A 55559-nucleotide genomic window follows, 5' to 3' on the forward strand; every position below is an offset into this window, starting at 1 on the left:
CGCTGGTGCTGCTCGACGAGCCGTCGGAGGGCCTGTCGCCGAAGATCGTCGAGCAGATGGTCGACGCGATCCTCACCATGAAGAAGGAAGGCGTCAGCATCGTCGTCTCCGAGCAGAATCTGCATTTTGCCCGGTTGATTTCCGATCGCGCCTATATCATCGAGCGCGGCCGAATCTGTTTCGGTGGTACGATGGCCGAGCTCGACGCGCGCCCGGACATCCGCGACGCGCATCTGTCGTTGTAAGCGGGGAAGGGCGGGGCTGATGGCGAGGGGTGTCGCAGTCAAGAAGAGTGTCAAGCCGGCGAAGCTGCCTTATGTGCTCGACGAGCAAGTCGGCTTCATCCTGCGCCAGGTCTGGCAGCGCCACAGCGCGATCTTTGCCCGCGACATCGGCACCAACCTCACGCCGACGCAATGGGCGGCGCTGTCGAAGCTCGCCGAGACCGGCGCGTGCTCGCAGAACCAGCTCGGGCGCCTCACCGCGATGGACGTCGCGACCATCAAGGGCGTGATCGACCGACTGACCGCGCGCGGGCTGACCGAGACCAGCCCCGATCCCGAGGACGGCCGACGCCTGCAGGTCAGCCTGACGCGCGCCGGTCAGCAGCTCGCCGAAAAGGTCGCGCCCAGCGCGCTCGCCATCACCCGCGAGACACTGGCGCCGCTCGACGCCAAGGAGCGCGAGACGCTGATGGCGCTGTTGAACAAGCTGCGGTGAACTCGGTCTTGTTGGCGGCAGCGGGCCGCTTCGTCCATGCGAGCGCAATGGCCAGCGGTACGATCCAGCACATCCAGGCCGCGATGCCGTAGACTTCGTCGAATGGCAGCATGAGGACCGTTGCCGCTGAAGTCACCAGCCGCAGCCAGATGGCGGCCGACGCGATCGCGGCCACGGCAATCATCCGCCGCGCATGGCTTGCGACATTGCCGGACCGGATGGCATGGACCGCGGCGACGGCCAGTGCGAGCCATGTTACGCCCTGCACGAACAGGCCCGCGCGCGCGACGGCGGTGGCTTCGCTGGCCAGGGCGACGGCAAGAGCGCTCAGCGCGCCAACCACGATGCAACAGAACGCGAAGCGGCCGATCGGACGGTGCAGAGACGTGCGACGGCGCAGCAGCAGCGCAAGCGGGATAAGCATGAGTGCCAGCCCTGACGCGCGATCCTGACCCGAGGGCGATCGCCGTCATTCCCGCCAAAATGATCACAGAGGACACGATGATGAAGGCGACGACCTTGGCAAGGCCGACTGCGCGCCGCCGCAATCCGGACAGCGGCGCAATCGGTTGCGGTTCGGCTCGCTCCAAATCAGCGCTCCTCGTACCGTTCAGGGCCCTGATCGCCGCAGCGATTGTCGGCCACATTGCGCCTGCCGTCGGCGCTGGCGTTTCCGTAGCCGATTTCGCCGGGCGTTGGAAGGACGACACCAGGAATCTGATCCTCGACATATCGAAATGCGCCGGCGGCTGGTGCGGCGTCGAAGTCACCGGAGAAAGCACCTGCGGCCGTGTCGCCTTGCGCATCGAGGAGAGTCGGTCGCGTGGCGGCCGCTTGGTCGGCCGCCTCGAGCTGGCGGCGGAGGCCCAACCCTATTCCGTGTCGGCTGAGCTCGATCAGCAGGGCCTTCGCATGCTGTTGAAGGGCCAGAGCGGAAACAAGTTTGAGCCGTGGCGCCGCACCTATCCGTTCATGGCGGCGCTTGTGCGCGTCGGGGACGCGCAGTGCCGCCTGGATGCCAAGGTCTCCTGACGCTGGCTCGCCGTCACCCCCGCGCAATGGCGAAGCCATTGTCGCTGGAGGTGCGAGCCACGCGGCGCAACGCGCCGTGTGGGGAGCCTCGAAGGGCGACGGCCCGGCTGCATCTCGGCCGATTCATCCTTCGAGGCTCACCTTGCTGCGCAAGGCGAGCGCCTCAGGATAGACGGATCTGCTCCGATGTCTACTTCGCCACGATCTCCGGCACCTTGCCCGCCGGCGGCGTGTTGCGGCTGCGCTGGGTGCGTACGATGCCGTCGATGATGGTCATGCCGATGCCGGGGAGGTCGCCGAGCTGCACGCTCTCGAGGATGTTCTTGCCCGGCGAGTGCTGCGCCTTGTCCATCAGCACGAAGTCGGCGGAACGGCCCACTTCAATGAGGCCGCAGTCGAGCTCGCGCATCCGCGCGGTGTTGCCGGTGGCGAGACAGAAAGCGAGCTCGGCCGGCAGCTCGCCGAGCGAGGACAGCATCGACACCATGCGCAGAATGCCGAGCGGCTGCACGCCGGAGCCGGCCGGCGCGTCGGTGCCGAGGATGACGCGGTGCAAATCGCCCATCTCGCGCGCGGTGCGCAGCGTGAACAGGGCGGAGCGCTCATTGCCGTTGTGAACGAGCTCGAGCCCGCGCTTGCAGCCCTCGCAGATGCAGCGGATCTGGTCGTCGGGCAGTGCGGTGTGGCCGCCATTGATGTGACCGACGACGTCGGTGTCGGCTTCCAGCACCACGTCCTTGTCGATCAGGCCGGAGCCGGGGATCGAGGGCCCGCCGGTGTGGATCGTGCTCTGGATGCCGTATTTGCGCGCCCAGCCCACCATCTTCCGCGCGGTCGGGCCGTCCTTGACGCCGCCGAGGCCGACTTCGCCCAGCAGCCTGACGCCGGCGGCGGCCATCTCCTTGAAGTCTTCCTCGACCATCTCGCATTCGATCACGGGCGCACCGGCATGAACTTTCACGCCGCCGGGACGCAGCGTCCAGAAGGCTCGCTGGGCGAAGATCGCCATCGCCTTCAGCCCGACGACGTCGCGGGGGCGGCCGGGCATGTGCACTTCGCCGGCCGAGATCATGGTGGTGACGCCGCCGTGCAGGTAGCTGTCGATCCAGTTGATCTGGTTCTGCCGCGGCGTCCAGTCGCCCGCAACCGGGTGGACGTGGCTGTCGATCAGGCCGGGAGCCACCGTGGTGCCGTTGGCGTCCACGATCGTGGTCGCGCCCGCGGTGTCGACGTCCTTGAAGCGGCCGATCGCGGTGATTTTTCCGTTCTCGGCGACGATGGTGTCGGCATCCAGGATCGGCTTTTCCAGGGCGCCGGACAGCAGCAGGCCGATGTTGCGGATCACGAGCTTGGAAGGCCCGGTGGCCTGGGGTGCGTCATGCGCCATGGAGATGGTTCCTTATCCCTATCTGCAACGCTCTTGATCTGAACCCGCCTTGACCGATCGATCAAGCCGGATTATTCATTTGTATACGAACGATAGTACACGAATGATATTATTCCGACAATCACGGCGAGAGGCAAGGGCAGGGTGAGATGAGCAATTTCAACCAGGAAAGCGTCCTCAGCGTTCACCACTGGACCGACACGCTGTTCTCCTTCAAGACCACCCGAAGCCCGACGTTCCGCTTCCGCAACGGCGAATTCACCATGATCGGCCTCAAGGTCGGCGAGAAGCCGCTCCTGCGGGCCTACAGCGTCGCCAGCGCCAATTACGAGGACACGCTCGAATTCTTCTCGATCAAGGTGCTGGACGGCCCGCTGACCTCGCGCCTCCAGCATTTGAAAGAGGGTGACGAGATCATCGTCAGCCGCAAGGCGACCGGCACGCTCGTGATCGACAACCTCGAAGCGGGCCGCAACCTCTATCTGATCGGCACCGGCACGGGCCTCGCGCCGTTCCTCAGCGTGATCAAGGACCCCGAGACCTACGAGCGCTTCGAGAAGGTGGTGCTGCTGCACGGCTGCCGGCACGTGAAAGAACTCGCCTATGGCGAGATGATCACCGAGACCCTGCCGAAGGACGAGCTGCTCGGCGAGTACATCCAGAACCAGCTGATCTACTATCCGACCGTGACCCGCGACCCCTTCCGTAACCGCGGCCGCATCACCGACCTCATCACCTCGGGCAAGCTCTTTTCCGACATCGGCCTGCCGCCGATCGAGGCCGCCAATGACCGCGTCATGATCTGCGGCAGCCCGGCACTGGTGGCCGACACCCGCGTGCTCCTGGGCGAGCGCGGTTTTGTCGAGGGCAACCACGGCGAACCGGCCCAGTTCGTGGTCGAAAAGGCCTTTGCCGAGCGGTAGAGCGCTTTCCAGCGAAGTGGATATCGGCTCCAGGGCAGAATTTGCCGGGCAACAAAGCCGCATTTTCGCCGCCGCGGCACCGTTGCCCCGCCGATTCGGCAGACGCTACTATGGGAAAGCCGAATCAGCGGAGTTCCACATGGTTGCGGACAGCGACAGCAATATCGCCTGGCACCGGGTCCAGTTGAAGAAGAACCGCGCCGAGTTGAAGGCGCTGGAAACCGCGCGCTTCACGATCGGCGAGATCGCCTCCTCGAAGCGGGACGGCGCGACCCAGAAGGCGATCGCGGAGCTGAAGCGCAAAATTGTGCAGTCGGAGCGTTCGATCGCCGACTACGAGAAGCGCACGCGCCGGCCGCTCGCGACCGACCTGCAAAGCCTCAGTAATGGTAGCTGGAGCAATTGGGACTCCTACACCAGCCAGCGCAAATCCGGCCCGCGCTCACCGGGGCGCGGCTGATCTGTTCTCCCTCGCCCCGCTTGCGGGGAGAGGGTTGGGGTGAGGGGGAGTCTCCCCCGGGGCGGTGAGAGTCGGACACGCGGAGAGTCCCCCTCACCCGAATTCGATCTGCGATCGAACATAGCCGAAGCTCCGCTTCGGCGTTCTTAGGAACGGCCGCCAAAGGCGGCCTATGCTCTCCCCGCAAGCGGGGCGAGGTAGAGAGTTCCTCCCCTTGCACCTGCGATGGCGCCCACCATCTGGATGAGGCGCCAACAACAGGGCCGGTGATCCATGACGCCGCGCATCGATTTCACCAGCGACGCCTTTTTCCGCGATCCCGCGAAGGGTATCGCGACGCTCCGCGCCTCTGGCCCGGTCGTCGCAACTCGGTTTCCACTGGTCGGCGACGTCTGGGTCACCACGACCTATGAGACGACTGCGCAGGTGCTGAAGGACAGCACCATCTTCACGCTGCGCAAGGAGGGCGGTGAGATCGCTGGCGTCCGTTGGTGGATGCCAAAGCTCCTCACCACCCTCGCCAACAACATGCTGACCATGGACGAGCCTGATCACACGAGGCTGCGCAGCATCGTGGACGAGGCGTTTCGCCGCCGCGCCATCGTGGCGATGGAGCCGCGCATCCGCGCCATCGCCGATGAACTGGCAGCAGGCCTGTTCGCCGACGGCAGCCCTGCCGATCTCGTGCAGCGCTATGCACGCATTTTGCCGTTGTCCGTGATTTGCGAGCTGCTGGGCCTGCCGCAGGCCGACCGTCCCCGGTTCATCGCCTGGGCCAATTCGATGGCGGGGCTGACCAATGTGTTCGGCTTTGTCCGCATGCTGTTCGCCCTCGGCAAGATGCGACGCTATCTCGAAGGGCAGCTCCAGGTCGCCCGCACCCAGGGCGGCGAAGGTCTGATCGCCGAACTGGTCCAGGTCGAACGGGAAGGCGGCCGCATCACGCCACGCGAAATGGTGTCGATGGTGTTTTTGCTGCTGGCCGCAGGCTCCGAGACCACGACGCATCTGATCAGCGGCTCGGTCTACGAGCTGCTGAGGAATCCAAAACTCCGCGATTGGCTGGAGGAGGACTGGAGCCGTATCGGCCTCGCTGTCGAGGAGTTTTTGCGCTTCGTCTCACCGGTGCAATTCTCGAAACCGCGTTACGTGCGGCGGGATGTCGAACTCGCCGGCGCGCGCCTGAAGAAGGGCGACCGCGTCATGGTCATGCTCGCCGCGGCGAACATGGACCCTGACGTCCACGAACATCCTGATGTACCCGATCTCGCGCGAAAACCCAACCGGCACATGTCGTTCGGGACAGGCATCCATTTCTGTCTCGGCCATCAGCTCGCGCGGATCGAAGGTGCCTGTGCGCTACAGGCGCTGTTCGCGCGCTGGCCCGGGCTTGCGCTTGCCGTCGATCCTTCTGAAATTCATTGGCGGAAGCGGCCGGGCATCCGCGCCATTGCGAAGCTGCTGGTCGCTATGGGCGCGCGTCAGCGTGTCGAGGAGTCAGGCAACTTCTTGGACGAGACGAGATCGCGTTCCCAGCCGAACACGGAACGACCGTCGAGCTCGGGTGAGGCCACGCGCTCGCCGGCGATGTAAGCCTCCACGGACGGTCCCGTTGCCGTGCGCTCCAGCCGCCGCGCCTGGTCGTCCAGCCGCTTGATCGCCTGCATCTCTTCCTCGCGCCCGAGCTTGGCTTGCTGGATCGCGTCCTTCAGCACGCGGATGGTCTCGTCATAGACCTTGATCGGGACGGGATAGGGATGGCGGTCCTTGCCGCCATGGGCGAGCGAGAAGCGCGCGGGATCGCGGAAGCGATAGGGCGCGCCATGCACGACCTCGGCGACCAAGGCGAGCGAACGCACGGTGCGCGCGCCGACGCCCGGCGTGAGCAGCAATTCAGGGAAATCGACCGGGCCGCGCTCGGCCGCGGCCGCGAGGGTGCCGTGCAGGCGGCGTGCGAACACGTCTTTCGGCCGAACGTCATGATGCGCGGGCATGATCAGATGCGGCAGCATGCCCTGCGCCGGCTCGGTGCCGCTGAGCCGCTCGAATTCGGAGACGATGCGGTCCGGGCCGAGCTCGGTGAGCAGCTCGAGCTGCGCGGTGCGCGAGACGTCGGCGCGGTGGTCGGTGAGGTTGACGATCTGGCCCTGCTCGGGGCCGTCGATCGCACTGTGCGGTGCGTCGACAAAACTCCTGAGCGCCTCGGAATGCCAGTGATAACGGCGCGCCTGGCGCTTGTCGCCGTTCATGCCCTGCTGCACGACCGTCCACTTGCCATCAGCGGTGACGAAGAAGCCGTGCAGATAGAGATCAAACCCGTCCTGCACCGCGGCGCTGTCGACCTTCGCCACCAGACGGCTCGCTCGCGTCAGGCCCGCGCCGTCAAAGCCGACGCGGTCGCCGAGCGACATCAGCTCGTCCGGCGTCTTGCGCGAATGCTGGCCGCGGCCGCCGCAGACATAGATGCCGAGCTCATCCTGCACGGGGCCAAGCCCGCGCTTCAACGCGCCGATCACCGAGGTCGTGATGCCGGAGGAATGCCAGTCCATCCCCATCACGGCGCCGAAGGATTGAAACCAGAACGGATGAGACAGCCGTTGCAGGAAGGCGTCGCGGCCATAGTGAAGCACGATGGCCTGCGTGATGATGGTGCCGAGGGAGGCCATACGACTTGCCAGCCACGGCGGGACACGTCCGCCGTGGAGAGGGAGATCAGCGCTGCCGGTGCGTCGAGTCATGGGTGCCGATCATAGCGCGGTCCAGGTGAACTGTCCGCCAGCTTAGTCTCGTGGCTTCTCAACTGCGCCTTTCCTGGCAGGGATTGCTGTCAATTTACGCAAGACCACGCGCGCTTTCTTTCCTGGATTTCGAAACTTGCGATGGCGGGCCGGGGACCATCTCGCGTCGAGTGGCTTAACATCCTCCGCGAATTCAACTTTTTTAATTGGCTGTTTCCGAGGTGCGCAAATCTGACGCTCTGTTCCCGAACTGGCCCGAAAATCGCACCGAATGCATCGGTCGTGAAGCTCGTCAGGATCGACCAGCGATCTCGAAAGCCCGGCAGAGCAGCACATTGAACGGGCCTCGGATCGCTTTGGAATCTCAAAGCTTGGAGGGTGCCATGAATGTGCACGCCGCGGTTGACCTCAAATGGCCTGGCCTTGCTCGCCCGAACGGCGACCCCATCCGCCTCAATAGCAAGAGCTTCGTGGCGATCGATCGCCACCACGATGCTTCACACGAGGCGACCTATCGCCCGCAAGCTCTGTACAATCGCGCGAACGAGGGCTTTCACGCCAACAACGAAGCCTTTCTCCTCCACGAGGTCTCGACAAATCTGCCGATCTACCGCCCCGATACAGGCCCCACCGATTTCCATCTTCACCTTCCTCCGGGCGGATATCAGCTCGTGCTGGTCACCTCGGGCATGTTCACCTTCGATTATGACGGCCGCTATTACTCCGTCGGTCCCGGTGCGGTGATGCTGCAGAGCGCGATCGTGCATCGCCAGCTCTTTTACACCTGGTCGGGGTTGTCCACTGAGGAGAACTTGAACACGCCGCAGACCTTGGTCCCGGATCCGATTTCCATGGGCTACTCCGGCAAATTTCTTGAAGCCTTCATCACCGATCCCACGACCTTCCCGAACCCGACGGTGGTGGCGCATGGTCACATCAACGAAGCGGAAACGCCGCGTGTGGCCTGGAGCCACCAGTTGCATGATCGTCCGTCCGACGCCGGCTTCTGGTTTCAGGATCCGCTGGAGTTGGAGGCGCTCTACAAGCCGCTGGCGGCCGGGGCGCCCATCAAATCCGCTGGACCCATTTATGTGCGCGATATGGGAATCGAAATTCCGAGCGGTCGATTGACGACGGGCCACATCATCGCGACCGACCCGCGTGGCCAGTCGCTGTTGCCGAAGATCACCTCTGCAGCAGCCGACACAGCCTTTCTCGATAAAGGCGAGGTTGTCATCTTTCGCGTCATTCGCGGCACGGCGGAATTCAGGAATGGCGCGGGCGAGGGTTTTGAGCTTGCGACCGGCGACACGGTCACGGCTGGCAGAGGCGCGATTCAGCTCGTCGGGGTCGGCGAACACACCCAGATCCTCAGGCTGGGTTTGCTGAAAGGCATGGACAATCTTCGCAGCTGGACGCCGGTGCAGCGAGACGAGATTGACGGCTTGGCCGGTCAAATCATCACGCGCAAGGACGTTCGCCCGCTGCGTACCGAAGGCAAGCCGGTCGGATATTTGTACGAGTAAGCCGCGAAAGCGGCTGTTTGGAGCACAATGAGTTTTGGTTGGATCAGTGCGAGCCAAGAACTCAGAGCAACACCTCTCCCGTAGGGAGAGGTCGGATCGCATCGAAAGATGCGATCCGGGTGAGGGGTTTCAGTCTCACCAGGCGCCGCGCGCCCCTCACCCGGATCAGCCAACCGAACCTGATTTCATCAAGCTCTAGGTCGCCGCCTTCAACGACGAGACGCCTCGTGGCTGGCGTTTGGCCTTGCGCAGTCGGCGCCGCGCCCAGATCACCACGCCCGTGCAGAGCAGCGTCAGCAGGGCGATCGACGTGACCGCGTTGATCGAGGAGGCGATCATCGCCGACCAGTTGCCCTCGTGGATCAGGCGCGGCCAGTTGCGTGGCAGGGCTGTGACGCCCGTTGCGCTGACGCCGTAGGCGCGCAGCTCGCCGTCCTCGTAGATGCGTGCCATCATCCTCCCGCCGCGGGCGCCGATCGAGATCGCGTGCGACAGATCGTGCTCGGCCGCGACCATGCGAACGGCCTCGGCCAGCGCGATCCGGCCGCCGCCGGGCGGCGGCGACGCGGCCTGAAAAGTCAGGCCGAACGCCAGGCACAAGCCTGTCAGTGGACTGAGCAGGATCAAGGGCAGCGCGAACCATGCCGTTGCCTTGTGCCAGCCGGAAAGCGTGTTGCGCAGCCGCGGCAGGCCCATCAGCGTCCCGATCAACATCACGACGACCATCGCGATGGTCGAGGTCGTGACCAGCCAGGCCTGACCGAGCAGCCGCTCATGGGTGAAGCGGGACCACAGGAAGAGGCCGGACAGGGTCGATCCCTCCGGGAGCGCTTCGCCGGTTGCGAGATCGATTGCGGGCGCATTGATGCCCTGCAATGTCAGGCGCTGCGTGCCCGCGTTGATGGCGATGCCGCGAGCCTTGTTGTCCGGGTCGTGGCGCTTGATCGCCGCGATGACGCGCGTCGCATCGATCGCCGGACCATTCGTGCCGGAGACCTGCACCATTGGCTCGAACGACAGGATCAGGCCGGTCGCGATGATCGCGAGCAAGGGCAGGGCGAACAGCAAGCTGATCCAGCGGTGAAGTCTGAGCAGAAGCGGCTTGATCATGTGAGTCTCCGGGCGAGCGCTCCGTCTTGTGTGCGGATGCGATGCGCGAAACACAAATGACGCTTTCTCCATGTTCTCGCTTTGACGCTGAACAACAGGAACAATGTTTCCTCAATCGCTCGCCGGCTCCAGCGTCGCGACGAGTTTGCGAAGCAGTCGCGTCAGGCGCTCGACTTCAGCGTCGGACAGGTCGCCGAGGATCATCTTGCGATCTCCCCGCAAAGCCCGCCGGTCCTCACGGCATCGTTAGCGGCAGATGGTTCACTGGAGAGGTAGACAAGCGGTCTATTCCGGCGCGCAACGGCCATCTGGCCGGGCGCACACTTCGCCCAATGACCTCGAGAGGATGACGATATGAAGCATTCAACGGCGCTGGTCGAAAGCGAACGTGCCAGCATCTACCTGCAGCAGCTCTGCAAGCATTTTGCGCACAAGATGGCGGTGGAGTTCACCCCGGAGCGGGGCGTGATCCCGTTTTCGGTCGGCACGTGCCGGCTGGAAGCCGCCGGGAACGTCCTGACCATGCGGGCGGAGGCCGAGGATGCCGAGCGACTGGCGCAGCTTCAGGACATCATCGCACGCCATCTCGTTCGCTTCGCCTTCCGCGCGCCGCCCGAGATCGTCTGGCAGGCGACGGAGGAAGCGACACGCTGAATTTGAGGGCTGGGCGATGATAGCATTATGCACCCGATTTGCCCGACGCGTCAAGCAATTTCGTAAAAGGCGAAGGACCTCGCGCCCGCCGTCAGCGGCTACTTTGCATGGGGTTGTTTTCGACGTTTTTGGTGGAGGCGCCGGAAACCCCGGTCGGACTTTGATTTCCCTGACGCTCTAGTCGCGCTTCGCCTTGACGGCGCCTCGCAGGCCCGCCTGCTGCTGGATCGCGTCCAGCGTGCCGCCGGTCTGCACCTCCTGCACGAAGTGGTTCACGAAGGGCAGGGCGTTCTCGCGTCCCTTGGGGATCGCGACCGCCATGTGCTCCAGGCCCCAATTGCCGTCCAGGATGCGCGCGCCCGGCATCTGGTCGGACATCTCGAACAGCGTCGGCTTGTTGGTGGCGTAGAGATCGATCTCGCCGCGCGAGAACATCTCGATCACCGCCTTGACGCTCTCCGCAGGGACGATCGTCGCGCTCTTGAACTTTTGCGGCAGCGTGCGCTCGGAGGTCGAACCCTTGGTGACGCCGATCCGCACGTCCGCCCTGTCGATCTCGTCGACGTTGCTGATCGCCGAATTCGCCGGAACGAGAAAGCCGAGCTCGATCGACAGCACGGGCTGGCTGAAGCTGACATCGTTGGCGCGGGCGGGGGTGGCGTTGGTGACGGTGAAGTCGACCTCGCCGTTCTTGATCGCGGTGACGATGTCGGCGACGCGCTGAAACCGGACATAGTCCACGGCCACGCCGAGCTGTTTTGCAAGCTCGCCGCCGAGATCGTAGCTCAGGCCGTGCGGCTTGCCGGCTGCATCCGTCACCATCGATGTCGGGCTGCCCGGATAGATGCCGACGCGCAAGGAGCCGCCGGGCGCAAGCACCTGCTTCTCGCCATCGGCGAACGCGGGCGTGACGAGCAAAGCGAGCGCGACGACGAGGCGCGCGATTCTGGCGGTGATCATCGCCATGCCTCCGCTATTGCGCGCGGATGTTGGCGGCCTTCAGCACCGGCTCCCATTTGGTCGCTTCCGCGCGCATATAGGCGTCAAAGTCCTTTGACGATGACCCCAGCGGTGTCGCGCCGATCTTGTCGAGCGTCGAGATCACGGTCGGATCGGTCAGCGCTGTCTTCAAATCGGCCTCGAGCTTGGCCACGATTTCCGGCGGCATTTTTGCGGGTCCAAGAAAACCCCACCAGACCGAGACGTCGTAGCCGGGCACGCCGGACTCGGCGACTGTCGGCACATTCGGCAGCGCCTTGGCGCGCTGCGCCGAGGTCACCGCGAGCGCCCGCACCGGGCCGCCTTCGAGCTGGCCGATCGCCTCCGCAAGCGGATTGATGCTCAGCGGAATCTCGCCTGCGATCACGGCGGTCAGCGCCGGCGCGCCGCCCTTGTAGGGAATCGACACGATCTTCACGCCGGCCATGTGTTTCAAGAGCTCGCCGGCCAGATGCGCCGAGGTGCCGTTGCCGGACATGCCATAGGAGAGCTTGTCCGGATCCTTCTTCGCCGCGGCCAGGAGGTCCTGCAGCGTCTTGTATGGGCTGTCCTTCTGCACCACGATCGCAAGCGGCGATGAGGCAACCTCGGTGATCGCGGTGAAATCCTTGAAAGTGTCGTAAGGCACGCTCGGATAGATGAACTGGTTGAGCGGATGGCCGCTCGCGACCAGGATCAGCGTGTAGCCGTCGGGCGCGGCCTGCGTCAGCGCCTGCGAGGCGATGATGCCGCCGGCGCCGGGGCGGTTGTCCACGACGGGCTGCTGGCCCCAGCTCTTGGCGAGTGCGGCAGCGAGCGTGCGGGCCAGCACGTCGACGGCACCGCCGGCCGCATAGGGAACGAGGATGTGGACCGGCTTGCTCGGGAAGCTCTCGGCCTGCGCTACGGCACTCGTCAGCAGCATGGCTGCCGCAATCGCGAGCCGACCGATTCCTGTCCTCAAATCCGGCATTTCCACGCTCCCTCAAGCGCCCGCGCGCCTTCGTTGTTGTTGACGAAACTTGTTCATTTGTACGATAGTACAAATCACATGGTCCGCAAGCCCACCAGCAAAGAACCGGCCCGCAAGCCTAATATGCGCGAGGCGATCCTCGCTGCGGCCGAGGAGCTATTTGCGACGAACGGTTTCAACGCTGTTTCCGTGCGTGACATCGCGCAGGCCGCCGGCGCCAATCCAGGCAGCGTGACCTATCATTTCAAGACCAAGGACGGTCTGCTGCTGGAGATCTATCGCCGGCACTGCGGGCCGATGAATCTTCGCCGCTCCGAGCTGCTCGAGGCCGCCAAGCGGGTGCGCGATCTGCAGGACCGGCTGGAGGCGATCGTGCGCGCCTATGTGGTGCCGGCCTTTACCTCGGGCAGCGATCTCGCCGGCGGCGGTGCGCGCTTCTCGCGGCTGCGCGCCGTGATGTCGGCGGAAGGCAACGAGGTCGCGCGTCGCATCATCGCGCAGACCTTTGACGACACCAGCCACGCCTTCATCGATGCGATCCACGACAGCCTGCCGCACATCCCGCGCACCGACATCGTCTGGCGCAGCCACTTCCTGCTCGGTGCGCTCTACTACTCGCTGGTGACGCCGGAGCGCGTGACGCGCCTGGCGCGCGGCGAGACCGACGGCGGCGATGCGGCAATCGCGATCGAGCAGTTGGTGCAGGCGACTGTCGCCTCGCTCCAGGCGCGGGCGGTCGACCAGGCCGAGCCGGTCCCGAAGCGCGTTGCAAGCATCAAGACCTAAAAAGAGCATTGAAGACGCAGCATGTCTGGTGATCCCAAACGATGGCAGATAGGTCTCGTCGGCTATGGCGAGGTCGGCCGCATTCTCGCTGAAGATTTGCGCCAGCAGGACATCAAGGTCGCTGCCTACGACATCAAGCTCGACGGCGAGCAGGCCGGCCCATTGCGCGACCATACCGCCAGGTTTGGCGTCGCGCTCGCTACCTCGCATGCCGATCTCACCGCGAAATCCGACTTCATCGTTTCGGCGGTGACCGCAAGCCAGGCCGTGCCGGTGGCAAAGGCCTGCGCGGCGGCGATCAACCAGGGCACCTGGTTTCTCGACTTCAACTCGGCATCTCCCGGTGCCAAGCAGCGCGCTGCTGCGCTGATCGACGACGCCGGCGGGCGCTATGTCGAGGGCGCGGTGATGACCTCGGTGCCGCCTTATCGCATCAAGGTGCCGCTGTTGCTCGGCGGCCCCGGCGCGCGCGAGCTTGCGCCGCTCCTCAACGTCATCGGCTTTGCATCGAAGGTCGCGAGCGACCAGCTCGGCGTGTCCTCGGCGGTGAAGATGTGCCGCAGCATCATGATCAAGGGCATGGAGGCCATGGTGATCGAAAGCTTCACCACGGCGCGCGCCTATGGCGTCGAGGATGCGGTGCTGGCCTCGCTCGCGGAGACGTTCCCCGGCATCGACTGGGAGAAGCAGGGCGCCTATTTCTTCCAGCGCGTGATCGAGCACGGCCGCCGCCGCAGCGAGGAGGTGCGCGAGGTCGCCGAGACCGTGCGCGAGGCGGGCCTCACGCCGTGGTCCGCGCAAGGCACCGCCGAGCGTCAGGCCTGGATGGCCGATCTCGCCGACGACGGCCTCTTCGGCACGAAGGGCACCAAGGAATTCGCCCGCAGCGCGAACTGGCGAACCGAGGCCGACCGGATTCTGGCGAAGATCAAGCACGAGGGATAGCGACGCGCTGGTCGCTCAAGCCGGTGGGAACAGCACCGGTCGTTGTCGTTCGAACACCTGACGGCCGTTCTTGAAGCCCATGAGAACGTCGGGCAGTTCGGTGATCGCCATCCGACTGTCAAAACTGTCGAGCACGATGAAATCGGCCGGGTTGCCGACGGCAATTCCATAGTCCCTCAGATTCATCAACCGCGCCGGCAGGTCGGTGACGAGATCGAGGCAAACGTCGAAATCGCCGACGGCGACGTGGGCGACGTTGGCGTAGAAGTTCGCCATGCGCAGCAGCGACGCATCGCCGAAGGGTGTGAAGGGATTGAGCACGTTGTTGGTGGCAACCGAGCACAAGACGCCGTCCGCGACGAGCTTGTGGGCGAGCGTCAGCCCGCGCGGCGCGTTGTGGGTGGCCTCGCGCCCCATCAGATAGAGATCGGTCGCCGGCAGCACCGTGACGGCGACGCCGGACTTCGCCAGCCGTTCGGTGGCGGCCTTCAGGCGTGCGGGCGGCAGCGCCGAGAGCTTTGTGGCATGGCCTATCGCCACGCGCCCCTGATAATTGCGCCGCTCGGTTTGCCGGCAGACCTCTTCCAGGTGCGACGAGGATGGGTCGAGATCGAAGTCGAGATGGAGATCGACGTCGACGTCGAATTCCTGCGCGAGGTTAAAGATGCGTTCGAGATGCGCATCGGGGTCGGTGTCCGTATAGGGGCAGCCGCCGATCACCTCGCCGCCGTCGCGCAGCGCCTGCACCAGCAGCTCCTCGCTGCCGGGATCGTTCGTCAGGCCTTCTTGCGGGAACACGCAGAGCGAGAGATCGAGTGCCCAGGCATAGTCGCGCTTCAGCGCCTGCACGGCCTCGAAGCCGCGCAGGCCGATGCGCGGATCGGTCTCGACATGGGTGCGCATGCGCGTCGTGCCGTGGACGATCGCGCGCTCGATCACCTTGGCGCCGCGTTCATAGACGTCCTCGACGGTGAAGTCTCGTTTCATGGCCGAAACGGCGCGGATTGCATCGCCGAGGCTGGCGTGACCATGGCCGCAGCGACCGAGCAGGCAGGCCTTGTCGAGATGGATGTGGGTGTCGACGAAGCCGGGCAGCACGAGCCGCCCGCCGGCATCGACCGCGACGGCCTCGCAGGCGAGCTTGGGTTCGATCGCGGCGATCTTTCCTTGCAATACTCCGATATCAACGGAACCGCTTGAAGAGCGCAGCCGCGCGTTGCGGACGATCAGATCGAAGGCTGCTAGCACATTCATGGCTATGGGACTCATCGCGCGAGCCGACAGGAGATCGGCGCTTCGGAGGGATTCAGATTGTCGGCAGGATAGCGAGGGACATGTTCAAAATATATGCGTGCGTTCCGGGGAACGCGCGGTAGTATTCCGCAACTCTGGGAGAACAGCCATGTCCGTTGCCGCAAAAGCCGAAAGTCGCCCCTTGTCGGATGCCGAGATCGTGGAAGCCTATCTTACAGCCTCAATGATCCCTGACCCCGACGCCGCTGCGGTCTACATGGCGCCGGGCACCATGATCACGTTTACCGGCGGGCGCGAGTTCGACCATCCCCGCGGGCCGACGGGCTTCAATGCCAAGCGCTACCGCTGGGTCAAGAAGAAGATGGATCGCTTCGACGTTTGTCCGGGCAAGGACGAGACCGTCGTCTACAGCATCGGGACGCTTTACGGCGAATGGCACGATGGCACGCCGTTCGAAGGCAACCGCTACGTCGATCGCTTCGTGGTGCGCGACGGCAAGATCGTGAAGATGGACGTCTGGAATGACAGCGCCGAGCGCATTCTGGTCCAGCGGGGCATCGATGCGTAACTGAAGGCTTAGCCCTGCCGGCGCAGAAATCCGGTGATCGTGACTTTCTCCCAAATGCCGGCCGCGGCAAAGGGATCGGCGCGATTGAAGGCTTCGACCTCGGCACGGCTGGGAGCATCGATCAGGAACAGGCTGCCGATCATTCTCTCGCCGTCGTCGGAGACCAGCGGGCCCGACATCACGATCTTGACGCCGAAGCGCGAGGTGTCGCTCAGGAACGCCTTGTGTGCGTCGTAATTGGCTAGGCGGGTCGGCAAGGCGCCCGATTTGTCGAGGGCGTGGATGGCAAACAGCATGGTGTCTCCGTGTAACGGCTTGGGACGGCCGCGCACGGCCGTCCCGTTTGTCGAGCTTTCCTACTTGCCGCCGAGCTTGCTGGCTTCATCCCAGGTCGGGCAGCTCCGCTGCTCCAGCGGCACGTCGAACGGCTTGTAATTGTCCTTGGTAATGACGGTCGGCTTCAGCACGATCTCTGATATCACGGGCTCGTTGCGCAGCGAGCGGATCGCCATCATCGTGCCGAGGCAGCCCTGCGCAAAACCGTTGTAGTCCCCGCTCGCGAGCAGCTTGCCGGACTTGATGGCGTCGATCGCCTCCTTGGTGCCGTTGATGCCGATCACCTGGGCCTTGCGGTTGGCGCCGTCGAGCGCCTCGATTGCGCCGACCGCCATGGCGTCGTTGGCCGCGAGCACGCCGTCGATCTGCGAGTTCGACTGCATGAGGTTCTCCATCACCTGGAGCGCCTGGAGGCGCTGATAGTTGCCGGGCTGCGAGGCCAGCAGCTTTGCACCGGGGTTTTCCTTCAGTGCATCGTTGAAGCCGCGAACGCGGTCGACATTGGTGAGGGAGCCCTTGACGCCTTCGATGATGACGATGTTGCCCTTGCCGCCGAGCGTCTTGAGCAGGAAGCGGCCGGTCTCGAGCCCGAGGCTGTAGTCGTCGGCGCCGATGAACGAGAGAAACTTGCCGCCGGCGGAGCGGTCGGTGATGTTGATGACGGGGATCTTTGCCTCGTTGATCTTCTCGACCCCCGGCACCATCGCCTTGTAGTCGACCGGCGTGAAGACGATGGCGCTCGGCTTCTTCACCACGACGTCCTCGATCTGGCTGAGCTGTTCAGGGATCGAGTCGGGCTTGGTCGGGATATACTGCAGCGTCTTCGCGTTCAGTGCCTTCGCCATGTTGTCGGCGCCGACCCGTACGGTCTGGAAGAAGGGGTTGGTCTGGTTCTTGCTGAAGATGGCGACGGTTTCGCCATCGGCGCGCGTCTGCGTCATGAGCGCGGCCGTCATCAGCAGCGGCAATGCAAGGTAGCCCAGTCTCTGTCTCATGTGGTCTCCATCCCCAGTTTTGGTTTGTTGGATTGCTTCAAACGAACTCATTGCGCGCGGCGGCGGGTCTTCATGTCGAGCCAGACGGCGAGAATGACGATGACGCCGGTCACCAGCGGCTGCCAGTTGGCGCTGACCGACAACAGGTTCATGCCGTTCAGCACCAGCGTCAGGATCAGCGCGCCGACGAAGGTGCCGAACACCGTGCCGACGCCGCCGAACAGCGAGGTGCCGCCGATCAGCACGGCCGCGATCGCGGGCAGCGTCAGGCTCTCGCCGATATCGGCCTCCGCCGAGTTGAGCCGCGACAGGAAGATGATCGAGGCAAGGCCCGCCATCGTGCCTGACACGGCGTAAACCAGCAGCAGGCGACGCGCGACCGGGATGCCCGACAGCCGCGCCGCGACCGGATTGGCGCCGATCGCATAGATCTCCTGACCCCAGATCGTGCGCTGCGCGAACAGTGTGCCGATCGCGAGGAAGATCAGCAGCAGATAGACCGGAATCGGCAGCCCGAAGAGATAGCCGCTGCCGATCTGGCGGAAGCCGGCCGGGAAGCCATGGATGGTTTCGCCGGCCATGTACCAGTAGCTGAGACCGTTCAGCACCCAGAGCATGCCATAGGTGGCGATGAAGGAGGGGATCCGCAGCGCCGTGACCATGATGCCGTTGAGCAGCCCGACGGTCCCGCCGCAGGCGAGCCCCGTCAGGATGCCCAATAAGGGCGAGCCGGTATGATGGATCACGGTGCCGGCAAGGCAGGCTGACAGCGCCACGTTGGCGCCGACCGAGAGGTCGAGGCCAGCGGTCAGCACCACCAGCGTCAGGCCCGATGCGATGAAGAAGGTCAGGCTCGCCTGCCTCAGCACATTGAGGATGTTGCCGAGGCTCAGGAACGAGTCCGTCAGGAGGGACAGCGCGGCGCAGATCAGGAGCGCGGCAAGCAGCCGATAGAAAAGCTGGATCGCATCCTGCGACAGGAAGGAGCGGGGTGGCGACAAGGCCTCTTTGGTGATGTCGGTCATGACCGGCTCCGGAGGCCATCGAGGAATAGGGCGACGATGACGAGCACGCCGACGCTTGCGACCTGCACCGATGATGGCAATGAGATGAGGTTGAGCCCGTTGCGCAGCACGCCGACGGCGATGACGCCGAGAATGGTGCCAAGGAGCCAGCCATTGCCGCGCTCGAACGAGGTGCCGCCGACCGCAACCGCCGCGATGGCGTCGAACTCGAGACCAAGGCCGGCGGTCGGGTGGCCCGAGTTCATGCGCGCGGTCATCAACAGGCCTGCGACGCCAGCCATGGTGCCGCCGATCGCATAGACCGCGATCAGGAGCCGGTTCGGCGAGAGTCCGGCATATTTCAGCGCCTCGCGGTTGCCGCCGAGCGCAAAAATGTAGGTGCCGAAGCGGGTGTGGTAGAGCAGGCCGTGGAACGCGGCATAGGTGACCAGCGCCATCACGATCGGCACGGGTATGCCGAACAGCGTCGCCGAATAGATGTCGCGTACGGAGTGGGGAATGCCGACCACGCTCTGCCCGTCGCTGACGATCAGGGACAGGCCCTGGGCCATGCCGAGCGTGCCCAGTGTGGCCACGAACGGCGGGATGCCGACGATTGCTACCAGCCAGCCGTTGACGGTGCCGAAGGCGGCGCCGACGAGCACGGCGGCGCCGAGGCCGAGCAGCATCGATTTGGTCGCGAGCGAGACGATGGCGACGCAGAGCGAGGTCAGCGTCAACACCGCGCCCATCGAGAGATCGAGGCCCTCGGTCATGATGATCAGCGTCATCGGCAGCGCGAGCATGGTCAAAATGGTCGACTGCACCAGCACGTTGGAGAGGTTGGCGACTGACAGGAAGCCCGGTGCGATGGCGCCGAACAGTGCGATCAGCAGCACCAGCACGATGGCGACGCCGGGAATTCGTTGCAGCGGGTTGGTTTGCGAAATGACGGCGGCCTCACGCATGGTGCATCCCCAGTCGCACGATGTTTTCCTCCGTCAGCTCGTTGCGGGACAAATGGCCTGCGATCCGACCCTCGCGCATCACATAGGCGCGGTCGCAGACGTGGCAGATCTCGACCTGCTCGGACGAGATCATCAACGCCGCCGCGCCTTCGGCGACGAGACGGTCGATCAGCGCAAAGATCTCGGATTTGGCACCAATGTCGATGCCGCGCGTCGGCTCGTCGAAGATGAAGAGTTTTGCGCCGGCCGCCAGCCACTTGCCGATCACGACCTTCTGCTGGTTGCCGCCGGAGAGCAGGCCGACGGTCTGGCGCGCGCTCGGGGTGGCGATGCGGAGCTGCCGGATCAGGCCGTCGGCGGTGCGCTGCGCCTTGCGCTGATCGAACAATCCGCTCGGGAACAGCTTTCGTAGCGCCGACACCACGAGATTGTCACTGACTGAGCGCAGCAACGCGAGGCCCTCGCTCTTGCGGCTTTCGGGGATCAGCGCAATGCCGCGGCGGGCTGCAATGTCCGGTTCGCCGGAAATCGTCTTGCCGTCAAAAATGATCTCGCCGGAGGCGACGGGATCGGCGCCAAAAATAGCACGCGCGACCTCGCTGCGGCCGGAGCCAACCAGGCCACAGAGGCCGACGATCTCGCCGCGGCGCACCTCGATGTCGATGTCGGCGATTCCGGTCGGGGACGTCAGGCCCTTCACCAGCAGCAGCACTTCGCCGGGCTTGTCGGCAAAGTTGCGCGGATAGGTCATGTCGACGTTGCGGCCGACCATCATGCGGACGAGCTGGTCGGGCGTGACCTCGGCGGGCCGGACGCCGTCGATGCGGCGCCCGTCGCGCAAGACCGTGATGCGGTCGCCGAGTGCAAACACCTCGGCCATGCGGTGCGAGATGTAGACGATGGCGACGCCGTCGGCCTTCAGCCGGCCGATCAGCGCGAACAGTAGTTCGGTCTCGCGGTCGGAGAGGGCCGCCGTCGGCTCGTCCATGACCAGGATGCGCGCATTCTGGCTGATCGCCTTGGCAATCTCGACCATCTGCTGCTGCGCCACGCCGAGCTTGTCGACGGTGACGGATGGGTCGATCTCGAAGCCGATCGTGTCGAGGACACGCTTGGCGTCGGCGAGGATCTTGCGGCGGTCGATGGTCCCGGGGATGCGACCCTTGGGCTCGCGGCCGAGAAAGATATTTTGCGCGATGTCGAGGTAAGGGACAAGCGAGAATTCCTGGAAGATCACGGCAATGCCGAGCTTTTGCGCGTCCGCGGTCGATGATATCGCGACCTTTTCGCCCTTGTAGAAGAACTCGCCGGCATCGGCCTTATACGCGCCGCACAGCACCTTCATCAGGCTCGACTTGCCGGCACCATTCTCGCCAAGCAACATGTGGACTTCGCCGGGGTAAACCGCGAAGGACACGTCATCCAGCGCCTTGACGCCGGGAAACTCCTTGCTGATGCCGCGTAATTCGAGCAGTGGCGCGGTCTCGGTGGCCGGTGAGGCGGCTTCCTGCAAGGCGGTGCTCATGCGTGGGCTCCGCCTGCAAAGATCTTCCCGGGATTCATCAGGCCGTTCGGATCGAGCGCCGTCTTGATGGCGCGCATGACGTCGACGGCTTCGCCGAGTTCGTCGGCGAGATAGGCGATCTTGCCGAGCCCGATGCCGTGCTCGCCGGTGCAGGTACCGTCCATGGCGACGGCGCGGGCGACCATGCGGGCCTGGAGTGCCTTTGCGCCCTCGATTTCTTCGCTCCTTTGGGGATCGACCAGGATCAGCATGTGGAAATTGCCGTCGCCGACATGGCCGACGATGGGCGCCGTGAAGCCATGCTCGTCCGCATCGCGCCGTGTCTCCGTCAGGCATTCCGCGAGCCGCGAGATCGGCACGCAGACGTCGGTAATGACAGCACGTGCGCCTGGCCGCAGGCCCAGGCCGGCGTAGAGCGTGTTGTCACGGGCGTGCCAGAGCCGGCTGCGATCCTCTTGCGCCTTGGCCCATTCAAAGCCGCGGCCACCATGGTCGGTGGCGATCGCCTGCGCGGCCTCGGCCTGTTCGGCAACGGCGGTCTCCGAGCCGTGGAATTCGAAGAACAGAGTCGGGGCTTCGCGGTAGCCGAACTTTGCATAGGCGTTGATGCCGCGCATCATGACGTCGTCGAGCAGCTCGATGCGAGCGACGGGAATGGCCGACTGGATCACGGAGAGTGCGGTATCAACGGCATTGTGCAGCGTATCGAAGCCGCAGACCGCGGCCGAGATCGCCTGCGGCACGGGATGCAGCTTGAGCGTGATCTCGGTGATGATCCCGAGTGTGCCTTCGGCGCCGACGAACAGCCGTGTCAGATCGTAGCCCGCCGCCGACTTGCGCGCGCGTTTGGACGTACGGATCACGCGGCCATCCGCCAGCACGACCTCCAGCGCCATGACATTGTCCTTCATGGTGCCGTAGCGCACGGCCATGGTGCCGGAGGCACGGGTCGAGGTCATGCCGCCGATCGAGGCGTCGGCGCCGGGATCAATCGGGAAGAACAGGCCGGTAGACCGCAGCTCCACGTTGAGCTGCTTGCGGGTGATGCCCGGCTGCACCACGACATCCATGTCGCTATCGTGCACAGCGAGCACCTTGTTCATGCGCGCGAAGTCGAAGCAGACGCCGCCCGCGACCGAGGCGGCATTGCCTTCGAGCGAGGTGCCGGCGCCGAACGGCACGATCGGCATGCTGGCGGCGGCGCACAGCTTGATGATCTCGGCGACTTCCGCCGTCGTCTCAGGGAAGACGACGATGTCGGGCGGCAGCGCGCGGTAGTAGGATTCGCTCTGGCCGTGCTGATCGAGCACGCCGCGCGCGGTGCTCGCGCGTGCGCCGATCATGCCCGTCAGGCGATCGGCCAGTGCTGCTGTGCTGACCCGCGGTCCCATCATTCCTCCCGTCTGCTCCCCTCGATGCCTCGCGGACTCTTTTGGTCCGTTGTGCTTGGTCCGGCCTAGGCGGCCTTTGCGTCGCTCGCAAGCTGCTTCAATCCGAAATCATAGTTCAAATGGAAGTAGTCCGCGTCCATCGTGCGACCATCTGGCGCACGGCCGCGCGGGCAGCGCACGAATTCGCGGATCAGGCTGTCCTTGACGCCGAACACCACGTCAGAGTCGAGATATTTGTCGCCGGCGACGAACACATGCGTCACGAGCTGCTCGAAGCCGGGCGCCGAGATCATGAAATGCACATGAGCGGGACGCCAGGGATGGCGGCCCTGTGCGTCCAGCATGTCACCCACCGTGCCGTCGTGCGGGATCGGGTAGGCGGCGGGCTTGATCGACCAGAAATGGAAGCGGCCGTTGGCGTCGGTGTGGAACCGTGCACGCATTGCGAGGTCGCCGATTCTTTCGAGCTGTTGCACGTCGTAATAGCCGTCATCGTCGGAATGCCAGACATCGACCACGGCGTTCGCGAGCGGCCGTCCGTCGACGGTCGAAACCGAGCCGGTGACCAGCATCGGGTCGCCTTCCATCTTGCCGGAGATGTCGTCGCCGCTGTTCTTCTCGGGCGCGGCCTGCACGAAGAAGGGCCCGAGCACCGTGGTCTCGGTCGCACCTTCCGGCACGGGATGGTTGATGGCGTCCACCAGCATGGAGACGCCGAGGGTATCCGACAGGAGGATGAACTCCTGACGCTTGTCGTCGCACATGTGGCCGATACGGGTCAGGAAGTCGATGCCGAACTCCCATTCCTTCTGGGTCGGCCGCACCTCGCGGACGAAGGCGTGGAGGTGCCGGACCAGTGCTTCGCTCACCTGCTTGATCCGAGGATCGGTTGCGCCGGCAATCCGTTCCAGCACCGCATCCGTGATGGTGTTTTCGTTAAAATTGCGCAAGGGATGCCTCCGTTGATCAGAGCTTTGGTTCGCCAAGGTCGGGTTCGCCAAGTCCGGACGGTTTTTCGAGATGTCGGACGGTGGCGATGAAATCGGTCTCGCCGTCACCGTGAGCGACGATGGCGCCATAGGTCTCGCGCACCTGGGCTGCGAGGTGGAGCGGCACGCCGACGGCGTGGCCGGCACCGAGGATGAGGTCGAGGTCCTTCGCCATCTGCTTGCACGAGAAGGTCGATTCGAAATTGCGCGTCCGAAGCGACGCGGTCTTGTACTTGACCATGGGCGAGGCGACCGCGCTGTCGTCGAGCACCTTCAAAATGTCTTGCCAGCCGATGCCGCCCTTGCGCGCCAGCGCCAAGCTTTCGGCCATCATCGCCGCCGACACCGCGATCATCAGATTGACCGCAAGCTTTGCATAGCGCGCTTCCTCAGCAGGTCCGAGATAGGTTTGCGCGCGGGTGAAGGCGGCAAACAGCGGCCTGAGGCCCTCAAATTCATCCTTCGGACCCGAAACAAAACAGGTCAGCGCGCCCGTGTGAACGATGCTGGCATTGCCCGACACCGGCGCGCGGAGATAGGCGATGTCGCGCGCCCTGGCAGCGGCATCGACCTCGGACGAGGCCTCCGCGCTCACCGTGCTGGTCTCGATAAGAACCGAGTTTGGCGCCATCGCACCGATGATGCCGCCAGCGCCGAGCATGACCGCGTGCAGCACGGCATCGTCAGGCAACGAGGTGATGACCGCAGCGCGGCCCCTGACAGCTTCAGCGGCTGATCCTGCAATCGAGATGCCCTGTTCTCGGGCGGCGGCGATGCGAGCGGCGCTCTGGTCGAACGCCGTCACGGCATAGCCGGCCTTCGCGACGAGAGCCGACATCGGCAGGCCCATCTTGCCGATCCCGATCCATCCGATGTTCCTTGACGCGTCTGTCATTGTCGTCGTCCGTTAGCCGCTCAGGCGGCGCTCCCCTGCTTTTCGATGTCCTGCACCAGTCGCCGGCTGGATTGCGCGAGCAGTTCTTTTTTCCGATCGAGCCCGTCGACGAGCAGCCGGCCATTCCGCTTCTTCCAGACGCCGCCGATCATGACGGCCTCGATATTGGCAAGGCTCGTCTGCATCACCACGGTCGCGGCCGGGTCGTGCACCGGAAACAGGTTGAGGTCGTCGGCACTGATGACGACGAGGTCTGCGAGTTTGCCGGGTGTCAGCGACCCGATCTGATCTTCGCGCCCCAGCATGCGCGCGCCTTCGGTGGTGACCCAGCGCAGCGCCTCGCGCACGGGAATCGTGGTCGTCTCGGGAATCGTGCCGCTGCTCTTGCGTGATTCCGCATTGTCGAGCGCGCGCTGCATCGATAGCGCGACGCGGGCTGCGGAGAAGACGTCGCCGGGCAGAATGGATTCGAGATCGACCCCGATCGTCGGCCGCATGCCGCGCTTCAACAGGCGTCCCGTGATGGGAAAGCCGTGGCCCTGGATCATTTCATTCTCCGGCGTCACCGAGAACGAGACGCCGAGATCGACGAGGCGTTGCAGGAGGTCGTCGGAGAGGTCGTTGCCGTGGACAATATTGATGTTGGGCCCGACCAGGCCGACCTCGATCAGTTGCTCCCAGCCGCCCGGCGTCTTGGCCGGACCGCCGCCCTGGTGCATCGAGGCGATGAGGCCAAATTCCCGTGCCAGGCGAAAATCGTGCATGGCGACATCGAGCGTCGAATAATGCGGGCCGAGGATCGCTAGGCCGAGCGTGACGAGGCCGTTGCGATCGGCGAGGTGGCTCTTGAGCAGCCGCTCCACCTCGCGGCGCGGATGCGGCACTTCCGAGAAGTGCGGCTCGCCCGGTTTCGGCTCCGGCTTGGGCGAGCCGTGGAAGAAGGCTGCGCGGATGCCGCTCTCGATCAGGCCGTACACCGCAGCGTCGGTGTGGGCAGGCGTCGGGTTGTTGTGGCACCAGTCGACCAGGGTCGTGGTCCCGCAATTGATCTGGTTCAGCGCGCCGACGAGGGTGGCGATATGGATGTCCTCGGGCCGAAACGCGGTCGCCAGCCCCGCATGCATGCGGCGGAAATATTCGAGCAGCGTCCAGTTCGCGGCAAAGCCGCGCAAGCCCGTCTGCCAGGTGTGCATGTGCGCGTTGATCAGGCCGGGGATGACGATGCGGTCACGGCCGTCGACGATCTCGGTCTCCGCTACGCCGCTGCCGAGATCGATGTCGGGACGGACCTCCGCGATCTTGCCGTCTTCGATCAGCACGTCGCCGTTACGGAGATCGCCGATGCGGTCGTCCATGCTCAAAACGGTTGCGGATCTGATCAGCGTGCGCCGCATGCCGTTCACGCCGCAGCTCTTGTGGCAGCCGGCGGCTCGCCCGCCCAGGCGCGCGCGATCAGGTCGCGGATGGGGTTGCGCTCCAGCGGGCGCGGATTCCAGTAGGCATTGGTCACCGCGAGGTCGGCGGCCTTGTCGATACCGTTTTCGGGCATGCCGATGTCGCGCAGCGCCAGCTTTGCATTGAGCCGCCGCGCCAGATCGTAGAGACCTTGCGCGGCATCGCCGCCGCCGATCGCGCGCGAGATCCTTGCCATAGCATCGGGCACCGAGGGCGCGTTGTAGGCCAGCGCGTGCGGCAGGACGATGGTGTGCGTCTCCGCATGCGGCAGGTCAAAGGTGCCGCCGAGCGTGTGGCAGAGCTTGTGATGCAGCGCCATGCCGACGGTGCCGAGGCAGACGCCGCACAGCCAGGCGCCATAGAGCGCCTCGGTGCGGGCCTCGCGGTCGTCGCTGTTCGTGGCGATAGCGGGCAGGGCGCGTGCCAGCGCGCGGATGCCTTCTTCCGCCATCAGCGACGTCACTGGATTGGTGTCGCGCGCGTAGAGCGCTTCGACCGCATGGGCAATCGCATTGATGCCGGAGGTCGCGGCGAGCCCGACGGGCAGGGTGAGCGTCAGATCGACATCGTAGATCACGGTTTCCGGCAATATCGCCGCGTCGCGCACCGTGGTCTTCAGGCCATTCTCGGTCTGGCCGACGATCGGCGTCATCTCCGAGCCGGCATAGGTGGTGGGAATGCAGAGCTGGTTGACGCCGGTGCGCAGCGCCAGCGCCTTGCCGAGTCCCGTCGTCGAGCCGCCGCCGAGCGAGACCACGCAGTCGGCCTCGCAGGCTTGCATCGCCGCCAGCGCCTTCGCGGTCACCTCGACCGGCGTATGCATGGTGGCGCCGGGAAAGATGCCGGCATAAAGCGGCCCGAGCGCCGCACCGAGGCTCTTGCCTTGCGCTTCCTGCTGCGGCGTCGTCAGCACCAGCGCACGCTTGCCGCCGAGCCGCTCGACCTCCGCCTTGGCCGCAGCCAGCGTCCCGCTGCCGAACACGACGCGGCAGGGCAGGTTTTCAAAGGTGAACGAACCGATCATGCGCCGGTCTCTTTGATGGGATAATCGACCTGGAAGCGACCGATCCGCAAGTCGCCCAATTCCTCCCGCACGCGAAGATGTTCCGGGTGAGTGGCGTACGCTTTCAGCGCGGCATCATCCCGGAACTCGGAGAACAGGACCACGTCGCAGGCATAATCGACATCGCTGACATCGACGCCGACCTCGATATGGGTGAGGCCGTCGATCCGGCCCTTCAGCCCCTCGAACAGGGTTTTGACCTTGGATCGGGCGGCGGTGCGCTCCGCAGGCGTCTCCCCACGCAGCCGCCACATCACGATGTGCCTGATCGGGCCTGACATTTCCCTGATTTCCTCGCCTGCCGTCTTGGTTGTTGGCACTATTTTGCCTTGCAGAAAATGGAAATAAAGGCCAAAAATCGTAAGTCTCTTTTCCGATATATGCAAAAATGGACCGGCTGCTCCAGCTCGAAGTCTTCTCCAAAACGGCCGAGCTCGGCAGCCTTTCCAAGGCCGCCGAGACCTTGCGGATGTCGAACGCCGCGGCGAGCCGTCATCTCAGCGCGCTGGAGGATCGGCTCGCGGTCCGTCTGATCGAACGCAACACGCGCCGGCAGTGGCTGACGGAAGCAGGGCAGGAGCTGCTGCAACGCTGCAGCACGCTGCTCAACGAGCTCGCCGAAGCCGAGGATGCCGTCAGCGACCGCGCGCTGTCGCCCAAGGGAATGCTGCGCGTCACGAGCTCACTGTCGTTCGCGATGATCTATCTCGCGCCGATGCTGCCGGCGTTCCGCGCGCTCTATCCGAATCTCAGCGTCCAGATCATCAGCGCCAACCGCTATCCCGATTTCATCGAGGCGGGCATCGACGTTGCGATCCGCACCCGCGAGCAGGAGCCGGACTCCAACATCATCGTCCGCCGCATCGGCCAGATGCGCCGCGTGCTGGCGGCCGCGCCGTCCTATCTCGCGAGCCACGGCCGGCCGGAGCATCCGGCCGATCTCGCGCGCCACGACATGCTGATCTACAACCTCGCCAACGATCCTTATTCGTTGCGGCTGCGGCGGGGCAGCACCGCGCAGACCATCCGCATCGCGCCAACGCTCGACAGCAATGACGGCCAGGTGATCCGCGGCGCTGCGCTCGCCGGCCTCGGCATCCTGATCCAGCCGCTTTATATCGTGCAGGCCGACATCGTGGCGGGCAAGCTCGTGCCTGTCCTGATGGACTGGGAGCTGCCGCTGCTCACGATGAACATCGCCTATCAGAACCGCGTGCGGCTGCCGGCCAAGATCAGGGTGTTCTCAGACTTTTTGGTCAAGTACATCCGCGAGCATTCGGACGCGGGCATCTGGATCGAGGCCAAGGAGGAGCGCGAGCGCAGCGCCGACATATCAAAACGTGATAGCTGGTAGAAGCATCCTCTGCTTTCGCGACATCGTCTCCTGCGCTATCAGCCGCAGTCGATCACCGCACAGGAGCCGTTGATGCGATTTGCCGCCGCCATCTTGTCCGTCGTCGTTCTCGCGAGCCCCACTGCTGCCGAGGAGCTGTCCGGCACGCTCCAGAAGATCAAGGAAACGAAGCGGATCACGCTCGGCTATCAGGAGGCCTCCGTCCCGTTCAGCTATCTTGACGGCGACCAGAAGCCGGTCGGCTTCGCGCTCGATATCTGTCTCAAGATCGTCGATGCCGCGAAGAAGCAGCTCAACATGCCCGACATCGCGGTGGAGTTTTTGCCCGTGACGTCGTCGAACCGCATCCCCTTGATGGTGAACGGCACGCTCGACCTGCACTGCTCGGCGACCACCAACAATGCCGATCGCCAGAAGCAGGTGTCATTCACCAACACGCACTTCCTGAGCGCGACGCGATTTGCCGCGAAGAAGGCTGCAAAGATCAGCTCGATCGACGATCTCAAGGGCAAGGCCGTCACGGCAGTGGCGGGGTCGGTCAACCTGACGCAATTGGCCAAGGTCAACACCGAGCGCAATCTCGGCATCAGCGTCATGCCAGCCAAGGACCAGGCCGAGGCCTTCCTGCTGCTCGAGACCGACCGCGCACAGGCCTATGCACTCGACGACGTCCAGCTCGCGGTTGCCATCGCGCGCTCCAAGGATCCGTCGCTCTACATGATCAGCGAAGAGACCTTCTCCAAGCCCGAGCCCTACGGGATCATGCTGCGGCGGGAAGATGCGCCGTTCAAGGCGCTCGCCGATCGCGCCACCGCAGAGCTTTACGCGAGCCCCGAGATCGAGGTGCTGTACAAGAAGTGGCTGCAATCGCCGACGCCGCCGAACGGCCTGAACTACAACGTCCCGATGTCGGCGGCGCTGCGCAACGCGTTCAAGAAGCCGAGCTCGAGCTTCGATCCGGACGTCTACGACACCACGAAGTAGCGCGACCGGTAGAGTGGCGCCTGCACGACGCCACTCCCTTGTCGACGGTGTACGCTCCGATCAGAACGAGCAGCCATAGGCGGTGAGCGAGGCCTTCGTCGTATCCATGGTTTGCTTGCAAGTCGCCTCCATGGTCGCCTTCGTCGACGGATTCTTGGAGAGGTCGATCCATGCCTTGCGCGTCTGGTCGATCTGCGACTTGTACGTTGCGCGCTGCTCCGCGGGGACTTTGGACGCGACGCAGCTGTCGTATTTGGTCAGGAACTCGTCGCATGCGGCGATACCGGTGCTCTGCGCGTGGGCCGCCGTGACACCCGCGAACAAAGCGACGCCTGTGATGCCCGACAATATCCGTCGCCGATTCGCATTCGAACCTGCCGCGGCCTTTGATGTTGCTTGACGCATATCTCTAACTTCCATGTGACAATCTGAGTAGTTTCGAAGCGCCGGCAGGCGTCCGGCTTCGCCGTATCTCCCTGATCGATGCTCCAAGCATTTCGCGCCGGCAAGTGGTCGGCGTTTCGGATGTTGGGCGGTTCGAGCGTTGAGCAGTTGGAGGCGAGACCGGGCACCAATGTGCCGGCGGCGAACGAATGTTCCGTCAATCTGGCGAGATTGTGGGTGATGACGCGATGACCGTAGCGTGGGCGGCGACATCGTGTGGTGGGGCACGACACCATAGCGCCACAGCAAGGCTGCGTGCCCACCTTCCGGCCTGACTGAGAAGAGCGTATGGCGCCGCGGGCGGCCGAGCGGCCGCCCACGCATTGGAATACTTCTGTGCTTTGGCTACCAGGTTGCCGTAAAAGCTCGCTGTAGCTCGGCGGGGGCCGACACGCCGCTCGCGATCAGAAGCTGCGTCAGAACCCGCGCCTTCTGCGGGTTGAGATCCTCTGATACGACGAAGCCGTTCTTGTCGTCGTCGACCTCGACGTTACGCGTGACGAAGCCGGACCGGACCCGGCTTGAGCGAACGACGACGACGCCCTTCTTGGCGGCCGCCTCGAGCGCCTCGAGTGCCTGCTTCGAGGTATTGCCGTCACCGACGCCGGCGAGCACGATGCCCTTGGCACCGTGCGAGATGGCGTCCTCGATCGGAACGGAGTCCATGTTGGCGTGGGAGTAGATGATCTCGACCCGCGGCAGGGGCTCGCTCGCCGGCAATGGATAGTTCGCCCGCTTCAGGCTGGATGACTGTGCCAGGAAGCGAATGCCGCCGGCGGTATCGACATAGCCGATGGGCCCGCCGTTGGGAGACACGAACGTTTCGATGCTCGTAGTGTTGGTCTTGGTTATCGAGCGCGCGGCCTCGATCTTGTCGTTCAGCACGGCCATGACCCCGCGCCCGCGCGACCGCGGATCGGCTGCGACCTGGACGGCTTCATACAGATTGCCGGGGCCGTCTGCGCTGACCGCCGTGGCCGGACGCATCGAGCCCACGATCACCACCGGCTTGTCGCCTTTGACCACGTTGTCGAGGAAGAACGCGGTCTCTTCCAGCGTGTCCGTGCCGTGGGTCACGACGACGCCATCGGCTTCATTTTTGTCAAAAGCCTGCTGAATACGCTGAGCCAGCGCAAACCAGACCTTGTCGTTCATGTCCTGGGATCCGATCGACGAAACCTGCTCGGCGTTCAGCTTCGCGAGCTTGTCCAGACCCGGGACCGACTGGACCAATTGCTCTCCCGTGATCTGACCGGACTTGTATGCGCCGGTCGCGCGGGAATCTGCCTGACCTGCGATCGTGCCGCCGGTGGCCAGCACGAGAATGCGTGGCAGACTGGCAGCCGTGGTCATGCCCTTGGCTGTTTCTTCGGCATATGCCGTGGTGCTGATCACCATTGATGAAATCGCCAAGACGATCACCGGAATGGAGGGGATCGAGAGCGCGCGCCGCCGAAGGCTTGCCGGCCTGACCATTTCCTTCGTCATCAAATTGACCTCCCGCTCCCTAGGGCATCATTGCCTGGTCCGGAACGGTCGGTATTTTTGATGGCGTAATTTTGTCAACCTGCCATTGCATGTCGTGATCAGGACGCGCGGCCGCGCCGCGGCTCGCCGCAGTCAAACGGCAATTGATTGGACAGGTTCCCATTTGCGTGATTGGTCGACATAGGGCGACCAAATTGGCGAAACAGGCATGCGCACCGATGAGCCGTTTCTGGTCCGCCATGCGGACCTCATCTTTGCCTTGAAGACGTTTTTCGCGTCGATGCTGGCGCTCGTCATCGCCCTGGCGATGGACCTGCCGCGGCCCTATTGGGCGATGGCGACCGTCTACATCACCTCGCAGCCGCTCGCGGGTGCGACCAGTTCGAAAGCCTTCTTCCGGGTGATCGGAACGCTGGTCGGTGCCACCGTCACGGTGGCCCTGGTGCCCAATCTGATCAATGCGCCGGAACTGCTGTGCCTGGCGATCGCGCTCTGGGTCGGACTATGCCTCTATGTCTCGCTGCTCGACGGCACGCCGCGTAGCTACGTCTTCATGCTGGCCGGCTACACGGTCGCGCTGATCGGCTTTCCCTCGGTCTCCGAGCCCGGCAACATCTTCGACATTGCGGTTGCGCGGGTGGAGGAGATTTCGCTCGGCATCATCTGCGCCAGCCTGGTCTCCACCATCGTGTTTCCGCGCAGCGTCGCGCCTGCGGTCGCCAACCGGGTCCGCAGCTGGCTGTCGGATGCGCGCCGTCTCAGCCAGATCGCCTTGCTGCGTGAAGGCACCAACGAGACGCGCCGCGCCCGGCGTCTTAAGCTTGCAACCGACATCGTCGAGATCGACACACTCTCCGCCCATCTTGCCTATGACCGGCTGACCGACAGCAATGCGGTGAGGGGCCTCGCTGAAATCCGGCTGCGCATGCTGATGCTGTTGCCGGTGATTGCCTCGCTCGAGGACCGGTTGGCGGCGCTGGGCGAGGACGCGTTGCAGCGCCAGCCGGAGCTGGCGCGGCTTCTCGAAGACCTCGCGCAATGGATCGTCAGTGACGGCAGCCAACGGCAGCCGGCGGAGCGTATCCGCGCCACGATCGCGGAACGGCAGGCGGATCTCGATGATAGCGCCTCCTGGGAGCGGGTCATCACCACGAGCCTGTTGTTGCGGCTGCGCGAGCTCGTCGACCTCTCGCGCGATTGCCGCGCGCTGGGCGCGGCGATTGCCGAGAACCGCGGCATCTCCACCGTCGATCTGGCCTTCCATTCCGAGGCGGGCGCCGCAGCCGTGCGCCACCGCGATCGCGGCCTTGCGTTGTGGTCGGCTGCTGGCGCGACCACTGCCATCCTGATCTGCTGCGCGTTCTGGATCGGGACTGGCTGGCCGGACGGTGCCTCGGCGCCGATGATGGCGGCGGTCGCTTGCTCCTTCTTCGCAGCACAGGACGAACCCGCGCGCTTCATCCGCAGCTTCGGCCTGTGGTCGCTTGTGGCTATCGTGGTCGTTGCGATCTATCTGTTTGCGCTAGTGCCCGCGATTTCCCATATCGAGGTCTTGATCCTCGGGCTGGCGCCGACCTTTCTGCTCTATGGCTTGCTGATCGCGCGGCCAGCGACGACGGGAACCGGCATGGCACTCGCGGCCAACACCGCGACGTTGCTAGCGTTGCAGTCGACCTACAGCGCCGATTTCGCGTCTTACGCCAATTCCGCCGTCGCCTTCTTCGTCGGCGTCATCATCGCCGAACTCGTGATCAGGATCGCGCGCGGCGTTGGCGCGGAGTGGGTCGCCAATCGCCTGGTGCTGTCGAGCTGGAAGACGCTCGCGGTCGCAGCCGAGCGGCGCGGAAAGCACGATCGCGCGGAGTTCGCGGGTCTGATGCTGCACCGGCTCGGGCTGCTGGTGCAGCGGATCGCCCTCCTCTCGGAGGCTGATCGCCGCGATGTCGACAGCCTTGTCCAGCTCCGCATCGGTCTGAACATCATCGACCTGCGCCGGGCCCGTTACGGACTCGCGATATCGACCGTTCATGTCATCGACGACATGCTCGACCAGCTCGCAGTCGCCTGCCGCAGATATGCCGGTGGCGGAATGCCGTCCGGACTGCTGACGCACATCGATCTGGCGCTGGCCGAGGTCGTGAAAGATCCCAACGACAACGCGCGCGAGGACGCCCTGATCGGCCTCGTCGGTATCCGACGCGGGTTGTATCCGGATGCGCCGGCCTATCGGTCGCGCTCAGGCGAGAGTGTTGCTGCATGAGATATCAGATCGACATCTATGGTGTGCTGGTTCCGGCGCTGCTGCTCTGGCTGATCGTCGCCTTTGTGCTCAGTGCCGTGCTTCGCCGCCTCATGCGCCGTTTTGATCTCTACCGGCTGGTCTGGCACCGCGCGCTGTTCGATTTCGCGCTGTTTGTCTGCCTTCTCGGCGGTATCGTCTATCTCTCGGAGTTCTTGCCATGAAAGGGAATCTTGCCTGGCTTGGCCGCCTCGCGTTGACCGCCATTGCTGTCGTCGCGGCGCTCGCCGTCGGGCGTGCGTTGTGGGTCTACTACATGGAGGCGCCGTGGACGCGCGACGGGCGCGTCCGTGCCGACGTGGTCCAGGTCGCACCCGACGTGTCTGGCTTCGTCACCGACGTGTTGGTCAAGGACAACCAGCAGGTTCGCCGTGGCGACGTGCTGTTCAAGATCGATCGCGCGCGGTTTGCGCTGGCGCTGCAGCAGGCCGACGCAGCAGTCGCCGGCCATCAGGCGACGCTCGATCAAGCCAATGCCGATCTGAAGCGCTACAGCGCGCTGACAACGGACGCAGTGTCGCAGCAGAAACAGGAGCAGGTCCTGGCCACCCAGCTCCAGGCCAAGGCAGCCTTTGACCAGGCCGTTGCCGACCGCGCGGTCGCCCAGCTCAACCTCGATCGCAGCGAGGTTCGTGCGTCCGTGAACGGCACGATTACCAACATGGACCTGCGCCCCGGCGCCTATGTCACCGCGGGCAAGGGCGTAATGGCGCTGGTCGACACCGACACGCTGCACGTGGAGGGTTATTTCGAGGAGACCAAGCTCGCGCGCATCCGGATGGGCGACAAGGTGCAGATCCGCTTGATGGGCGAGCCGACTCTGCTCACCGGCCGCGTCGAGAGCATCGCCGCCGGCATCGAGGACCGCGACCGCGCGGCGGGCGCAAGCCTGCTTGCCAACGTCAATCCGACTTTCAGCTGGGTGCGGCTGGCCCAGCGCGTTCCGGTACGCATCGCGCTCGATCCGATCCCCAACAACACGGCGTTGGTGGCCGGTCGCTCGGCGACGGTCGAGGTGATCAACTGAACGCGCTCAGGCGTTGGAGTATTTCTTCAGTTCCATGCGCGCGATCTGGTTGCGGTGGACCTCGTCCGGTCCGTCGGCAAGCCTGAGCAGGCGGGCGGTGGCGTAGGCCTGGGTCAGACCAAAGTCGTTCGAGGTGCCGCCGCCGCCATGGGCCTGGATCGCCCAGTCTATGATCTGGCAGGCCATGTTGGGCACGGCGACCTTGATCATGGCGATCTCCGCCTTCGCGACCTTGTTGCCGACGGTGTCCATCGCGTAGGCGGCGTTCAGTGTCAGCAGCCGCGCCTGCTCGATCATGATGCGGGCCTCCGCAATGCGCTCCTGCGTCACCGTCTGCTCCGACACCGGCTTGCCGAAGGCGACGCGGCTCCGCACCCGCCGGCACATTTTTTCCAGGGTGCGTTCGGCAAGGCCAATGAGGCGCATGCAGTGGTGGATGCGGCCGGGACCCAGCCGCCCTTGCGCGATCTCAAAGCCGCGGCCTTCGCCGAGAAGGATGTTTTCCTTCGGCACGCGCACATTGGTGAAGATCACCTCGGAGGCACGATCCGGCACGCCGTAGAAGCCGAACACGGGCAGGGGACGCTTCACCTCGATGCCCGGCGTGTCCATGGGAACGAGGATCATGGATTGCTGCTTGTGGCGATCAGAGTTTTGCGGATCGCTCTTGCCCATGAAGATGCAGATCTTGCAGCGCGGGTCGGTCGCGTTGGTCGTGTACCATTTGCGGCCGTTGATGACGTAGTGTTCGCCATCGCGGACGATCGAGCTTTCGATATTGGTCGCATCTGATGAAGCAACGGCAGGCTCGGTCATTGCAAAGCAGGAGCGGATTTCACCGGCGAGCAGCGGCTTGAGCCAACGCTCCTTGTCCTTCTCTGAGCCATAACGCTCCAGCACTTCCATATTGCCGGTGTCGGGCGCCGAGCAGTTGAAGACTTCGGGCGCCAGATGCGAGCGGCCCATGACTTCGCAGAGCGGCGCATAGTCGAGATTGGTCAGCCCCGCGCCATGCTTGCTCTCGGGCAGGAACAGGTTCCAGAGCCCCTCGGCGCGTGCGAGCCGTTTCAGCTCCTCGACGATCGGATAGACCTTCCAGGGCCCGAGCTCTTCGGCTTCCCGGTAGAAGCGCTCCTCGTTCGGATAGATGTGCCGGTCCATGAAGTTCTCGAGCTTGTGCTTGAGCTCGACGACTTTCGGCGACATGGGATAGAGCATCGGGGCCTCCTGCTGGGTAGACCAGGCGCCCGCCAGTGTAGAGGAGAACGCGAAGACTGTTGTGTCCTAAACGTTGCGCACGCCAGCAACTCGACACAAGACGGAGCGCGCGCCGTGTGCTCAGTCCACTTCGAGATGATCCGCATCCGGCAGCTTGGGGAACGGGGCCGTCGGCAGCGTCTGGTACCAGAACGCGACGGAGGCAATGTCGTCCTGGAGCGGCAAATACTTTGGCTCCTTGACGCCATGGCGCCAGCCCAGTGCCTGGATCGTCACGCGGAGCTCTTTCTCGAACCGCACGGGATCGGTGATATGCCAGCGGTACATGCCAAAGCGCTGCTGTGAGCGGTAGACGCCGTCGGGCCGGATCACCTGCGGCAGGCCGGCATAGGGCGTGGTGAATTCCTGATAGCGCGACGCTGGTCCGCCGCCCTGGCCGGGATGCGCGAGCATCCACGGCACAGAGGGATCGAAGTTATAGGCGCCGCAAAAATAGTCCTCGGTGCCGGTGCCGCAGATGGTCGGAAATTCACCGTCGCCGTCCATGAAGAACTTGATCTCGCCTTCGCCCCACCAGCCGTTGCTGTTGGTGCCCCAGGCCATGTAGGTGCCGACATAGTGGCCCTTGCCGGCGATGCCATCGAGGATGGTGTAGACGTCCTTGTAGAGCAGGGGGTTGGTGCGACGGAACTGCGCATGGAAGTAAGCGCAGTCCTCGGGCACGTCGGTCAAAGTGTAGTTGATCTGATAGTAGATCGTCAGCGCTTCCTCGCTGCGGTTCTCCAGCGTGAAGCGTGCGCGTTTGCGGAACGGCATTTCCCAATAGCAGTTGAAGCCGCGCCCGGGATTGACACACACTGCGAGCGAGGAGACCTGCGCATAGTCTTCCCAGCCGCTGGCGAAGAAATCGCCGGCCGGGCATTCGACGCTCGGCTGGTCCTGGTCGTCCCAGTAGATGCGCAGGATCGAATGGCGGAGCCGGCCGCGCGCCAGGGTCATCCAGATCTGCTGGATCGCGCCCTGACCCTCGATGTCGGCGAGCGCGAAGGTGGCGCCGGGCTCGATCACGACATAAGGCGAGATCTTCCAGCCCTGGCCGAGATCGCGCGCCTGCCGCGCCGCCGGGCCGTCCACGGCCATGCCACCCTTGCCCTTCTCGCCCGTAAAGTTCTCCGGGCTGATCGAGCGCGACTGCGCGTTCGACAGGCGCGACAGATTGCCGAGATGCAGGCCCAATCCGGAAAACACCATTTTGTCTCAATCCCTGGAGTTAACGACCGACACATATATCGCGGCCGAATCTACCAAAAGATGAAGACGATCGCGCACGGACAGGGTGGCCGCCGGCAAGCTGCGGCCTTTCCAGCCGAAAGGGACTACCCGGCGCGATACCCCTTGAACTTCTCGCGCAGCGCCGACTTCAGCACCTTGCCGGTGCCGGTCATCGGAAACTCGTCCAGAAACTCGACGGCATCAGGCATCCACCAGCTCGCGACCTTCGGGCGCATGTGGTCGAGCAGCGTCTTCGCGTCCACCGTCGCGCCCTTCTTGCGCACGACCAGGAGCAGGGGACGTTCCTGCCATTTTTCGTGCGCGATGGCGACCACGGCGGCCTGCAGCACATCCGGGTGCGACAGCGCGACGTCCTCGAGCTGGATCGAGGAGATCCATTCGCCGCCGGACTTGATCACGTCCTTGGAGCGATCGGTGAGCGTCACGTGCCCCTGCGGGTCGATCACGGCCATGTCGCCGGTGATCAGCCAGCCATCGCGATCGACGCCTTCGTTGAGCTTCATGTAGCCGGAGGCAACCCACGGCCCTTTGGCGCGGAGGTGGCCGACGGTCTTGCCGTCGCGCGGCAGTTCGTTGTCGCCGTCGTCGACGATGCGCAGGGCCGTGCCGAAGCAGGCGCGCCCCGACACCATGCGCCGGTCGAACTTTTCGGTGTCGCTGAGCTGCTCCGAACCCGGTCGCAAGCTAGGCATCGAGCAGCCCAATGCTTCCGTCATGCCCCAGGCCTGGATGTAGTCGACGCCGTAGTCACGTTTCAGCTTCTCGACCATCGCGCGCGGCGGCGCCGAGCCGGACGACAGCGTCGCACGCAGCGTCGAGAACCTGTTGCCGGTGCGACCGAGCCAGTCGAGCAGGATCAGCCAAAAGCTCGGCACGCCCGCCGACAGCGTCACCTTCTCGCCTTCGAGCAGCTCATAGAGCTTGTCCGGTTCGTAGTTGCGGCCGGGCAGCACCAGTTTGGAGCCGGTGTAGGGTGCGGTGAACGGCATGTTCCAGCCATTGCCATGGAACAACGGCGCCATCGGCATCATCACCTCTCGCACGCCCTCCATATGGCCGGGGAGGAAGTCGAAGCCGGAGCACACCATGGTCTGCAACAGCGCGGCGCGATGGGAATAAATCACACCCTTCGGATTGCCTGTGGTGCCGGATGTGTAGCAGATCGTGGATGCGGACTTTTCGTCGAATACCGGCCAGGTAAATCCGGCCTCAGACTCCCTTGCCAGCAGCTCCTCGTAGCAATGAACATTGGAAAGCTTCGTCTCGGGCATCCGCTCGCGCGAGGACATCACGACATAGGCCTCGATCGTCTTCAACTGCGGCGCGATCGCCTCGACGATCGGCAGCGTCGCGCGATCGATGAACAGCAGCCGATCTTCGGCGTGGTTGATGATGTAGACGAGCTGCTCCGGGAAAAGCCGCGGGTTGATCGTGTGCAGCACGTAGCCCATGCCGGGCGCGGCATAGAACATTTCGAAATGGCGATGCGTGTTCCAGGCCAGCGTGCCGACGCGGTCGCCTTGCTTCATGCCGAGCCGCTTCAATGCCAGCGCCATGCGCTTGATGCGCGGATGCGCGTCGGCATAGGTGTAACGATGGATGTCGCCCTCGATCTCGCGCGCGACGATCTCCGCTTCGCCGTGATTGTCGGCGGCATACTGGATCAGGCCGCTGATCAGGAGCGGCATATCCATCATCAATCCCTGCATCGTATCCTCCGGAAGGCCGTGTCGTTGCGCGGCTCAGTTGGCGGAACGTTAGCCGAGGAATTTGCGGGGATCACCTGAAAACCGCAGATACAATTGCGCGCAGCAACCGTTTTGCGCTAACTGGCGTGAGCGATTTGAGATCGCGTTCGCGGGAGAAAAAGCGATGTCAGCGGAAAAACACAAGACTGGCACGGAAGGCATAGCCAGCGTCGACATCTCCGCATTGCGTGCCCGCTATCGCGACGAGCGCGATCGCCGTTTGCGCAGCGAAGGCAAGGAGCAATATGTCGAGGTGACCGGCGACTTCGGTCGCTATCTCGACGATCCCTGGGCCGACCCCGGATTCACGCGCGCACCGGTCACGGAAGAAACAGAGGTCGTCATCGTCGGTGGCGGTTTCGGCGGACTCCTGTGCGGCGCGCGGCTGCGCGCGGCCGGGATCGACGATTTCCGCATGGTGGAAAAGGCCGCCGATTTCGGCGGCACCTGGTACTGGAATCGCTATCCGGGCGCGGCCTGCGATACCGAGAGCTACATCTATCTGCCGCTGCTGGAGGAGACCGGCTACATGCCGGTGCGCAAATATGCGCGTGCGCCAGAGATCTACGAGCACTCCCGCCGCATCGGCCGCCATTTCGATCTCTACGATCGCACGCTGTTCCAGACCGTCATCTCGCGGATGACATGGCAGGAGAAGGATGCACGCTGGTTGGTCGAGACCGATCGCGGCGACAGGATTTTTGCACGCTTCGTCATTCTCGCCGGTGGTCCGCTGAGCCGGCCGAAACTGCCCGGTATTCCCGGCATCGAAACTTTCAAGGGCCACAGCTTCCACACCAGCCGTTGGGATTACGACTACACCGGCGGCACTGCGGAGGGGAATCTCACTGGTCTCGCCGACAAGCGAGTCGGCATCATCGGCACCGGTGCCACTGCCGTGCAATGCGTGCCGCATCTCGGACGCTCGGCGAAGGACCTCTACGTCTTCCAACGCACGCCGTCCGCGATCGGTGTGCGCGACGATCGTCCGACGGATGACGATTGGACGAAAGGCCTGAAGCCCGGCTGGCAGCGCGAGCGCATGGATAATTTTACCGCCGTCATCTCGGGCGAACCGTTCGAGCAGGATCTGGTGCAGGATGGCTGGACCGGCCTGCTCGGCGAAATTCTGCTGGCGCCGCGCCGTCAGCCGCAGCCGGTGACCTCGATCGAGCAGGCGCTGAAGGTGATCGAGCAAGCCGACTACCGGAAGATGGAAGAGATCCGCGCCCGTGTGGATGCTCTCGTCGACGACCCGGCAACGGCGGAGGCGCTAAAACCCTGGTACAAGGCATTCTGCAAGCGGCCGTGCTTCCACGACGAGTATCTGCAGACCTTCAACCGTCCGAATGTGCATCTCGTCGATACCAAGGGGCAGGGCGTCGAGCGCATCACTGAAGATGCCATCGTCGTGGACGGCAAGGCCCACGAGGTCGATTGCCTGATCTATGCCAGCGGTTTTGAGGTCGGTACCGACTATGCGCGCCGCATGGGCTTTGAGGTCTATGGCCGTGACGGCATGAGCCTCAGCGAGCGCTGGCGCGGCGGCGTGCAGACGCTGCACGGTTTTTACAGCCGCGGCTTCCCCAACTGCTTCCTCATTGTCACGGTGCAGGCAGGCCAGAGTGCAAATTTCCCGCATATCATCGATGAGCAGTCACAGCACATCGCCTATGTGATCAAGGAAGCGCGCAAGCGGGGCGCCAAAACGCTGGAGCCGACGCTCGCAGCGGAGAATGCCTGGGTCGACGAGGTCGTGAAGGCTGCGCTAGGGCGTCAGACCTATCTCGCCGAATGCACGCCCGGCTATTACAACAATGAAGGCGTGTTCGATCCGATTGCCGCCCGCAACAGCCAGTATTGGCGCGGCCCCGTCGCCTTCCTGCGGCTCCTGGACCGATGGCGAAAGGAGAACAACCTCGAGGGGCTTGAATTGACATATGATCATGCCATGGAGTCGGCCGGCGCCCGGGCTTGAGGCCTGGACGTCCGTGGCATGGAAAGGACGTACGGAATGACCAAGGGCAGGATGATCGCGACGGCCGTGCTCGGGGCGATGGCGCTATTGGGGCCCCGCGCCGAGGCCGCGCAGTGCGGCAGTTCGCCGGCCGGATTCGAGGGCTGGAAGCGCGAGTTGAGCGCGGAGGCGCAGGGCAAGGGCATCGGCCAGACCGCGATCGCCGCTCTGATGCAGGCGAACTACGCCAGTGCCACCATTAACGCCGACCGCAGCCAGCGCAGTTTTTCGCTGACGCTCGATCAATTTCTGGCCAAGCGCGGCGCCACCACCATCGTCGCCAAGGGCCGGCAGCTCAAGCAATCGCAGGCGGCGCTGTTTTCCTCGATCCAGCAGCGCTACGGCGTGCCGCCCGGACCGCTGATCGCGATCTGGGGCATGGAGACGGGCTTTGGCAGCCAGCGTGGCAATCAGAACATGCTGTCGTCGATTGCGACACTGGCCTACGACTGCCGCCGTCCGGAGTTTTTCACCGACCAGCTCTATGCGGCGCTGAAGCTGATCGACCGCGGCGTGCTGACGGGCGCCACGCGCGGCTCCATGCACGGCGAGGTCGGCCAGACCCAGTTCATGCCGAAGAACATCTTGGCCTATGGCACTGGCAATCTCGAGAATGCCGCCAACGCGCTCAATTCGACAGCAGCCTTCCTGAAGGCCCATGGGTGGCGGGCGGGCGCCGGCTACCAGCCGGGCGAGCCGAATTTTGCCGCCATCGAAGCCTGGAACGCCGCGGGCGTCTACCAGAAGGCGATCGCGCTGATGGGGCGGCAGATCGACGAGGGCGGCGGGCAGGCCTCCCGCTAGAGCGTTATCGAGCGAAGTAGATACCGGTTCGCGTCAAGAAAGCGCGTCAAAACAAAAGCCTGGAGCCTCGTTCCGATTCGATAGGAACGGGGTTCCAGGTCTCAGAAATGCGTCGTGCGGTAGGCGTCGAGCGCGTGCGCCGCGAAAACACCGATGCTGCACAGGGCGAGAAAGGCCGAGATCACCTCGATCATAGCTCAACCTCCCGCAGTGGCTGGGCGACGAGGCATTGGCCGCAGGCATAGCCCGAGATCAGGTCGAGAAGGAATTCCATGGTGGCCGTCCCTGTATGATTTTGGCGACCAGCATAGCCGGGACTCTGTTTCAGGACGGTTTCGTGGATTTGCGAAGTGGTTTCGTCGGAACCCACGGGCACAGGATTTGGGCAGGCGTTCGCGCCGGACGGCTGTTAGCCTGACGGCGGTGCCGTCGGCCTGGCGGCAGATTGCGGCTGAAATTCTTGAGGTTGCTCATGGCGCCGGTCGAGTGGTTCGACGATCTCACCGTCGGGATGCGGTTCAGATCCCCGGAGGTCAAAGTCACCGAGGCCGACATCAAGCGCTTTGCCGCCGAATTCGATCCGCAGCCGATGCACCTGGATGACGAGGCCGCCAAAAAGACCCTGTTCAAGGGACTCGCTGCATCAGGATGGCACACCGCCGCTATCGCGATGAACCTGGCCGTCCAGATTCGCCCTTTTGGTCCGCATCCCCTGATCGGGATGGGCGTGGACGGACTTCGCTGGATCATCCCCGTGCGCGCCGACGACGTCCTCCATCTCGAAGGCGAGGTGATGAGCCTGACCCCGTCCAAGACCAAGCGGCAAGGTATCGCGCTGGTGAAATGGACCCTGTTCAATCAGAACGGCGAGGAGGTCTACACCTTCACTCCGATCGCGATCGTTCCGCGCGGGCCATAGGTCTCTCAATCCGAGCAGCACGCAATGCGCCGGGATAACCGTCCTGCGCGCGGTGGTTGAGGGCCGTGCGGTCTGATATGCTTGCCCCGGCTGGAAATGAGCCTGGGAGGCTCACCAGATGAAACGACTGTTCTTTGCCACTGCCTTGCTCGCAGGATTCATTTCGGTGCCGGCGTTTGCACAACAGAGCAAGGTAGGCGACTGGACCGTCGAGAAGCGCACGCAGGACACCCACTGCAACGCCAGCCGCGGTTACAAGGACAAGGACGACGAGAACCGCGAATACGCTGTTGTCATCACCTATTCCAAGGAGGCCATCGTCCTCGTGCTGATCTACGACGGCTGGGAGTGGGACAAGGTGGGCGAGATCCTGCTGGCCGATTTCGGTACCGATGACAAGGACATCATGGCGAAGGCCAAATGGGAGGTCATGGACAGGACCACCGTGCGCGGCGTCTTCGAGTACGATCAGGCAATCATGGACGCACTGTCCAAGGCCAAGCGCATCACGCTGGATTTCGAGGATGACGACGACGACAGCATCGAGCTGCAGGTTCCCCGCGCCGGCGAGGCGCTCGCGGCGCTGAAGTTCTGTGAGGAGAACCGGAAGTAGTCGTAGGGCGCGGGTGGCGAGCGACGCCGGCTCAATCGAGCGTCAGCGCCAGATGCACCGTCTGCGGGTCGCGGCGGGCGGCGGGCTTGAAACCGAACTTGCCGAACACGCTCAGCATCTGGGCATTCTCGGGCAGAACCTCCGCGGTGAGCTCGTGCAGTCCGGCATCGCGGGCGATTTCGACCAGGTGACGCATCAGGAGCGAGCCGATGCCGCGTCCCTGCCAGGCGTCGATGACGACGAAGGCCATCTCGGCCTGTCCGGACTCGACGACGATATACCGGCCGCCGCCGACAATGGTTTGGCGGCCTGCGTCCCCGGCGACCACGACCAGCGCGACGTGATTCCTGAAGTCGACGTTCATGAAAAAGGCGCGCTCCTTGTCGGAGAAGTGCCGCTTCATTGCGAAGAAGCGGCGCTGAAGCGATTGCGCGCTGATCTGCGCGAGCGCGGCCAGCATGTCGCCTTCGTCCGTGGGCCGAAGCGCGCGGATTTCGACGGAGCTGCCATCGCGCAGGAGTTCCTGCTTCGCGTAATTTGCGGGGTCCGACATGGATCCGTCCCGGTGGTTGCGCCGATCGAGCGTGCGGGCGCTGGCCCGCATCGTGCGATCAAGCCGCCAGTCGCCGTCCGCAGCTTGATTTGGATCAAGATGGCTGCGCAAGGGTGGCGACTACGCTCGTTGCGATCCAGACGAAGGCGCCGCCGTGAAGACACTTCGCCAGCTCCTGTCCGCAGAGGAGGTCATCCAGCTCGTGATCCGGCTCGGATTGCTGGCGCTCTTGATCCTGTGGACCTTCGTCATCATCAAGCCCTTTGTGCCGATCCTGACCTGGGCGGCGGTGCTTGCGGTTGCGTTCTACCCCGCCTTTAGTTGGCTCGCCAAATGGCTTGGCGGCCGCCCCCGGACGGCGGCGGTCCTTCTCACCTTGGTCACGCTCGGGATCGTGATAGGGCCGGCGACCTGGCTCGGTTTGAGCGCAGTCGAGGGGGTCAAGGATCTCGCGAGCCAGATCGGCACCGGCGACCTCGTGCTTCAGGCGCCACCGGAGCAAATCAAGACCTGGCCGCTGATTGGTCCGCAGCTCTATGAGCTTTGGCATCAGGCAAACACCAACATCCGGGCCGTGCTGCGCGAGATTGCCCCATATCTGAAGCCGCTGGCGGGGACGATGCTCTCGCTCGCCGGCGATGCCGGCGTCGGCACGCTGCAATTTCTCGTGTCGGTCCTGGTGATGGGCTTCCTGTTTCCGTTCGGGCCGCAGCTCGTGGCCGCCGGCCGGGGTTTTTTGTTCCGGATCATCCCCGAGCAGAGCGAGCATTTCCTTGAACTCGCCGGCGCGACCATCCGCGCCGTCGCTCAAGGCGTGATCGGCGTTGCCGTCATCCAATCGCTGCTCGCCGGTATCGGGTTCAAGCTGGCCGGCGTTCCGAGCGCCGGTCTGGCCGCCTTCATCGCGCTGTTGTTATCGATCGTGCAGATCGGTCCGACCCCCGTGCTGTTGCCCGTGATCGTCTGGATCTGGATGGACAAGGACGTCACCACGGCGCTGCTGTTCACGGTCTTTTTCGTCATCGTCGGTCTCCTCGACAATATCCTGAAACCGCTGGTCATGGGGCGCGGCCTGACCACGCCGACGCTCGTGATCCTGGTCGGCGTGATCGGCGGAACGCTGGCGCACGGAATAGTCGGCCTCTTCATCGGTCCGATCATCCTGTCGGTTGCCTGGGAACTGGCGGTCGCCTGGATCCGCATCGACCGCGCGGGATCCGCGCCGCAGGTCATCGCCGACCGTTGACCTATGTCAACGTTGGCAAGGTCAGAGCCTCCTTGAATGATTTCGCGCGGGCGACGAGGTCAAAACATGTCGATGGAAAACGTGAAACTTCCCGAAGGCCCCATGTCGGGCCTGGTCGCGTCGGCCGTGGAGTACATGGTCGATGCGGGACAGCGCAGCGTGCTGTTTCTGGACATCATGCGCCGGCGGGGCGACCAGTACCGGGAGCACGTCGCGCAAACCGCGCCGCACGTCCTGCAATATTCCGCCGAACTGATCATGGACGGCCGCAAGCTCGACGAGCCCGTCAATTACGCGCTGGTGCGCATCATTCCGCCCGACAACGTCGAGATCGACATGAACCGGCGGCCGTTCGTCGTGGTCGATCCCCGCGCGGGCCACGGTCCCGGCATCGGCGGCTTCAAGGCGGACAGCGAGATCGGCGTGGCGATGAAGGCGGGGCATCCCTGCTATTTCATCGGATTCTTGCCGGAGCCGATGCCCGGACAGACCATCGAGCGCATCGCGCGCGCCGAAGCCCTGTTCGTCGAGAAAGTCATCAGCCGTCACCCGGACGCCGACGGCAAGCCTTGCGTGATCGGCAATTGCCAGGCCGGATGGGCGGTGATGATCCTGGCGTCGCTGCGCCCCGAGTTGTTCGGGCCGATCATCATCGCCGGTGCGCCGCTGGCCTATTGGGAGGGCGTACACGGAAAATATCCGATGCGCTATTCGGGCGGGCTGTTGGGCGGGAGCTGGCTGACTGCGCTGACCTCCGATCTCGGCGCCGGCAAGTTCGACGGTGCCTGGCTGGTGCAGAACTTCGAAAACCAGAACCCGTCGAACACGCTCTGGACCAAGCAATATAATGTGTATTCGAAGGTCGACACCGAAGCGGACCGCTATCTCGAATTCGAGCGCTGGTGGGGCGGTCACGTCAACCTGAACGCCGAGGAGATCCAGTTCATCGTCGACGAATTGTTCGTGGGCAACAATCTCGCCGCCGGCAAGATCGAGATGTCCGACGGAAAGAAGGTCGACCTGCGCAACATCCGCTCGCCGATCGTCGTGTTCTGCTCCGAGGGCGACAACGTCACGCCGCCCCAGCAGGCCCTCAACTGGATCCTCGATTGCTATGCCGATGTCGACGAGATCAGGGCCTATGGGCAGACCATCGTCTACACCGTGCACAAGAGCATCGGTCATCTCGGCATCTTCGTGTCCGGCGGCGTCGCCAAGAAGGAGCATGCCGAATTCTCCAGCAATATCGACCTGATCGACGTTCTGCCTCCCGGCCTGTATGAGGCGACGTTCGAGGCAAAGGGCGAGGAGACTGCGAGTTCCGATCTCGTCGTCGGCCAATGGGTGATGCGCTGCGAGGCGCGGACGCTGGACGACATCCGTGCCATGGGCGGCAACTCGCCCGAGGACGAGCGGCGCTTTGCTGCCGCCAAGCGCGTCTCGGAGATCAATCTCGCGGCCTATCAGAAATTCGTCCAGCCCTGGATCAAGGGCATGGTGACGCCGCAGATGGCCGAGTGGGCCCACAACATGCATCCGCTGCGGCTGCAGTACGAAATTTTCAGCAGCCAGAATCCCTATATGGCGACGGTGAAGTCCTTGGCCGAGAAGGCCGACGAGAATCGCAAGCCGGTGTCGTCGAACAATCCCTTCCTGGCGTTCCAGGAACAGATGTCGAAGCAGATCGTTCACGCCCTGGATAGCTGGCGCGATTCGCAGGAAGCTTTGAGCGAAGCGATCTTCCTCAACGTCTATGGTTCGCCTGCGCTGCAGGCGGCGGTCGGGATCGATCCGAATTCCGCGCCGTCTCGCCAGCGTGAGATGTCCGCCGAGCACCGCGCCTTGCTCGAGAAACGGATCGGCGAACTGAAGGCGCGGATCGGCGAGGGCGGTCTTCGCGAGGCGGCGTTGCGCGCTCTGCTCGATGTCGGGTCGGCACGCGGGATGGTCGATGAACGAAGCATCGAGGCCTTGCGCCAGATCCGTCGCGAGCATGGCGGCGCGCGCATGACGCTGCCCGAGTTCAAGATGCTGGTGCGCGAGCAGTTCTTCATGCTGCTGCTTGATCGGGATGCGGCGCTGGCCGCTATTCCGAAGCTGTTGCCCGACGACGTCAATCTCCGCCGCGCCGCTTTTGAGGCGATCCGGCAGGTGCTGTCCGCGAGCGAGGACATCACGGGCGAGCGGGCGAACCGTCTGCGTCAGGTTGCAGGGCTGTTTGGCATCGATGCCGCGGAGGGTTCCGAGAGGACGTCGAACGTCGCCCCCTTCGACCCGAAGGCGAAGGCGTCGTAACGCGCTTTGGAAGGATCGGGAGCAACATCATGTCAGCAAATGCGGCCACCACGCAGTCTCCCAGCAAATATGATCGACTGATCGCGGCGGCGAAGGCCATCCCGCCGACGACCACCGTGGTCGTGCATCCCTGCGACGAGACATCGCTGCGCGGCGCCGTCGACAGCGCGAGTGCCGGCATCATCCGGCCCCTGCTGGTCGGCCCCGAGCGGAAGATCAGGGATACCGCCGCCAAGTTCGGACTGGACATCGCCGGCTATGAGATCGTCGACGCCGCCCACAGCGACGATGCCGCCGCGAAGGGCGTCGAGATCATCCACGCCGCCCGGGGCGAACTGCTCATGAAGGGCAGCCTGCACACGGATGAGCTGATGCGGGCCGTGACGGCGAAGGTCGGCGGCTTGCGCACAGACCGCCGCATCAGCCATGTCTTTGTCATGGACGTGCCGGCCTATGCCGAGACCATCTTCGTCACGGATGCCGCGATCAATATCTTTCCCGATCTCGACGCCAAGCGCGACATCATCCAGAACGCGATCGACCTCTACAACCATGCCGGTTTCGGCAAAGCACCCCGTGTCGCCATCCTGTCCGCCGTCGAGACGGTGACGTCGAAAATCCCCTCCACGATCGAGGCCGCGGCACTCTGCAAGATGGCCGACCGCGGGCAGATCACCGGCGGCGTGCTCGATGGACCGCTGGCCTTCGACAATGCGATCGACGTCGAGTCCGCGCGGATCAAGGGTATCAAATCCGAGGTCGCCGGGCGTGCGCAGATCCTCGTCGTGCCGGACCTGGAAGCGGGCAACATGCTCGCCAAGAACCTCTCCTATTTCGCCAAGGCCGATAGTGCGGGCATCGTGCTCGGCGCGCGCGTGCCGGTCGTCCTGACCTCGCGTGCGGACAGCCCGCGGGCGCGGATGGCGTCCTGCGCGGTCGCTGCGCTCTATGCTCATGCTCGGCGTCAGAAGGCGCCGACAGTTGCGGCGTGACCACCATGGACACCATCCTCGTCATCAACGCCGGCTCGTCCAGCGTCAAGTTCCAGGTCTTCGCGATCGAGGGTGAGGGAAGGCTTCGCCGGCTGATCAAGGGACAGATGGACGGCATCGGCAGCCGTCCGCGCCTGCGGGCGAGCGGGGCGACCGGGGATCCGATGGCCGATCGGGCCTACCCGATCGAAGCCATTCCGGACGTTCCGGCCGCGATGGACGTGACGGGCGAATGGCTCAGGAACGAGGCTCGCATTCATCCGCTCGCCGTCGGGCACCGGGTCGTGCATGGCGGGCCGGACTATGAGCGGCCGGTTCTGATCGACCATGGCGTGGTGGCGCGGCTGGAGCGCTTCGTGACGCTGGCGCCGCTGCACCAGCCGCATAATCTGGCGCCGATCCGCTCGATCCTGACCAATTTGCCGACGCTGCCGCAGGTCGCCTGCTTCGACACCGCGTTCCATCGCACGCACGGCCCGCTTGCCGACCACTACGCGATTCCGCACCAGCTCCACGCCGAAGGCGTCCGGCGTTACGGATTTCACGGGCTCTCCTATGAATACATCTCCAAGACCCTGCCGCAGATCGCGCCTGATATCGCGAAGCGCCGGGTGATCGTTGCCCATCTCGGCAGCGGCGCCTCGATGTGCGCGATGAAGGGCGGACAGAGCGTCGAGAGCACCATGGGATTTACCGCGCTCGATGGGTTGCCGATGGGCACGCGTCCCGGCCAGCTCGATCCGGGCGTCGTGTTGTACCTGATGTCCGAGAAGGGCATGTCGGCAGCAAAGGTGCAGGATTTCCTCTATCGCGACTGCGGATTGAAGGGCCTTTCCGGCGTCAGCAACGACATGCGCGAACTGGAGGCGAGCGCTGATCCGCGCGCCAGGCTGGCGGTCGACTACTTCGTCTACCGCATCGGTCTTGCCGCCGGAATGCTGGCGGCCGCGCTCCAGGGCCTCGACGCCTTCGTCTTCACCGCCGGCATTGGCGAGAATTCGGCCGGGATTCGCGCGCGCGTGGCGGAGCAGCTCGGCTGGCTCGGCGTCGTGCTCGACGCGGCCGAGAACGAACGCCATTCCCGGCTGATATCGCGCCCAAGCAGTCTCATTCCTGTCTACGTCGTGCCGACCGACGAGGAACTGATGATCGCGCAGCATACGCTATCGCTGCTGATGAACGGCCACTCGCCCAACCCCAGACATGAGAGGGTGTCATGATCCCCGTATTCCCGGATAGCAAGGTCGCCCTGAAGGGTAAGAAGGGCCTGGTGGTCGGCATCGCCAACGACCAGTCGATCGCCTGGGGCTGCGCAAGGGCGTTTCGCGCGCTCGGCGCCGAGCTCGCCGTCACTTATCTCAACGATCGCGCCAGGAAACACGTTGAGCCGTTGGCGCAGGCGCTGGAGGCGCCGATCTTCATGCCGCTCGACGTCATGGTCGAAGGCCAGACGGAAGCGGTGTTCGAACGCATTGCGAAAGAATGGGGACAGCTCGATTTCATGCTGCACTCCATCGCCTTCTCGCCGAAGGAGGCGCTGCACGGCCGCGTCGTGGATGTGAACCGCGATGGCTTCCTCAAGACAATGGACGTCTCCTGCTGGTCGTTCATGCGGATGGCGCATCTCGCCGAGCCCTTGATGAAGAACGGCGGCACGTTGTTCACCATGACCTATTACGGCAGCCAGATGGTGGTCGAGAACTACAACGTGATGGGCGTGGCCAAGGCGGCGCTCGAGGCCTCTGTCCGCTATATCGCGGCCGAGTTCGGGCCGAAGGGCATCCGCGTCCACGCGATCTCGCCCGGACCGCTCGCCACCCGTGCGGCGTCAGGTATCCCCGAATTCGATGAGCTGATGGACAAGGCGCAGTCGAAGGCACCGTCGCGCAGCCTCGTCAGCATCGACGACGTCGGCAATGCCACCGCGTTCCTGGCGCTCGACGGCGCCAAGCTGATCACGGGCGGTGTGCTCTATATCGACGGCGGCTATCACATCATCGACTGAGCGCACTCAACGGTAATGCAGGCCGATCAGCTCTGCGACGCAGGCGGGCTTTTTGCCGCCTTCGATCTCGATCACGAGATGGTAGTTGACGCGCAGGCCGTCCGGCGGCACGTCCTCGGCTTCTGCGATCGTAACGCGGCCGCGCAGTTTCGAGCCGGCGGGGACAGGCGCCAGATAGCGGATGCGGTCGGCGCCATAATTCAGCGTGTTACGCAGGCCCTTCAGGCCGATCACCGAACGGATGAACATCGGTGCCAGCGCGAGCGACAACAGCCCGTGGGCGATGGTCTTGCCGCCGGGCATCTCCTGCTTGGCGCGTTCCTGGTCGACATGAATCCATTGCTCGTCGCAGGTCGCATCGGCGAACTTGTTGATGCGGTCCTGCGTGATCTCGATCCAGTCGCTGGCGCCGATCTCGGTACCGACGGCGGATTTGATCTCGTTGAAGTCGCCAAATATTCGCATGGTCGGAACCTCGTCAGAGCTTCATTTCCGGGACAGTGTCGGGAACGGCAAGCTCAGCTTCCGTCACCGCCATGACCTCACCGACGCTGACGCCAGGCGCGGTTTCAAGCAGCGTCGCCTTGCCGTCGGGAAAGCCGATGACCGCCATGTCGGTCACGACCAGATTGACGGGGCGCGCCGAGGTCAGGGGCAGGGTGCATTTGGCGACGATCTTCGATTTGCCCTTGGCGGCGTGCTGCATGGCAACGATGACGCGCTTGGCGCCGGTGACGAGGTCCATGGCGCCGCCCATGCCCGGCACCATCTTGCCGGGGATCATCCAGTTGGCGAGAAGGCCGTGTGCGTCGACCTGGAGCCCGCCGAGCACGGTCACGTCGACATGACCGCCGCGGATCAGTCCGAACGACATCGCACTGTCGAACGTGCTGGCGCCCGGCAGCGCGCTGATCGGCCGGCCGCCGGCGTCCGTCAGCGTCGGATGCGCCATGCCTTGCTCAGGAATCGGCCCGGTGCCGATCAGTCCGTTCTCGGATTGAAAGAACACTTTCAGGTCCGACGGCACGTAGTTTGCGACCAGCGTCGGAATGCCAATGCCGAGATTGACGAGGTTGCCGCTCTTCAATTCCTTGGCGACGCGCCGGGCGATGATGATCTGCGGATCCATGGTCTCACCCGTTCGTAATGAGGTAGTCGACGAGCGGCGCCGGCGTCACGACGTGGTCGGGCGCGATTACGCCGACGGGGACGATGTTCTCTGCCGTGACGATGACGGTATCCGCGGCCATCGCCATGACAGGGTTGAAGTTGCGGGAGGTCAGTGCGTAAGCGAGGTTGCCGAGATAGTCGGCGAGGAAGGCGTGCACCAGCGCGAACTGCGCCCGCAGCGCCGTCTCCAGCAGGAACGGCTTGCCGTCGACTTCGATCTGGCGCTTGCCTTCCGCGACCAGCGTGCCGACCCCCGTCGGCGTCAGCACGCCGCCAAGGCCGCATCCGCCCGCTCGGATACGTTCGACGAAAGTGCCTTGCGGCACGAGATTGACGGCGATCTGGTTCGCCAGCATCTGCTGCTGCGCCTTCGGATTGAGGCCGATATGCGTTGCGGTCAGTTTCGAGACCAGCGCCGCGTCGAACAGCTTGCCGACGCCCTTGCCGGGCGTGGCGGCGTCGTTGCAGATCAGGGTCAGGCCGGTCTTCTTCTGCCGGACGATTTCGTCGAGCAGGCGCTCCGGTGTTCCGACAGCCATGAAGCCGCCGACCATCACGCTGGCGCCTGGCGGAATCATCGCAACAGCTTCTTCGACGGAAACGGCCTTCATGATTGAAACTCCCGGTCAGCCGAGGATCGGCGCTAGGGGGCAGTATTGGAATGTTGGCGGCCGGCGATAGTGCTCCTTTGATTTGCATCAAGGCTTCAGATCATTCCGACCGCGGCAGGTCGATGCCGATGCTTTCGAGCGTCTCGCGCCAGAGCTTGCGGACGCCGGTGTGGCGCTTTTCGAGCGTCGCGCTGACGGCGTCGCGATAGGGTGCAAGTTCGGCGCCCTTGAGGAAGAGGATCTGCGCCTGCAACAGTCGGCCGCTCTCGAACTCGATGCGGCGGAGCGCCATGACAAACGGATCCTGCGCATTGGAGTCCACCGGCAGCAGCGCGGCCGGCCGGATACCTGCATGCACGGCATGGGCAAGCGTTGCGAGGTGAACGGCTTGCGCGAGGGGACGGTCTGCGATTCCCTCGATCGGTGTAGGCAGCCAGGCGGTCTCCCAGGATGCGACCATTTGGGCCAAGGCAATATCGGGCACCCAGGAGGTCGCGCGCATCAGTAGCGAGACGATCTCCGTTTCACGATAGAACTGTGCGTTCAATTCGGTCTGCCAAGCGGCATCGAGCTTGAGCGGCAGGGTGAAGGCGAACTGCCGGGCAAGCGCGCCATGCGCCGAGATCAGGAACGCCGCGACCAGCGTCTGCTGACGCGGCGGGACGCGGCCGCCGGGATCAAGGGGACCCAGGAATCCGCTCATGGCTGCGTCCTCCTGACCGGGATCGCACGCAGATGATCGTAGCCGGCGGGAAACGGCGCGAGCTCACCGCCGGGCTCGTCCGGTGCGACCCAGACGGCTTGGTTTCCCTGCCAGCGGCCCGCCAGGACGTCATCGGCGAAGCGTGCGAGCAGGTCGGCGGTGAGCGCGCCCTTCTCCAGCGTGAAGGCGTGATAGGCTTTTGGAATGATCACCAGCGCGCTGTTGGGGATTTCGACGCGCAGGGTCTCGTGCAAATGGCGCGGCGTCAGGAAGTCGAACTCGCCGTTGAGGATCATTGTCGGCACTGATATCGCGGACAGGCGCGGCGTGAGCGGCTGGAAGTCGAGGAACGATTCCATCAGGTTCTGGAGCGCGTAGACGTCGTTGACCAGCCAGCCCTGGCGCTTGACGCTGTCGAGCTTGTCGAGCAGCGGCTTTAACCATTGGTCCGACAGGTTCATCGGCAACAGCAGATCCTGGAGGTAGCCGGTGCCGCCGAGGATCAGTCCGGTCCGCAAGGCATTGCCGATCAGTAGAAGTTGAGGCGAAAGCTCGGCAAAGCAGCTCATTGGCACGAGGCCCGCAATGTGCTCGCCATGCTCGATGGCATAGCGCAGCGCGATCAGGCCGCCAAAGCTGATGCCGCTCAGGAAGATCGGGCCATCGCCGAGCTCGCCGATCAAAAGATGCAGCGCGGTCACCTGGTCGTCCTGGCTGATGAAGAGCGTCGGCTTGTCGGAGGCTCCCTGTCCCAGCAGGTCGAAGGTTGCGACGCGAAAGCCACGCGCCAGCAGGGCCTCGCGATAGGCGGCCCAGAGCTCGGAATATTGCGTGAGTCCGTTCACCAGCACAAAAGCGGGCGCGTCCGCCGGCCCGTCGAGCTCATAGCGTATCCGATACGAGCCGTGGCTGAGAAAGGGCATCGCGCAAAACTACCGGCGTTCTGGTGTCTGCGATCCTCGACCTCCATGATCGGATTCCATTGAGTTAGATCAAAGCTTCCCCGGTTGTCCTTTCTAGCGTTTCAAAAATTGCGCCAGGGAGGAGTTCGTCATGACCGGGACAGATTTCTTGAAGCGTTGCTTCGTCAGCCTGATCGTATTGCTCGTCGGCACCGCTCTCGCAGTCGCACAACCCTTCACCCGCCGATCCTCGCAGGTGAAGCATGACGAGCTGAAGAAGACGTATGAGATCGCCAACTTCCGCCTCGGCGGGAAGTACGACCTCGCCAATCCCTCCAAATGGGAGAATGGCGGGGAGGGCGGCGTCACGCTGGAATCGCTCGGGGCCGGGAAGCTGCGCACGGCCTATATCGCGATCGGCAACGCGCGGCGCAACGCGGCCGGCGAGATCACCAACGCCGTCGTGATCAATTCCTACTATTCCGGTGATTCCACCGACATGTACGAGCAGTGGGTCGTTGGTGCCCCGCTGTCCGGCAGCGTACCGATTATCGGCCCGGGCCGGCCAATCGATACCGACAAGTACTACATCATCATGGTCGATCCGCTGGGGACCTGGGGTGCCAGCAAGCCGTCGGACGGCCTCGGCATCAAGTTTCCGCAGTACAGCTACTTTGACATGGTGCAGGCCAACTACCGCCTGCTGCGCGACGGGCTGAAGGTCGCGCGTGTGGCACTGGTGGCCGGCGTTTCCATGGGCGGCACGCAGACTTATGTCTGGGGCGTGATGCATCCGGAATATGTGAGCGCCTTGATGCCGATTGGCGGCACCACGCAGTCGGACGGCGATGACCCCGTCGGCAACTGGACCTTCCAGATGATGACGGCCGCGATCGAGTCCGACCCGGTCTGGCAGTCGACCAAGGGCGACTATTACAAGCTGCCCAAGGAGAAGCATCCGGTGCCGGGCGTTGCCTTCGGCTGGTCTATCCTGGGCATGACCGGCTACGACTTTTCCTATCGCACGACCCAGAACTGGGCCGCAGTGCAGCCTGAAATCTTCTACTGGGATTCCCCGAACGAGAAGGCCGGTTTGAACGTCATCAATCGCGCCAAGCTCTATGACGCCGTCGATCTTGTCTGGCGCAACCGGGTCGGCGAGACCCATAACATCAATCCCTATCTCGGCCGTATCCAGGCGCGCACGCTGGTGATGCACATCACCAACGACCTCTGGCTGAACTTCAAGCTGGCGCAGAAGGCCGTCGATCGCGTGCCCGGCGCCGACCTGATCGCGCAGGAAAGCCCGGTCGCGCATTACGGCGTGTTCCCGATCATCAACCAGCGCAAGAACGATCCGAAATTCGTCGCCTTCATGGACGACGTCGCGGCTCTCGATCGCGCGCAAAAATTCGTTGACAAGAACTATCGCGTACCTGGCGTTGCCGAGAAGATCGATCCGAACAAATCCTTCTGGAAGGAGGCCGTGACCTATCCCTATCCGGTCAAATTCGCCAACGCCAAGGATGCTCGCGGCAATTCCTGGCAGATCGGCTACATGGATGAGTATGCCGGCACCGACAGGGATCCGAAGGTGCTCGTCATCATCCACGGCAAGGGTGCCTTTGGCGGCCATTACGGCAACGTCATGCAGTACGCGCTGCGTAGCGGGCTGCGCGTGATCGTGCCCGACCTGCCGCATTACGGCATGTCCGGTCCCGGCAATCTCGACAAGAGCCCGGCGCGTACCATGCAGGACATGCGCGAGGTCATCTACGACCTCGTGGTCAACCAGCTCGGCGTCAAGAAGGCTGTCTATCTCGGCCACTCGCTCGGCGGTCAGTTCGTCGTGGGCTACGCCCTGACCTGGCCGGACGCGGTGCAGAGCCTCGCGCTCGAGGCGCCGTCCGGTCTCGAGGAATATCCGCGCGAGATCACCATCGCCAAGGACAAGAAGGCGCCGCTGTTCGAGCAGGGCCTCGGCCGCGACTTTGACAAGTGGAAGCAGGTCTGGGACCAGACCGGCATCCTGGCCGCGGAGAAGGCCCGCGACGAACAGAGCGTGCGCGACTTTTTCTACTTCAAGAAGCGCGACCCGAATACCGGCGTGGTGTCGGCAGCGAAGAGCGGCTACTTCTTCAACGATAGCGAATATGCCCGCTTCCACACCGAGCAGCGTGTCGGGCTCATCACGGGCAA

General features: G+C 64.1%; 55 protein-coding genes (2 of these 55 cut by a window edge). 26 read left to right on the forward strand and 29 right to left on the reverse strand.

Annotated features, from left to right (window positions below; all coding sequences use genetic code 11):
* Positions 1-245: the 3' end of an ABC transporter ATP-binding protein gene (locus JQ632_RS04485; RefSeq protein WP_212401076.1), read on the forward strand. It extends 460 nt beyond the left edge of the window; the window shows 245 of its 705 coding nt (coding positions 461-705); the start codon falls outside the window, past its left edge; its stop codon occupies positions 243-245.
* Positions 246-264: 19 nt separating this feature from the next.
* Positions 265-720, forward strand: a complete 456-nt coding sequence (locus JQ632_RS04490; RefSeq protein ID WP_212401077.1) for a MarR family winged helix-turn-helix transcriptional regulator — start codon at positions 265-267, stop codon at positions 718-720.
* Here the strand turns inward: JQ632_RS04490 and JQ632_RS04495 are convergent.
* On the reverse strand, positions 644-1144 hold the full coding sequence (locus tag JQ632_RS04495; RefSeq protein ID WP_212401078.1) for a DUF2306 domain-containing protein: 501 nt from the start codon (positions 1142-1144) through the stop codon (positions 644-646). The two genes, JQ632_RS04490 and JQ632_RS04495, sit on opposite strands and share 77 nt — an antisense overlap.
* Positions 1145-1146: 2 nt before the next feature.
* Here JQ632_RS04495 and JQ632_RS04500 point away from each other — a divergent pair, with 2 nt between their 5' ends.
* Positions 1147-1752, forward strand: coding sequence for a hypothetical protein (locus tag JQ632_RS04500; protein WP_212401079.1), 606 nt, complete (start codon positions 1147-1149; stop codon positions 1750-1752).
* A gap of 190 nt (positions 1753-1942) precedes the next feature.
* Here JQ632_RS04500 and JQ632_RS04505 read toward each other — a convergent pair whose 3' ends face one another.
* Positions 1943-3139, reverse strand: a complete 1197-nt coding sequence (locus JQ632_RS04505; RefSeq protein ID WP_212401080.1) for an amidohydrolase family protein — start codon at positions 3137-3139, stop codon at positions 1943-1945.
* 149 nt (positions 3140-3288) lie between these two features.
* Between JQ632_RS04505 and JQ632_RS04510 the strand changes: the two genes are divergently transcribed.
* The 3 genes from JQ632_RS04510 (at position 3289) to JQ632_RS04520 (ending at position 6115) form a co-directional block, all read left to right on the forward strand.
* A complete protein-coding gene (locus JQ632_RS04510; protein WP_212401081.1) occupies positions 3289-4062 on the forward strand; it encodes a ferredoxin--NADP reductase in 774 nt (257 codons plus the stop codon).
* 139 nt (positions 4063-4201) lie between these two features.
* Complete coding sequence (locus JQ632_RS04515) at positions 4202-4522, forward strand: hypothetical protein (protein WP_212401082.1); 321 nt, start codon at positions 4202-4204, stop codon at positions 4520-4522.
* Between the two features lie 273 nt (positions 4523-4795).
* Positions 4796-6115, forward strand: a complete 1320-nt coding sequence (locus tag JQ632_RS04520; protein WP_212401083.1) for a cytochrome P450 — start codon at positions 4796-4798, stop codon at positions 6113-6115.
* Here the strand turns inward: JQ632_RS04520 and JQ632_RS04525 are convergent.
* Entirely contained in the window at positions 6004-7260 is a 1257-nt protein-coding gene (locus tag JQ632_RS04525) for a DUF763 domain-containing protein (RefSeq protein WP_212401084.1), read from the reverse strand. The genes JQ632_RS04520 and JQ632_RS04525 overlap by 112 nt on opposite strands.
* Before the next feature lie 383 nt (positions 7261-7643).
* Here JQ632_RS04525 and JQ632_RS04530 point away from each other — a divergent pair, with 383 nt between their 5' ends.
* Positions 7644-8786 carry a hypothetical protein gene (locus tag JQ632_RS04530; protein WP_212401085.1) on the forward strand — a complete coding sequence of 381 codons (1143 nt, stop codon included), beginning with the start codon at positions 7644-7646 and terminating at the stop codon, positions 8784-8786.
* Positions 8787-8981: 195 nt separating this feature from the next.
* Here the strand turns inward: JQ632_RS04530 and JQ632_RS04535 are convergent, their stop codons facing one another.
* On the reverse strand, positions 8982-9896 hold the full coding sequence (locus JQ632_RS04535; protein ID WP_212401086.1) for a PepSY-associated TM helix domain-containing protein: 915 nt from the start codon (positions 9894-9896) through the stop codon (positions 8982-8984).
* Between the two features lie 354 nt (positions 9897-10250).
* Between JQ632_RS04535 and JQ632_RS04540 the strand changes: the two genes are divergently transcribed.
* A complete protein-coding gene (locus JQ632_RS04540) occupies positions 10251-10550 on the forward strand; it encodes a DUF2218 domain-containing protein (protein WP_212401087.1) in 300 nt (99 codons plus the stop codon).
* A 177-nt stretch (positions 10551-10727) separates the two neighbouring features.
* Here the strand turns inward: JQ632_RS04540 and JQ632_RS04545 are convergent, their stop codons facing one another.
* The gene (locus JQ632_RS04545) at positions 10728-11510 is read right to left on the reverse strand and encodes an ABC transporter substrate-binding protein (protein ID WP_249151388.1); all 783 of its coding nucleotides are present in this window, start codon (positions 11508-11510) and stop codon (positions 10728-10730) included.
* A gap of 13 nt (positions 11511-11523) precedes the next feature.
* Complete coding sequence (locus JQ632_RS04550) at positions 11524-12501, reverse strand: tripartite tricarboxylate transporter substrate binding protein (RefSeq protein ID WP_212401089.1); 978 nt, start codon at positions 12499-12501, stop codon at positions 11524-11526.
* Positions 12502-12579: 78 nt separating this feature from the next.
* Here JQ632_RS04550 and JQ632_RS04555 point away from each other — a divergent pair, with 78 nt between their 5' ends.
* Both JQ632_RS04555 and JQ632_RS04560 read left to right on the forward strand, forming a co-directional pair.
* On the forward strand, positions 12580-13287 hold the full coding sequence (locus tag JQ632_RS04555) for a TetR/AcrR family transcriptional regulator (protein WP_212401090.1): 708 nt from the start codon (positions 12580-12582) through the stop codon (positions 13285-13287).
* Positions 13288-13308: 21 nt separating this feature from the next.
* Positions 13309-14232 (forward strand): NAD(P)-dependent oxidoreductase, encoded by a 924-nt coding sequence (locus tag JQ632_RS04560; RefSeq protein ID WP_212401091.1) that lies wholly within the window; start codon positions 13309-13311, stop codon positions 14230-14232.
* Between the two features lie 15 nt (positions 14233-14247).
* Here the strand turns inward: JQ632_RS04560 and JQ632_RS04565 are convergent, their stop codons facing one another.
* The gene (locus JQ632_RS04565) at positions 14248-15486 is read right to left on the reverse strand and encodes an amidohydrolase family protein (RefSeq protein ID WP_212401092.1); all 1239 of its coding nucleotides are present in this window, start codon (positions 15484-15486) and stop codon (positions 14248-14250) included.
* 148 nt (positions 15487-15634) lie between these two features.
* On the opposite strand from JQ632_RS04565, the gene JQ632_RS04570 reads away from it, so the two are divergent.
* Positions 15635-16054, forward strand: coding sequence for a nuclear transport factor 2 family protein (locus tag JQ632_RS04570; protein ID WP_212401093.1), 420 nt, complete (start codon positions 15635-15637; stop codon positions 16052-16054).
* 8 nt (positions 16055-16062) lie between these two features.
* Here JQ632_RS04570 and JQ632_RS04575 read toward each other — a convergent pair whose 3' ends face one another.
* The 11 genes from JQ632_RS04575 to JQ632_RS04625 all read right to left on the reverse strand — a co-directional run bounded on the left by JQ632_RS04575 (position 16063) and on the right by JQ632_RS04625 (position 26956).
* A complete protein-coding gene (locus JQ632_RS04575; RefSeq protein WP_212401094.1) occupies positions 16063-16350 on the reverse strand; it encodes a YciI family protein in 288 nt (95 codons plus the stop codon).
* Between the two features lie 60 nt (positions 16351-16410).
* Complete coding sequence (locus JQ632_RS04580; protein WP_212401095.1) at positions 16411-17385, reverse strand: sugar ABC transporter substrate-binding protein; 975 nt, start codon at positions 17383-17385, stop codon at positions 16411-16413.
* 47 nt (positions 17386-17432) lie between these two features.
* Positions 17433-18410 carry an ABC transporter permease gene (locus JQ632_RS04585; protein WP_212401096.1) on the reverse strand — a complete coding sequence of 326 codons (978 nt, stop codon included), beginning with the start codon at positions 18408-18410 and terminating at the stop codon, positions 17433-17435.
* A complete protein-coding gene (locus tag JQ632_RS04590) occupies positions 18407-19357 on the reverse strand; it encodes an ABC transporter permease (RefSeq protein WP_212401097.1) in 951 nt (316 codons plus the stop codon). The genes JQ632_RS04585 and JQ632_RS04590 overlap by 4 nt, the downstream gene beginning before the upstream one ends.
* The gene (locus JQ632_RS04595) at positions 19350-20882 is read right to left on the reverse strand and encodes a sugar ABC transporter ATP-binding protein (RefSeq protein WP_212401098.1); all 1533 of its coding nucleotides are present in this window, start codon (positions 20880-20882) and stop codon (positions 19350-19352) included. Before JQ632_RS04595 ends, JQ632_RS04590 begins: the two co-directional genes overlap by 8 nt.
* Positions 20879-22273, reverse strand: coding sequence for an FAD-linked oxidase C-terminal domain-containing protein (locus JQ632_RS04600; RefSeq protein ID WP_212401242.1), 1395 nt, complete (start codon positions 22271-22273; stop codon positions 20879-20881). Before JQ632_RS04600 ends, JQ632_RS04595 begins: the two co-directional genes overlap by 4 nt.
* A gap of 65 nt (positions 22274-22338) precedes the next feature.
* Positions 22339-23223 (reverse strand): intradiol ring-cleavage dioxygenase, encoded by an 885-nt coding sequence (locus JQ632_RS04605; RefSeq protein ID WP_212401099.1) that lies wholly within the window; start codon positions 23221-23223, stop codon positions 22339-22341.
* 16 nt (positions 23224-23239) lie between these two features.
* Positions 23240-24157, reverse strand: coding sequence for an NAD(P)-dependent oxidoreductase (locus tag JQ632_RS04610; RefSeq protein ID WP_212401100.1), 918 nt, complete (start codon positions 24155-24157; stop codon positions 23240-23242).
* A gap of 20 nt (positions 24158-24177) precedes the next feature.
* Entirely contained in the window at positions 24178-25551 is a 1374-nt protein-coding gene (locus JQ632_RS04615; RefSeq protein ID WP_212401243.1) for an amidohydrolase family protein, read from the reverse strand.
* Between the two features lie 5 nt (positions 25552-25556).
* Complete coding sequence (locus JQ632_RS04620) at positions 25557-26636, reverse strand: maleylacetate reductase (RefSeq protein WP_212401101.1); 1080 nt, start codon at positions 26634-26636, stop codon at positions 25557-25559.
* A complete protein-coding gene (locus tag JQ632_RS04625) occupies positions 26633-26956 on the reverse strand; it encodes a Dabb family protein (protein ID WP_212401102.1) in 324 nt (107 codons plus the stop codon). The genes JQ632_RS04620 and JQ632_RS04625 overlap by 4 nt, the downstream gene beginning before the upstream one ends.
* Before the next feature lie 107 nt (positions 26957-27063).
* Between JQ632_RS04625 and JQ632_RS04630 the strand changes: the two genes are divergently transcribed.
* Both JQ632_RS04630 and JQ632_RS04635 read left to right on the forward strand, forming a co-directional pair.
* Complete coding sequence (locus tag JQ632_RS04630) at positions 27064-28029, forward strand: LysR family transcriptional regulator (RefSeq protein WP_212401103.1); 966 nt, start codon at positions 27064-27066, stop codon at positions 28027-28029.
* A gap of 72 nt (positions 28030-28101) precedes the next feature.
* Entirely contained in the window at positions 28102-29013 is a 912-nt protein-coding gene (locus JQ632_RS04635; RefSeq protein ID WP_212401104.1) for an amino acid ABC transporter substrate-binding protein, read from the forward strand.
* A gap of 60 nt (positions 29014-29073) precedes the next feature.
* Here JQ632_RS04635 and JQ632_RS04640 read toward each other — a convergent pair whose 3' ends face one another.
* Both JQ632_RS04640 and JQ632_RS04645 read right to left on the reverse strand, forming a co-directional pair.
* Positions 29074-29361, reverse strand: coding sequence for a hypothetical protein (locus JQ632_RS04640; RefSeq protein ID WP_212401105.1), 288 nt, complete (start codon positions 29359-29361; stop codon positions 29074-29076).
* Positions 29362-29802: 441 nt separating this feature from the next.
* A complete protein-coding gene (locus JQ632_RS04645; protein ID WP_212401106.1) occupies positions 29803-30945 on the reverse strand; it encodes an asparaginase in 1143 nt (380 codons plus the stop codon).
* A 208-nt stretch (positions 30946-31153) separates the two neighbouring features.
* On the opposite strand from JQ632_RS04645, the gene JQ632_RS04650 reads away from it, so the two are divergent.
* The 3 genes from JQ632_RS04650 to JQ632_RS04660 are packed head-to-tail and all read left to right on the forward strand — an operon-like array spanning position 31154 to position 34271.
* On the forward strand, positions 31154-33205 hold the full coding sequence (locus JQ632_RS04650; RefSeq protein ID WP_212401107.1) for an FUSC family protein: 2052 nt from the start codon (positions 31154-31156) through the stop codon (positions 33203-33205).
* Entirely contained in the window at positions 33202-33408 is a 207-nt protein-coding gene (locus tag JQ632_RS04655) for a DUF1656 domain-containing protein (protein WP_212401108.1), read from the forward strand. The genes JQ632_RS04650 and JQ632_RS04655 overlap by 4 nt, the downstream gene beginning before the upstream one ends.
* Positions 33405-34271, forward strand: a complete 867-nt coding sequence (locus JQ632_RS04660) for an HlyD family secretion protein (protein ID WP_212401109.1) — start codon at positions 33405-33407, stop codon at positions 34269-34271. The genes JQ632_RS04655 and JQ632_RS04660 overlap by 4 nt, the downstream gene beginning before the upstream one ends.
* 6 nt (positions 34272-34277) lie before the next feature.
* Here JQ632_RS04660 and JQ632_RS04665 read toward each other — a convergent pair whose 3' ends face one another.
* From JQ632_RS04665 to JQ632_RS04675, 3 genes are all read right to left on the reverse strand, one after another.
* Positions 34278-35489 carry an acyl-CoA dehydrogenase family protein gene (locus JQ632_RS04665; RefSeq protein ID WP_212401110.1) on the reverse strand — a complete coding sequence of 404 codons (1212 nt, stop codon included), beginning with the start codon at positions 35487-35489 and terminating at the stop codon, positions 34278-34280.
* A 120-nt stretch (positions 35490-35609) separates the two neighbouring features.
* Positions 35610-36740, reverse strand: a complete 1131-nt coding sequence (locus JQ632_RS04670; protein WP_212401111.1) for a glycoside hydrolase family 172 protein — start codon at positions 36738-36740, stop codon at positions 35610-35612.
* 125 nt (positions 36741-36865) lie between these two features.
* Positions 36866-38491, reverse strand: a complete 1626-nt coding sequence (locus tag JQ632_RS04675; protein ID WP_212401112.1) for a long-chain fatty acid--CoA ligase — start codon at positions 38489-38491, stop codon at positions 36866-36868.
* Positions 38492-38654: 163 nt separating this feature from the next.
* Here JQ632_RS04675 and JQ632_RS04680 point away from each other — a divergent pair, with 163 nt between their 5' ends.
* From JQ632_RS04680 to JQ632_RS04695, 4 genes are all read left to right on the forward strand, one after another.
* Positions 38655-40508, forward strand: coding sequence for an NAD(P)/FAD-dependent oxidoreductase (locus JQ632_RS04680; protein WP_212401113.1), 1854 nt, complete (start codon positions 38655-38657; stop codon positions 40506-40508).
* 36 nt (positions 40509-40544) lie between these two features.
* Complete coding sequence (locus JQ632_RS04685) at positions 40545-41351, forward strand: lytic transglycosylase domain-containing protein (protein ID WP_212401114.1); 807 nt, start codon at positions 40545-40547, stop codon at positions 41349-41351.
* Between the two features lie 472 nt (positions 41352-41823).
* On the forward strand, positions 41824-42270 hold the full coding sequence (locus JQ632_RS04690; RefSeq protein WP_212401115.1) for a MaoC family dehydratase: 447 nt from the start codon (positions 41824-41826) through the stop codon (positions 42268-42270).
* Positions 42271-42388: 118 nt separating this feature from the next.
* Complete coding sequence (locus JQ632_RS04695) at positions 42389-42883, forward strand: hypothetical protein (RefSeq protein WP_212401116.1); 495 nt, start codon at positions 42389-42391, stop codon at positions 42881-42883.
* A 31-nt stretch (positions 42884-42914) separates the two neighbouring features.
* On the opposite strand, the gene JQ632_RS04700 is transcribed toward JQ632_RS04695, so the two are convergent.
* Positions 42915-43436: a GNAT family N-acetyltransferase gene (locus tag JQ632_RS04700; RefSeq protein WP_212401117.1), complete on the reverse strand. Its 522-nt coding sequence runs from the start codon at positions 43434-43436 to the stop codon at positions 42915-42917.
* 154 nt (positions 43437-43590) lie between these two features.
* Here JQ632_RS04700 and JQ632_RS04705 point away from each other — a divergent pair, with 154 nt between their 5' ends.
* The 5 genes from JQ632_RS04705 to fabI all read left to right on the forward strand — a co-directional run bounded on the left by JQ632_RS04705 (position 43591) and on the right by fabI (position 49974).
* Positions 43591-44682 (forward strand): AI-2E family transporter, encoded by a 1092-nt coding sequence (locus tag JQ632_RS04705; RefSeq protein WP_212401118.1) that lies wholly within the window; start codon positions 43591-43593, stop codon positions 44680-44682.
* 66 nt (positions 44683-44748) lie between these two features.
* A complete protein-coding gene (locus JQ632_RS04710; RefSeq protein ID WP_212401119.1) occupies positions 44749-46977 on the forward strand; it encodes a DUF3141 domain-containing protein in 2229 nt (742 codons plus the stop codon).
* A gap of 29 nt (positions 46978-47006) precedes the next feature.
* Positions 47007-47969 carry a phosphate acetyltransferase gene (locus JQ632_RS04715; RefSeq protein ID WP_212401120.1) on the forward strand — a complete coding sequence of 321 codons (963 nt, stop codon included), beginning with the start codon at positions 47007-47009 and terminating at the stop codon, positions 47967-47969.
* 5 nt (positions 47970-47974) lie between these two features.
* Positions 47975-49189, forward strand: coding sequence for an acetate/propionate family kinase (locus JQ632_RS04720; protein ID WP_212401244.1), 1215 nt, complete (start codon positions 47975-47977; stop codon positions 49187-49189).
* Positions 49186-49974 (forward strand): enoyl-ACP reductase FabI, encoded by a 789-nt coding sequence (gene fabI, locus JQ632_RS04725; RefSeq protein ID WP_212401121.1) that lies wholly within the window; start codon positions 49186-49188, stop codon positions 49972-49974. The genes JQ632_RS04720 and fabI overlap by 4 nt, the downstream gene beginning before the upstream one ends.
* Positions 49975-49980: 6 nt before the next feature.
* On the opposite strand, the gene JQ632_RS04730 is transcribed toward fabI, so the two are convergent.
* From JQ632_RS04730 to JQ632_RS04750, 5 genes are all read right to left on the reverse strand, one after another.
* On the reverse strand, positions 49981-50439 hold the full coding sequence (locus JQ632_RS04730) for a MaoC family dehydratase (protein WP_212401122.1): 459 nt from the start codon (positions 50437-50439) through the stop codon (positions 49981-49983).
* Positions 50440-50452: 13 nt separating this feature from the next.
* Entirely contained in the window at positions 50453-51103 is a 651-nt protein-coding gene (locus tag JQ632_RS04735; protein WP_212401123.1) for a 3-oxoacid CoA-transferase subunit B, read from the reverse strand.
* A 4-nt stretch (positions 51104-51107) separates the two neighbouring features.
* A complete protein-coding gene (locus JQ632_RS04740; protein ID WP_212401124.1) occupies positions 51108-51755 on the reverse strand; it encodes a CoA transferase subunit A in 648 nt (215 codons plus the stop codon).
* A gap of 100 nt (positions 51756-51855) precedes the next feature.
* A complete protein-coding gene (locus JQ632_RS04745; protein ID WP_212401125.1) occupies positions 51856-52458 on the reverse strand; it encodes a hypothetical protein in 603 nt (200 codons plus the stop codon).
* Positions 52455-53381, reverse strand: coding sequence for an alpha/beta fold hydrolase (locus JQ632_RS04750; protein WP_212401126.1), 927 nt, complete (start codon positions 53379-53381; stop codon positions 52455-52457). Before JQ632_RS04750 ends, JQ632_RS04745 begins: the two co-directional genes overlap by 4 nt.
* A 130-nt stretch (positions 53382-53511) precedes the next feature.
* Between JQ632_RS04750 and JQ632_RS04755 the strand changes: the two genes are divergently transcribed.
* Positions 53512-55559: the 5' portion of an alpha/beta hydrolase gene (locus JQ632_RS04755; RefSeq protein WP_212401127.1), read on the forward strand. The gene runs 460 nt beyond the window's last position; 2048 of the gene's 2508 nt are visible here — the first part of the coding sequence; the start codon lies at positions 53512-53514; the stop codon falls past the right edge of the window.

Source organism: Bradyrhizobium liaoningense, from assembly GCF_018130955.1.
GTDB classification, from domain to species: domain Bacteria; phylum Pseudomonadota; class Alphaproteobacteria; order Rhizobiales; family Xanthobacteraceae; genus Bradyrhizobium; species Bradyrhizobium liaoningense_C.

Coding starts and splice junctions, on each gene's coding strand:
- JQ632_RS04550 (WP_212401089.1), bottom strand. CDS start 12,501: ATGCCGGATTTGAGGACAGGAATCGGTCGGCTCGCGATTGCGGCAGCC.
- JQ632_RS04645 (WP_212401106.1), bottom strand. CDS start 30,945: ATGACGAAGGAAATGGTCAGGCCGGCAAGCCTTCGGCGGCGCGCGCTC.
- JQ632_RS04680 (WP_212401113.1), top strand. CDS start 38,655: ATGTCAGCGGAAAAACACAAGACTGGCACGGAAGGCATAGCCAGCGTC.
- JQ632_RS04590 (WP_212401097.1), bottom strand. CDS start 19,357: ATGCGTGAGGCCGCCGTCATTTCGCAAACCAACCCGCTGCAACGAATT.
- JQ632_RS04635 (WP_212401104.1), top strand. CDS start 28,102: ATGCGATTTGCCGCCGCCATCTTGTCCGTCGTCGTTCTCGCGAGCCCC.
- JQ632_RS04675 (WP_212401112.1), bottom strand. CDS start 38,491: ATGCAGGGATTGATGATGGATATGCCGCTCCTGATCAGCGGCCTGATC.
- JQ632_RS04735 (WP_212401123.1), bottom strand. CDS start 51,103: ATGGATCCGCAGATCATCATCGCCCGGCGCGTCGCCAAGGAATTGAAG.
- JQ632_RS04580 (WP_212401095.1), bottom strand. CDS start 17,385: ATGAGACAGAGACTGGGCTACCTTGCATTGCCGCTGCTGATGACGGCC.
- JQ632_RS04630 (WP_212401103.1), top strand. CDS start 27,064: ATGGACCGGCTGCTCCAGCTCGAAGTCTTCTCCAAAACGGCCGAGCTC.
- JQ632_RS04690 (WP_212401115.1), top strand. CDS start 41,824: ATGGCGCCGGTCGAGTGGTTCGACGATCTCACCGTCGGGATGCGGTTC.
- JQ632_RS04655 (WP_212401108.1), top strand. CDS start 33,202: ATGAGATATCAGATCGACATCTATGGTGTGCTGGTTCCGGCGCTGCTG.
- JQ632_RS04560 (WP_212401091.1), top strand. CDS start 13,309: ATGTCTGGTGATCCCAAACGATGGCAGATAGGTCTCGTCGGCTATGGC.
- JQ632_RS04730 (WP_212401122.1), bottom strand. CDS start 50,439: ATGCGAATATTTGGCGACTTCAACGAGATCAAATCCGCCGTCGGTACC.
- JQ632_RS04670 (WP_212401111.1), bottom strand. CDS start 36,740: ATGGTGTTTTCCGGATTGGGCCTGCATCTCGGCAATCTGTCGCGCCTG.
- JQ632_RS04665 (WP_212401110.1), bottom strand. CDS start 35,489: ATGCTCTATCCCATGTCGCCGAAAGTCGTCGAGCTCAAGCACAAGCTC.
- JQ632_RS04695 (WP_212401116.1), top strand. CDS start 42,389: ATGAAACGACTGTTCTTTGCCACTGCCTTGCTCGCAGGATTCATTTCG.
- JQ632_RS04520 (WP_212401083.1), top strand. CDS start 4,796: ATGACGCCGCGCATCGATTTCACCAGCGACGCCTTTTTCCGCGATCCC.
- JQ632_RS04660 (WP_212401109.1), top strand. CDS start 33,405: ATGAAAGGGAATCTTGCCTGGCTTGGCCGCCTCGCGTTGACCGCCATT.
- fabI (WP_212401121.1), top strand. CDS start 49,186: ATGATCCCCGTATTCCCGGATAGCAAGGTCGCCCTGAAGGGTAAGAAG.
- JQ632_RS04540 (WP_212401087.1), top strand. CDS start 10,251: ATGAAGCATTCAACGGCGCTGGTCGAAAGCGAACGTGCCAGCATCTAC.
- JQ632_RS04620 (WP_212401101.1), bottom strand. CDS start 26,636: ATGATCGGTTCGTTCACCTTTGAAAACCTGCCCTGCCGCGTCGTGTTC.
- JQ632_RS04505 (WP_212401080.1), bottom strand. CDS start 3,139: ATGGCGCATGACGCACCCCAGGCCACCGGGCCTTCCAAGCTCGTGATC.
- JQ632_RS04595 (WP_212401098.1), bottom strand. CDS start 20,882: ATGAGCACCGCCTTGCAGGAAGCCGCCTCACCGGCCACCGAGACCGCG.
- JQ632_RS04650 (WP_212401107.1), top strand. CDS start 31,154: ATGCGCACCGATGAGCCGTTTCTGGTCCGCCATGCGGACCTCATCTTT.
- JQ632_RS04585 (WP_212401096.1), bottom strand. CDS start 18,410: ATGACCGACATCACCAAAGAGGCCTTGTCGCCACCCCGCTCCTTCCTG.
- JQ632_RS04745 (WP_212401125.1), bottom strand. CDS start 52,458: ATGAGCGGATTCCTGGGTCCCCTTGATCCCGGCGGCCGCGTCCCGCCG.
- JQ632_RS04515 (WP_212401082.1), top strand. CDS start 4,202: ATGGTTGCGGACAGCGACAGCAATATCGCCTGGCACCGGGTCCAGTTG.
- JQ632_RS04610 (WP_212401100.1), bottom strand. CDS start 24,157: ATGACAGACGCGTCAAGGAACATCGGATGGATCGGGATCGGCAAGATG.
- JQ632_RS04710 (WP_212401119.1), top strand. CDS start 44,749: ATGTCGATGGAAAACGTGAAACTTCCCGAAGGCCCCATGTCGGGCCTG.
- JQ632_RS04495 (WP_212401078.1), bottom strand. CDS start 1,144: ATGCTTATCCCGCTTGCGCTGCTGCTGCGCCGTCGCACGTCTCTGCAC.
- JQ632_RS04570 (WP_212401093.1), top strand. CDS start 15,635: ATGTCCGTTGCCGCAAAAGCCGAAAGTCGCCCCTTGTCGGATGCCGAG.
- JQ632_RS04685 (WP_212401114.1), top strand. CDS start 40,545: ATGACCAAGGGCAGGATGATCGCGACGGCCGTGCTCGGGGCGATGGCG.
- JQ632_RS04490 (WP_212401077.1), top strand. CDS start 265: ATGGCGAGGGGTGTCGCAGTCAAGAAGAGTGTCAAGCCGGCGAAGCTG.
- JQ632_RS04740 (WP_212401124.1), bottom strand. CDS start 51,755: ATGAAGGCCGTTTCCGTCGAAGAAGCTGTTGCGATGATTCCGCCAGGC.
- JQ632_RS04565 (WP_212401092.1), bottom strand. CDS start 15,486: ATGAATGTGCTAGCAGCCTTCGATCTGATCGTCCGCAACGCGCGGCTG.
- JQ632_RS04615 (WP_212401243.1), bottom strand. CDS start 25,551: ATGCGGCGCACGCTGATCAGATCCGCAACCGTTTTGAGCATGGACGAC.
- JQ632_RS04530 (WP_212401085.1), top strand. CDS start 7,644: ATGAATGTGCACGCCGCGGTTGACCTCAAATGGCCTGGCCTTGCTCGC.
- JQ632_RS04625 (WP_212401102.1), bottom strand. CDS start 26,956: ATGTCAGGCCCGATCAGGCACATCGTGATGTGGCGGCTGCGTGGGGAG.
- JQ632_RS04525 (WP_212401084.1), bottom strand. CDS start 7,260: ATGACTCGACGCACCGGCAGCGCTGATCTCCCTCTCCACGGCGGACGT.
- JQ632_RS04535 (WP_212401086.1), bottom strand. CDS start 9,896: ATGATCAAGCCGCTTCTGCTCAGACTTCACCGCTGGATCAGCTTGCTG.
- JQ632_RS04700 (WP_212401117.1), bottom strand. CDS start 43,436: ATGTCGGACCCCGCAAATTACGCGAAGCAGGAACTCCTGCGCGATGGC.
- JQ632_RS04720 (WP_212401244.1), top strand. CDS start 47,975: ATGGACACCATCCTCGTCATCAACGCCGGCTCGTCCAGCGTCAAGTTC.
- JQ632_RS04715 (WP_212401120.1), top strand. CDS start 47,007: ATGTCAGCAAATGCGGCCACCACGCAGTCTCCCAGCAAATATGATCGA.
- JQ632_RS04575 (WP_212401094.1), bottom strand. CDS start 16,350: ATGCTGTTTGCCATCCACGCCCTCGACAAATCGGGCGCCTTGCCGACC.
- JQ632_RS04510 (WP_212401081.1), top strand. CDS start 3,289: ATGAGCAATTTCAACCAGGAAAGCGTCCTCAGCGTTCACCACTGGACC.
- JQ632_RS04600 (WP_212401242.1), bottom strand. CDS start 22,273: ATGGGACCGCGGGTCAGCACAGCAGCACTGGCCGATCGCCTGACGGGC.
- JQ632_RS04555 (WP_212401090.1), top strand. CDS start 12,580: ATGGTCCGCAAGCCCACCAGCAAAGAACCGGCCCGCAAGCCTAATATG.
- JQ632_RS04750 (WP_212401126.1), bottom strand. CDS start 53,381: ATGCCCTTTCTCAGCCACGGCTCGTATCGGATACGCTATGAGCTCGAC.
- JQ632_RS04545 (WP_249151388.1), bottom strand. CDS start 11,510: ATGATCACCGCCAGAATCGCGCGCCTCGTCGTCGCGCTCGCTTTGCTC.